The organism is Streptomyces sp. NPDC101490 (genome assembly GCF_044767145.1).
In the GTDB taxonomy this organism is placed as follows: Bacteria; Actinomycetota; Actinomycetes; order Streptomycetales; family Streptomycetaceae; genus Streptomyces.
The window spans coordinates 97978-153682 of record NZ_JBIWNI010000007.1; the positions used below are offsets into that span (position 1 = coordinate 97978).

50 protein-coding genes and 1 pseudogene (2 of these 51 running past the window's edge) are annotated in these 55705 nt (G+C 74.4%); 18 read left to right on the plus strand and 33 right to left on the minus strand.

What is annotated here, in order from left to right; all coding sequences use genetic code 11:
- Nucleotides 1-176: 176 nt before the first annotated feature.
- From ACIRQY_RS16715 to ACIRQY_RS16730, 4 genes are all read right to left on the minus strand, one after another.
- Nucleotides 177-1139, minus strand: a complete 963-nt coding sequence (locus ACIRQY_RS16715) for an electron transfer flavoprotein subunit alpha/FixB family protein (RefSeq protein ID WP_351783892.1) — start codon at nt 1137-1139, stop codon at nt 177-179.
- A gap of 88 nt (nt 1140-1227) precedes the next feature.
- Nucleotides 1228-2013: an electron transfer flavoprotein subunit beta/FixA family protein gene (locus ACIRQY_RS16720; RefSeq protein WP_351783890.1), complete on the minus strand. Its 786-nt coding sequence runs from the start codon at nt 2011-2013 to the stop codon at nt 1228-1230.
- A gap of 200 nt (nt 2014-2213) precedes the next feature.
- Nucleotides 2214-2738 carry a flavin reductase family protein gene (locus ACIRQY_RS16725; protein WP_403926105.1) on the minus strand — a complete coding sequence of 175 codons (525 nt, stop codon included), beginning with the start codon at nt 2736-2738 and terminating at the stop codon, nt 2214-2216.
- Between the two features lie 197 nt (nt 2739-2935).
- Nucleotides 2936-3247, minus strand: a complete 312-nt coding sequence (locus tag ACIRQY_RS16730) for a TlpA family protein disulfide reductase (protein ID WP_403926107.1) — start codon at nt 3245-3247, stop codon at nt 2936-2938.
- 405 nt (nt 3248-3652) lie between these two features.
- Between ACIRQY_RS16730 and ACIRQY_RS16735 the strand changes: the two genes are divergently transcribed.
- On the plus strand, nt 3653-4375 hold the full coding sequence (locus ACIRQY_RS16735; protein WP_351783884.1) for a lysophospholipid acyltransferase family protein: 723 nt from the start codon (nt 3653-3655) through the stop codon (nt 4373-4375).
- Between the two features lie 21 nt (nt 4376-4396).
- Here the strand turns inward: ACIRQY_RS16735 and ACIRQY_RS16740 are convergent, their stop codons facing one another.
- The 9 genes from ACIRQY_RS16740 to ACIRQY_RS16780 form a co-directional block, all read right to left on the minus strand.
- The gene (locus ACIRQY_RS16740; RefSeq protein ID WP_403926111.1) at nt 4397-5089 is read right to left on the minus strand and encodes a B3/4 domain-containing protein; all 693 of its coding nucleotides are present in this window, start codon (nt 5087-5089) and stop codon (nt 4397-4399) included.
- Nucleotides 5086-5226 (minus strand): hypothetical protein, encoded by a 141-nt coding sequence (locus ACIRQY_RS16745; RefSeq protein WP_403926114.1) that lies wholly within the window; start codon nt 5224-5226, stop codon nt 5086-5088. The genes ACIRQY_RS16740 and ACIRQY_RS16745 overlap by 4 nt, the downstream gene beginning before the upstream one ends.
- 87 nt (nt 5227-5313) lie before the next feature.
- The gene (locus ACIRQY_RS16750; protein WP_403926116.1) at nt 5314-5832 is read right to left on the minus strand and encodes an adenylate kinase; all 519 of its coding nucleotides are present in this window, start codon (nt 5830-5832) and stop codon (nt 5314-5316) included.
- A 132-nt stretch (nt 5833-5964) separates the two neighbouring features.
- A complete protein-coding gene (locus tag ACIRQY_RS16755; RefSeq protein WP_403926119.1) occupies nt 5965-6615 on the minus strand; it encodes a restriction endonuclease in 651 nt (216 codons plus the stop codon).
- A 122-nt stretch (nt 6616-6737) separates the two neighbouring features.
- Nucleotides 6738-6950: a hypothetical protein gene (locus ACIRQY_RS16760; RefSeq protein ID WP_351783876.1), complete on the minus strand. Its 213-nt coding sequence runs from the start codon at nt 6948-6950 to the stop codon at nt 6738-6740.
- A gap of 293 nt (nt 6951-7243) precedes the next feature.
- Nucleotides 7244-8323, minus strand: coding sequence for a threonine aldolase family protein (locus ACIRQY_RS16765; RefSeq protein ID WP_403926122.1), 1080 nt, complete (start codon nt 8321-8323; stop codon nt 7244-7246).
- A complete protein-coding gene (locus tag ACIRQY_RS16770) occupies nt 8320-9081 on the minus strand; it encodes an SDR family oxidoreductase (protein ID WP_351783872.1) in 762 nt (253 codons plus the stop codon). Before ACIRQY_RS16770 ends, ACIRQY_RS16765 begins: the two co-directional genes overlap by 4 nt.
- A gap of 32 nt (nt 9082-9113) precedes the next feature.
- The gene (locus ACIRQY_RS16775) at nt 9114-10520 is read right to left on the minus strand and encodes a DUF6421 family protein (protein ID WP_351783870.1); all 1407 of its coding nucleotides are present in this window, start codon (nt 10518-10520) and stop codon (nt 9114-9116) included.
- Nucleotides 10521-10676: 156 nt separating this feature from the next.
- Nucleotides 10677-11228, minus strand: a complete 552-nt coding sequence (locus tag ACIRQY_RS16780; protein WP_403926127.1) for a GNAT family N-acetyltransferase — start codon at nt 11226-11228, stop codon at nt 10677-10679.
- 170 nt (nt 11229-11398) lie between these two features.
- On the opposite strand from ACIRQY_RS16780, the gene ACIRQY_RS16785 reads away from it, so the two are divergent.
- The 4 genes and pseudogenes from ACIRQY_RS16785 to ACIRQY_RS16800 form a co-directional block, all read left to right on the plus strand.
- Nucleotides 11399-12028, plus strand: a complete 630-nt coding sequence (locus tag ACIRQY_RS16785) for a DUF5134 domain-containing protein (RefSeq protein ID WP_403926130.1) — start codon at nt 11399-11401, stop codon at nt 12026-12028.
- Nucleotides 12029-12262: 234 nt separating this feature from the next.
- A complete protein-coding gene (locus ACIRQY_RS16790; RefSeq protein WP_403926132.1) occupies nt 12263-13198 on the plus strand; it encodes a M56 family metallopeptidase in 936 nt (311 codons plus the stop codon).
- A gap of 111 nt (nt 13199-13309) precedes the next feature.
- The gene (locus ACIRQY_RS16795) at nt 13310-13990 is read left to right on the plus strand and encodes a phosphatase PAP2 family protein (RefSeq protein WP_351783862.1); all 681 of its coding nucleotides are present in this window, start codon (nt 13310-13312) and stop codon (nt 13988-13990) included.
- Nucleotides 13991-14132: 142 nt separating this feature from the next.
- Nucleotides 14133-14771: pseudogene (locus tag ACIRQY_RS16800) on the plus strand (TetR/AcrR family transcriptional regulator); the annotation flags it as partial.
- Nucleotides 14772-15027: 256 nt separating this feature from the next.
- Here ACIRQY_RS16800 and ACIRQY_RS16805 read toward each other — a convergent pair.
- Nucleotides 15028-16563, minus strand: coding sequence for a hypothetical protein (locus ACIRQY_RS16805; RefSeq protein WP_351783858.1), 1536 nt, complete (start codon nt 16561-16563; stop codon nt 15028-15030).
- A 173-nt stretch (nt 16564-16736) separates the two neighbouring features.
- Here ACIRQY_RS16805 and ACIRQY_RS16810 point away from each other — a divergent pair, with 173 nt between their 5' ends.
- Entirely contained in the window at nt 16737-17387 is a 651-nt protein-coding gene (locus tag ACIRQY_RS16810; RefSeq protein ID WP_403926486.1) for a DUF305 domain-containing protein, read from the plus strand.
- 104 nt (nt 17388-17491) lie between these two features.
- Here the strand turns inward: ACIRQY_RS16810 and ACIRQY_RS16815 are convergent, their stop codons facing one another.
- From ACIRQY_RS16815 to ACIRQY_RS16825, 3 genes are all read right to left on the minus strand, one after another.
- Nucleotides 17492-18802, minus strand: coding sequence for an FAD-dependent oxidoreductase (locus ACIRQY_RS16815; protein ID WP_403926136.1), 1311 nt, complete (start codon nt 18800-18802; stop codon nt 17492-17494).
- Nucleotides 18803-18921: 119 nt separating this feature from the next.
- Nucleotides 18922-20403 (minus strand): PE-PGRS family protein, encoded by a 1482-nt coding sequence (locus ACIRQY_RS16820; RefSeq protein ID WP_403926139.1) that lies wholly within the window; start codon nt 20401-20403, stop codon nt 18922-18924.
- A 225-nt stretch (nt 20404-20628) separates the two neighbouring features.
- Entirely contained in the window at nt 20629-20976 is a 348-nt protein-coding gene (locus ACIRQY_RS16825; protein ID WP_351783852.1) for a helix-turn-helix domain-containing protein, read from the minus strand.
- Between the two features lie 122 nt (nt 20977-21098).
- Between ACIRQY_RS16825 and ACIRQY_RS16830 the strand changes: the two genes are divergently transcribed.
- Both ACIRQY_RS16830 and ACIRQY_RS16835 read left to right on the plus strand, forming a co-directional pair.
- The gene (locus tag ACIRQY_RS16830) at nt 21099-22184 is read left to right on the plus strand and encodes an NADH:flavin oxidoreductase/NADH oxidase (protein WP_403926142.1); all 1086 of its coding nucleotides are present in this window, start codon (nt 21099-21101) and stop codon (nt 22182-22184) included.
- A 123-nt stretch (nt 22185-22307) separates the two neighbouring features.
- Nucleotides 22308-23390, plus strand: coding sequence for a WD40/YVTN/BNR-like repeat-containing protein (locus tag ACIRQY_RS16835; protein WP_403926145.1), 1083 nt, complete (start codon nt 22308-22310; stop codon nt 23388-23390).
- Nucleotides 23391-23508: 118 nt separating this feature from the next.
- On the opposite strand, the gene ACIRQY_RS16840 is transcribed toward ACIRQY_RS16835, so the two are convergent.
- Nucleotides 23509-24186: a uracil-DNA glycosylase gene (locus ACIRQY_RS16840; protein WP_351783846.1), complete on the minus strand. Its 678-nt coding sequence runs from the start codon at nt 24184-24186 to the stop codon at nt 23509-23511.
- A 173-nt stretch (nt 24187-24359) separates the two neighbouring features.
- Here ACIRQY_RS16840 and ACIRQY_RS16845 point away from each other — a divergent pair, with 173 nt between their 5' ends.
- Entirely contained in the window at nt 24360-25313 is a 954-nt protein-coding gene (locus tag ACIRQY_RS16845) for a BadF/BadG/BcrA/BcrD ATPase family protein (protein WP_403926489.1), read from the plus strand.
- 202 nt (nt 25314-25515) lie between these two features.
- Entirely contained in the window at nt 25516-26436 is a 921-nt protein-coding gene (locus ACIRQY_RS16850) for a hypothetical protein (RefSeq protein ID WP_351783844.1), read from the plus strand.
- Nucleotides 26437-26560: 124 nt separating this feature from the next.
- Here the strand turns inward: ACIRQY_RS16850 and ACIRQY_RS16855 are convergent, their stop codons facing one another.
- From ACIRQY_RS16855 to ACIRQY_RS16870, 4 genes are all read right to left on the minus strand, one after another.
- Nucleotides 26561-27616 (minus strand): lactonase family protein, encoded by a 1056-nt coding sequence (locus tag ACIRQY_RS16855; RefSeq protein WP_403926149.1) that lies wholly within the window; start codon nt 27614-27616, stop codon nt 26561-26563.
- A gap of 178 nt (nt 27617-27794) precedes the next feature.
- Entirely contained in the window at nt 27795-29297 is a 1503-nt protein-coding gene (locus ACIRQY_RS16860; RefSeq protein WP_403926492.1) for an FUSC family protein, read from the minus strand.
- A 339-nt stretch (nt 29298-29636) separates the two neighbouring features.
- Nucleotides 29637-30782 carry an RNA polymerase sigma factor gene (locus ACIRQY_RS16865; RefSeq protein WP_403926152.1) on the minus strand — a complete coding sequence of 382 codons (1146 nt, stop codon included), beginning with the start codon at nt 30780-30782 and terminating at the stop codon, nt 29637-29639.
- 363 nt (nt 30783-31145) lie between these two features.
- The gene (locus ACIRQY_RS16870; protein ID WP_351783836.1) at nt 31146-31553 is read right to left on the minus strand and encodes a YciI family protein; all 408 of its coding nucleotides are present in this window, start codon (nt 31551-31553) and stop codon (nt 31146-31148) included.
- 155 nt (nt 31554-31708) lie between these two features.
- On the opposite strand from ACIRQY_RS16870, the gene ACIRQY_RS16875 reads away from it, so the two are divergent.
- The 3 genes from ACIRQY_RS16875 to ACIRQY_RS16885 all read left to right on the plus strand — a co-directional run bounded on the left by ACIRQY_RS16875 (nt 31709) and on the right by ACIRQY_RS16885 (nt 33498).
- Nucleotides 31709-32206, plus strand: a complete 498-nt coding sequence (locus tag ACIRQY_RS16875) for an Lrp/AsnC family transcriptional regulator (RefSeq protein ID WP_351783834.1) — start codon at nt 31709-31711, stop codon at nt 32204-32206.
- A 157-nt stretch (nt 32207-32363) separates the two neighbouring features.
- On the plus strand, nt 32364-32759 hold the full coding sequence (locus tag ACIRQY_RS16880; RefSeq protein ID WP_351783832.1) for a helix-turn-helix transcriptional regulator: 396 nt from the start codon (nt 32364-32366) through the stop codon (nt 32757-32759).
- 121 nt (nt 32760-32880) lie between these two features.
- A complete protein-coding gene (locus tag ACIRQY_RS16885) occupies nt 32881-33498 on the plus strand; it encodes a DinB family protein (RefSeq protein ID WP_403926156.1) in 618 nt (205 codons plus the stop codon).
- Between the two features lie 85 nt (nt 33499-33583).
- Here the strand turns inward: ACIRQY_RS16885 and ACIRQY_RS16890 are convergent, their stop codons facing one another.
- The 4 genes from ACIRQY_RS16890 to ACIRQY_RS16905 form a co-directional block, all read right to left on the minus strand.
- Nucleotides 33584-34987, minus strand: coding sequence for a ricin-type beta-trefoil lectin domain protein (locus ACIRQY_RS16890; RefSeq protein ID WP_403926159.1), 1404 nt, complete (start codon nt 34985-34987; stop codon nt 33584-33586).
- Nucleotides 34988-35242: 255 nt separating this feature from the next.
- Nucleotides 35243-36082 (minus strand): ABC transporter permease, encoded by an 840-nt coding sequence (locus tag ACIRQY_RS16895; RefSeq protein ID WP_384859415.1) that lies wholly within the window; start codon nt 36080-36082, stop codon nt 35243-35245.
- A complete protein-coding gene (locus ACIRQY_RS16900) occupies nt 36042-36872 on the minus strand; it encodes an ATP-binding cassette domain-containing protein (protein ID WP_351783824.1) in 831 nt (276 codons plus the stop codon). Before ACIRQY_RS16900 ends, ACIRQY_RS16895 begins: the two co-directional genes overlap by 41 nt.
- Nucleotides 36869-37357, minus strand: a complete 489-nt coding sequence (locus ACIRQY_RS16905) for a MarR family transcriptional regulator (protein WP_351783822.1) — start codon at nt 37355-37357, stop codon at nt 36869-36871. Before ACIRQY_RS16905 ends, ACIRQY_RS16900 begins: the two co-directional genes overlap by 4 nt.
- Before the next feature lie 157 nt (nt 37358-37514).
- Between ACIRQY_RS16905 and ACIRQY_RS16910 the strand changes: the two genes are divergently transcribed.
- The gene (locus ACIRQY_RS16910; RefSeq protein WP_403926163.1) at nt 37515-37976 is read left to right on the plus strand and encodes a hypothetical protein; all 462 of its coding nucleotides are present in this window, start codon (nt 37515-37517) and stop codon (nt 37974-37976) included.
- Nucleotides 37977-38042: 66 nt separating this feature from the next.
- On the opposite strand, the gene ACIRQY_RS16915 is transcribed toward ACIRQY_RS16910, so the two are convergent.
- Together ACIRQY_RS16915 and ACIRQY_RS16920 are read right to left on the minus strand one after the other, a co-directional pair.
- Nucleotides 38043-40076: an amino acid permease gene (locus ACIRQY_RS16915; RefSeq protein WP_403926495.1), complete on the minus strand. Its 2034-nt coding sequence runs from the start codon at nt 40074-40076 to the stop codon at nt 38043-38045.
- A gap of 587 nt (nt 40077-40663) precedes the next feature.
- Complete coding sequence (locus ACIRQY_RS16920) at nt 40664-42733, minus strand: SpoIIE family protein phosphatase (protein WP_403926166.1); 2070 nt, start codon at nt 42731-42733, stop codon at nt 40664-40666.
- 281 nt (nt 42734-43014) lie between these two features.
- Between ACIRQY_RS16920 and ACIRQY_RS16925 the strand changes: the two genes are divergently transcribed.
- Together ACIRQY_RS16925 and ACIRQY_RS16930 are read left to right on the plus strand one after the other, a co-directional pair.
- Nucleotides 43015-44739, plus strand: coding sequence for a hypothetical protein (locus ACIRQY_RS16925; protein WP_403926168.1), 1725 nt, complete (start codon nt 43015-43017; stop codon nt 44737-44739).
- On the plus strand, nt 44736-46487 hold the full coding sequence (locus ACIRQY_RS16930) for a serine/threonine-protein kinase (RefSeq protein WP_403926170.1): 1752 nt from the start codon (nt 44736-44738) through the stop codon (nt 46485-46487). Before ACIRQY_RS16925 ends, ACIRQY_RS16930 begins: the two co-directional genes overlap by 4 nt.
- On the opposite strand, the gene ACIRQY_RS16935 is transcribed toward ACIRQY_RS16930, so the two are convergent.
- From ACIRQY_RS16935 to ACIRQY_RS16945, 3 genes are all read right to left on the minus strand, one after another.
- Entirely contained in the window at nt 46469-50272 is a 3804-nt protein-coding gene (locus ACIRQY_RS16935) for an AAA family ATPase (protein ID WP_403926173.1), read from the minus strand. The genes ACIRQY_RS16930 and ACIRQY_RS16935 overlap by 19 nt on opposite strands.
- A 96-nt stretch (nt 50273-50368) precedes the next feature.
- On the minus strand, nt 50369-51202 hold the full coding sequence (locus ACIRQY_RS16940) for a phosphoenolpyruvate hydrolase family protein (protein WP_403926176.1): 834 nt from the start codon (nt 51200-51202) through the stop codon (nt 50369-50371).
- A gap of 111 nt (nt 51203-51313) precedes the next feature.
- Nucleotides 51314-52564, minus strand: coding sequence for a Tm-1-like ATP-binding domain-containing protein (locus ACIRQY_RS16945; RefSeq protein WP_351783808.1), 1251 nt, complete (start codon nt 52562-52564; stop codon nt 51314-51316).
- A 135-nt stretch (nt 52565-52699) separates the two neighbouring features.
- Between ACIRQY_RS16945 and ACIRQY_RS16950 the strand changes: the two genes are divergently transcribed.
- Nucleotides 52700-54295 (plus strand): PLP-dependent aminotransferase family protein, encoded by a 1596-nt coding sequence (locus ACIRQY_RS16950; RefSeq protein WP_403926179.1) that lies wholly within the window; start codon nt 52700-52702, stop codon nt 54293-54295.
- A gap of 122 nt (nt 54296-54417) precedes the next feature.
- Here the strand turns inward: ACIRQY_RS16950 and ACIRQY_RS16955 are convergent, their stop codons facing one another.
- Nucleotides 54418-54852 carry a DUF2000 family protein gene (locus ACIRQY_RS16955; protein WP_403926182.1) on the minus strand — a complete coding sequence of 145 codons (435 nt, stop codon included), beginning with the start codon at nt 54850-54852 and terminating at the stop codon, nt 54418-54420.
- A 49-nt stretch (nt 54853-54901) separates the two neighbouring features.
- On the opposite strand from ACIRQY_RS16955, the gene ACIRQY_RS16960 reads away from it, so the two are divergent.
- Nucleotides 54902-55705, plus strand: partial view of an AraC family transcriptional regulator gene (locus ACIRQY_RS16960; protein WP_403926185.1) — the 5' portion only. The gene runs 72 nt beyond the window's last position; the window shows 804 of its 876 coding nt (coding positions 1-804); it begins with the start codon at nt 54902-54904; the stop codon falls past the right edge of the window.
- On the minus strand, nt 55704-55705 hold a 2-nt sliver of the coding sequence (locus ACIRQY_RS16965; RefSeq protein WP_403926188.1) for a low temperature requirement protein A. The gene runs 1165 nt beyond the window's last position; only 2 of the gene's 1167 nt are visible here; its start codon lies off the right edge, out of view; the stop codon is cut by the window's right edge — 2 of its three bases fall inside, at nt 55704-55705. The genes ACIRQY_RS16960 and ACIRQY_RS16965 overlap by 74 nt on opposite strands.

Genomic DNA, 55705 nt, shown 5'->3' on the forward strand with positions numbered 1-55705 from the left:
CCCCAGCGCCGTGGGCGCCGCCCAAAAAAACACTCTTGTGGGGGGGGGCCGGGGGGGGGGGGCGGGGGGGGGGGGCGGGGGGGGCCCGCCGGGGGGGGGGGGGGGGGGGCCCCCCCCCCCCCCCCCCCCCCCCGGACCGTACGGAACAGCAGGTCGGACCTGCGGAACCGGGAAGATCAGCCCTTGCGGGCCTTGATCTCCTCGGTCAGCTGCGGGACGACGTCGAACAGGTCGCCGACGACGCCGTAGTCGACCAGCTCGAAGATGGGCGCCTCGGCGTCCTTGTTGATCGCGACGATCGTCTTCGAGGTCTGCATGCCCGCGCGGTGCTGGATCGCGCCGGAGATGCCGGAGGCGATGTACAGCTGCGGCGAGACGGACTTGCCGGTCTGGCCGACCTGGCTGGAGTGCGGGTACCAGCCGGCGTCGACGGCGGCGCGGGAGGCGCCGACGGCGGCACCGAGCGAGTCGGCGAGCGCCTCGATGATCCCGAAGTTCTCGGCGCCGTTGACACCGCGGCCGCCGGAGACCACGATCGCGGCCTCGGTCAGCTCCGGGCGGCCGGTGGACTCGCGCGGGGTGCGGGCGGTCACCTTGGTGCCGGTGGCGAGGGCGCCGAAGGAGACCGCGAGGGCCTCGACGGCACCGGCGGCCGGGGCGGCCTCGACGGGGGCCGAGTTCGGCTTGACCGTGATGACCGGAGTGCCCTTGGAGACGCGGGACCTGGTGGTGAAGGAGGCGGCGAACGCGGACTGCGTCGCGACCGGGCCCTCGTCACCGGCCTCCAGGTCGATGGCGTCGGTGATGATGCCGGAGCCGATGCGGACCGCGAGGCGGGCCGCGATCTCCTTGCCCTCGGCGGAGGACGGGACGAGCACGGCGGCCGGGGAGACGGCCTCGTACGCGGCCTGGAGGGCGTCGACCTTCGGGACGACAAGGTAGTCGGTGAACTCGGGCGCGTCGGCGGTCAGGACCTTCACGGCACCGTGCTCGGCGAGGACGGCGGCGGTGTCGGCGGCGCCGTTGCCGAGGGCGACGGCGACCGGCTCGCCGATGCGGCGGGCGAGGGTCAGCAGCTCCAGGGTGGGCTTGCGGACGGCTCCGTCGACGTGGTCGACGTAGACGAGAATCTCAGCCATGGGACTTCAATCTCCTGCGAACGGAAAAGGGGCGGTCTGAAGGGCTCGCACGGGCCGGGAGGGTGCGCCGGGCCCGGCTGACCGAGTCCTAGATGAACTTCTGCTCCGCGAGGAAGCCGGCGAGCTGCTTGCCGCCCTCGCCCTCGTTCTTGACGATCGTTCCGGCGGTGCGCGCCGGACGCTCGGCGGCGGAGTCGACCGCGGTCCAGGAGCCTTCGAGACCCACTTCGTCGGCCTCGATGCCGAGGTCGGACAGGTCCAGGGACTCGACCGGCTTCTTCTTGGCGGCCATGATGCCCTTGAAGGAGGGGTAGCGCGCCTCGCCGGACTGGTCGGTCACGGACACGACCGCCGGGAGGGAGGCCTCCAGCTGCTCGGAGGCGGTGTCGCCGTCACGGCGGCCGGTGACCTTGCCGTCCTCGACCTTCACCTCGGAGAGCAGGGTGACCTGCGGGACGCCCAGGCGCTCGGCGAGGACGGCCGGGAGGATGCCCATGGCGCCGTCGGTGGAGGCCATGCCCGCGATGACCACGTCGTAGCCGGTCTTCTCGATCGCCTTGGCGAGGACCAGCGAGGTGGCCATGACGTCGCTGCCGTGCAGGTCGTCGTCCTCGACGTGGACCGCCTTGTCGGCGCCCATCGAGAGCGCCTTGCGCAGCGCGTCCTTGGCATCCTCGGGGCCGACCGTGAGCACGGTGACCTCGGCGTCGTCGGCCTCTTCGGCGATCTGCAGCGCCTGCTCGACGGCGTACTCGTCGAGCTCCGACAGCAGGCCGTCGACGTCCTCGCGGTCGACGGTCAGGTCATCGGCGAAGTGCCGGTCGCCGGTGGCGTCGGGCACGTACTTCACACAGACAACGATCCTCAAGCTCACGCCGGCTCTCCTACTGCAATCGTCACTAACTCGGCTGCCTTGTTGCTCGCAGCATAGGCGCCCGGAGGGCGGGGTCCCGGTCGGGGCGCCGGACGCCCCGACCGAATATTACTCGCCAGTACACCCAGTTCGTGACCCATGAGCAAGCGCTCAGGGATGTGATCTGCCCGACGCGCGGAGAGCGGCGCGCGCGGGAACTCTCAGTCGCGCAGCGCGTTGAAGCGCCCGTGGTGGTAGAGCAGCGGACGGCCCGCGCCGTCGGGATCGCCCGCGACCGCCTGCGCGATCACGATCCGGTGGTCGCCCGCGGGCACCCGTGCCACGATCCGGCACACCAGCCAGGCGAGCACACCGTCGAGCACGGGCACGCCCTCGGGGCCGACGCTCCAGCGGGTGTCCTCGCCGAAGCGGTCCGCCCCGCTGCGCGCGAAGGTGGCGGCCAGCTCCTGTTGGTGCTCGCCGAGTATGTGCACGCCTATGTGCTCGGCCTCGGCCAGCACGGGCCAGCTGGAGGAGGAGGTGCCCACCCCGAAGGAGATCAGCGGGGGCTCGGCGGCGACGGAGTTGAGCGAGGTCGCGGTGAAACCGACCGGGCGCTCGCCGTGCGCGGTGACGACCGCGACGCCCGCCGCGTGCCTGCGGAAGACGGAGCGGAGCAGATCGGGCGAGGCCGACCGGGGTGCGCCGATCGTGGGAACGGTACGGAGCTCGGGCGAAACCGTCATGGAATTGTCCTTCTGCGGGGGCGGCATGGGAGGTGTCCTGGGGTCGTCAGACACCCGGACAGCGCGCACTCGCGTTGCGGGCCAGGTCCACATGGGTCCGGCCGTAGAGAAGGAGTTCTGGGGGCACCTGGCCAGGGTGACGATCGTTGCCGCGCGCAGTCAAGTGCGTACCGCGATGTGGGAGGAGTGTCACGGCGTCAGAGCGCCCGCCCCAGCGCGGCGATGACGTCCGCCGTGCGCGGCTGTCCGGCGGCGCGCCGGACGACGCGGCCCGTCGCGTCGAGGACGAGGACGGTCGGGGTACGGGTGACACCGAGCGCGCGGACCAGCTCCAGCCGCTCCTCGGCGTCGATCTCCACGTGCCCGACGCCGGGGACCATGGCGGCCACCTCGGCGAGGGTCCCCCGGGTGGCGCGGCACGGCTGGCAGAAGGCCGTGGAGAACTGGACGAGAGTCGCCCGCTCCCCCAAGGGGGCGCCCAGCGCCTCCGGGCCCAGGACCTCGGTCATCCCTCCGCCTTCCCTGTCATGTTTCGCGTTTCGTGTTCTGCGTTTCGTGTTCCGTTCCCCCGCGCGTGCGGCCCGCACGGCGACGGCCGAGGCGCACCGGCTCCTCTTCTCCGTGTCCGCTCCCTCCGCGCGCGTACGGGCGTGTGCGCACGGAAAGGGTCCGAGGCCGGTGCGGGGTGGCCCTCTCGCGCGGGTGCGGACCCGCGCTCTCCGGTGCAGCGTCGCACGGGACCATTCGATTCCCGCCACGACCACCGCGAGTGACGAGAATCTCCCTGTACGAAGCCGCCTGGACTGGTCACGGCGGCCCACATGGGGCACGATCTGCCCAAAGCCGAAAACCTACGGCCGCGTAACTTCGCCGGGAGACCCTCCCCAGGCAGACGAAGAAGAGGTTCCTCTCCGATGGCAGAACTCGTCTATCGACCGGTCGTCGGTGCCGCGCTCACCCTGTTCAAAGCACTCGACCTGAAGATCGACATCCAGGGTTCCGAGCACATCCCGCGGACCGGCGGAGCGGTGCTGGTGAGCAACCACATCAGCTACCTCGACTTCATCTTCACGGGCCTCGCGGCCCTCCCGCAGAAGCGCCTGGTGCGCTTCATGGCGAAGGACTCCGTCTTCCGGCACAAGGTCTCCGGACCGCTGATGCGCGGCATGAAGCACATCCCGGTGGACCGGTCGCAGGGCGAGCACGCCTACCGGCACGCCCTGGAGTCGCTGCGCGCCGGCGAGATCGTCGGCGTCTTCCCGGAGGCGACGATCTCCGAGTCGTTCACCCTCAAGAGCTTCAAGACGGGAGCGGCGCGCCTCGCGCAGGAGGCGGGCGTTCCGCTCGTCCCGATGGCCCTGTGGGGTACCCAGCGCGTCTGGACGAAGGGCCGCCCGAGGAACTTCCGGCGCAGCCACATCCCGGTGACGATCCGGGTCGGCGAGGCGCTGGAGGCGCCCGCCGACCAGTACGCGGGCGCCATCACGCGGCGGCTGCGCGAGCGCGTCCAGGAGCTCCTGGAGGCGGCCCAGCGCGCCTACCCGGTCCGCCCGAAGGACGCGGACGACACCTGGTGGGTGCCCGCGCACCTCGGGGGTACGGCTCCGACGCCCGCGCAGGTCAAGGAAGCGGGCTGAGCCGACCGGAGCGGCCCCCGGTCACTCAGGGTCACCGACGGTGATCCGGGCGCCGGGGCTGAGCTTCTCCAGGGACTCGGCCAGTTCCCTGCCCGCCGCGAGCAGCTCGTCCCGGGTCATGGGGGCGAGCGACTCCAGCAGGAAGAAGGCGTCGGTGGTGTCGTCGTCGATGCGGGTGCGGGGGCCCTGGCGCCAGTTCCAGCGGCGGCAGGTCACGCCTTCCTCGTCGCGCCAGACGACCTCGCCGGGCTCGGGGTGCTCGATCGTCTCCACGCCGCCCGCCATGGTGACGAAGGGCTCGTCGCCGGTGGCCCGCACCAGGCTCATGGCGCCCCGGACACGGCCCAGGTCCTCGCCGCCCACCGGGATCAGATGGGCCACGCTGACCGCGTTGTAGGCGTCGACCAGCCGGTTGATGCGGGGCAGTCCGCCGTCCGCGAGCGCGCGGCGGGCGAGCGCCTCCGCGGAGTTGCGGGTGCGGGAGGGCTTCGTGCCGAACGCGGTGTACGCGGCGCGCCAGGCGGCGACGTGCGGGTCCTGGTCGGGGCTCCGGCCGTCGAGGCGCTCGGCGAGCCGTCGCGCGGCCTCGTCGAGGAGCGCCGAACTGGCCTCGTCGCTGGGCCCGTTGACCAGTCCGCGGGCTTCGACGAGAAGGTGGGTGAAGGTGGGCGCGAGGGTGCGCACCTCGTCGGAGACTGTGAGCGTGAGGGTCATGATCCGCCGTTCGCCGGTGTCCGGGTGCGGGGCTCGGTGGGGAGCCTCCGCCAGAAGGAGGGCCGGTCGGGTGCGGCGCGCAGTACGTCGGGGACGACCGGATGCAGTTCAGTGTAGAGCACTGGATGGTACATCATGATGGACTCACCTCTGACCCGTACGAGCCTCTCCGCCGGGGCACCCGTCTCCGTGACGCGCCGCCCGCCGACGGCCCGTCGCCACGGTCAGAGCGATGCGAGCCAGCTCGCGGTGTCCCCGGGACGGCCGAAGCGGAGGGTGTCGAGGGGCGCGAAGCGGGGATCACGGACGAGGCGCCCGATCTCCCGGTGGCGGGCTCCGTGCTGGGACCAGGACCACCGGGCCGGGTGCTCCCGGCTCAGCCAGTCCTTCCAGGTCTCCCTGTTGCCGCCGAAGAGGACCTCTCGGGTGAGGCTGCGCCGGAGGGACCGGCGCAGCACCCTCGGCATCACGACGCGTCGGGGGTAGTCGAGCCAGACCACGGTGTCGGCCCGTTCCCACAGCGGGTCACGGACCCCGGGGCTTCCGAGGGAGTCGACGATCCAGCGGGGTCCGGCGGCCAGACCCGACACGGCCTCGGCCAGCCGGGGGTTGACGGCCCAGCCGGGGCCGTCGTAGTACAGGGCGTCCATCTCGTGATGGGGCAGGCCCAGACGGGCGCCCAGGGTCCGGGCGAGCGTGGACTTGCCCGCGCCGGTGACGCCCACCACCAGGATCCGTTCCACGGGGTGCACCCTATCCCGGCGGCCCGTACGGACCTCCGCCCGGACCTCGCGGCCGCCCCTCGCCGGATCCCCTCACCACGCCTCCTCAGCACGCCTCCTCACCGGGTTTCCCCACCGGGCCCGTCGCCGGACTCAGGAGCCGGACGAGGGGCGGCGCGGGGGCGGGACCGTGCCCAGCAGTTCCCACAGCGGCGTGGAACCGGCGGCCCACCGGGCGAGGAGGTGACGGTCCACCAGGTGCAGCCGCTGGGAGCGGGCGAACTCGACGGCCCTGCCCGTGAAACGGCCGTTGGTGACCAGGACGACGACATCGCCGTGGTGGACGGGCCGTCCGGTCCCGTTGAGGACGTGCAGATCCGGTGTCCCGACCGCCGCACCGGCCAGTCCCGCCCTGCGGTGCTTGCACTGGATCACCCACAGACGGCCGAACGGGTCGGTCGCCTTCACATCGGCGCCGTTGTCACCGGCCCCACCGACCCGGACCGCCCCGGGACAGCCGTCGCGGCGCATCAGGTCCCGTACGGCCTCCTCGAACTGCTGGTGGTGCAGGGCGTCGATCCGCGGCAGCTCGTAGCGCAGTCCCCGCTCCCGCACCCGGTCCCGGCGGGCCGCCTCGCGGCGTCGGTGCGCCCACGCCCCACCGGCGGCGGCCAGGGCGAGGAGGAGCACTCCCGGCACCCAGGGATGCGCGGCCAGCCATCGCAGCGCTCCGGCGACCAGGCCCCACAGCAGGGCCAGGGCCAGGAGGAACAGTCCGGCGCGTTCCCCGGCGGACGCCCGCACGCGCCGCCGCGGCACCGGACGGCGCCCGGACGCGGGCCGTCGGCGGGCAGGACGGCGGGGACGGTGCGGCGCGGAGCGGTGCCCGGCGGGAGACCTGCGGGGGCCCGGCCGGGCCCGGCCGCTCATGAACCCGCCGCCTGCGAGACGCCGCGGGCCAGCTGGCCCACCCCGTGGAAGACGCCCCGGCCCAGCGGGGTGGGCGCGATCAGGATGCCCAGGACGAGCACGAGGAGCACGGTATTGCGCTCCTCGACCCGGCTCCTGGCCTGTGTCCTGCGGCGCAGCCGCAGCACCACGACGACCGCGAGGAGCACGGCCACGTTGATCGTCATCATGCGAGACCCGCTTCCACTCGCCCCGCCGCTCCGGGGCGGCCCCGGACCAGTGCAGCCGACCGGATCCGCCGGCCGCAGCGGGTCGGCACACGATGGCGCAAATCCCGCCGACACTGTCCGGTTGCCGCCCGGACACCCGTTCCCCCAGGCCAGAGCGGATCCGGGCGGTCAGACGCGGGGCGACGGCGAGGGCGAGGAAGGGGCCGGGGCCGGGTCGCCGGACGACGACGAGGGGCGGACCGCCACTGTGCCGTGGCGGTCCGCCCCTCGTCGTTCTGTCCGCGTGCCCGGGGTCAGCGGGTGATCTCTTCCTTCAGTGCCTGGAGGAAGGCGTCCACGTCGTCCTCCGTGGTGTCGAAGGCGCACATCCAGCGCACGTCGCCGGCGGTCTCGTCCCAGAAGTAGAAGCGGAACCGCTCCTGGAGCCGTCGGCTCACCTCGTGCGGCAGCCGGGCGAAGACCGCGTTGGCCTGCACCGGGTAGAGGATCTCCACCCCCTCGACCTCGCGCACCCCGGCGGCGAGCCGCCGCGCCATCGCGTTGGAGTGACGGGCGTTGCGCAGCCACAGGTCCTTCGCGAGGAGGGCCTCCAGCTGGACGGAGACGAAGCGCATCTTGGACGCGAGCTGCATGGACAGCTTGCGCAGGTGCTTCATGTGGCTGACCGCGTCGGGGTTGAGGACGACGACGGCCTCGCCGAAGAGCATCCCGTTCTTCGTGCCGCCGTACGACAGGACGTCGACGCCCACCGCGTTGGTGAAGGCGCGCATCGGGACGTCGAGGGAGGCGGCGGCGTTGGCTATCCGGGCCCCGTCGAGGTGCACCTTCATGCCCTTGCCGTGGGCGTGCTCGACGATCGCGCGGATCTCGTCCACCGTGTAGACGGTGCCCAGCTCGGTGTTCTGGGTGATCGAGACGACCTGCGGCATCGCCCGGTGCTCGTCGTCCCAGCCCCAGGCCTGCCGGTCGATCAGCTCGGGGGTGAGCTTGCCGTCCGGGGTGGGGACGGTGAGCAGCTTGAGGCCGCCCATCCGCTCCGGCGCGCCGCCCTCGTCCACGTTGATGTGGGCGGACTCGGCGCAGATGACCGCGCCCCAGCGGTCGGTGAGCGCCTGGAGGGCGGTCACGTTGGCCCCGGTGCCGTTGAAGACCGGGAAGGCCTCGGCGGTGGGGCCGAAGTGGCTGTGCATGATCCGCTGGAGGTGCTCGGTGTACTGGTCCTCGCCGTAGGCGACCTGGTGGCCGTCGTTGGCGAGGGCGAGGGCGGCGAGGACCTCGGGGTGGGCGCCGGCATAGTTGTCGCTGGCGAAGCCCCGGACCGACGGGTCATGGCGACGACGTGCGTCGGTCCTGGGGCCGAGGGCCGCGGTCACGGCTTGGGGGTCAACCACAGACGCTGTCCGTTCACTTCCTGGGCGGGCCTGTCCCACAGGCCGACGATCTCGTCGGCGAGGTCACCGACGTCGGTGAAGCCCGCGAACTTCGCGTTGGGGCGTTCGGCGCGCATGGCCTCGTGCACCAATGCCTTGATCACCAGGATCGCAGCCGCCGCCTGCGGGCCGTCGTCGCCCCCGAGCTTGCGGAAGGAGTCGGCCATGGCGAGGGTCCAGGCCTCGGCCGCCGCCTTGCCCGCGTTGTACGCGGCGTTGTTTGCCAGCGGCTTGTGCGCGCCGACCTGGCTGATCAGGGCGTAGCGGCCGCGGCCGCCGCTGCGCAGCAGGCCGTCGTGGAAGGCGAGGGAGGTGTGCTGGACGGTGCGGATGAGGAGCTTCTCCAGGAAGTCCCAGTCGGCGAGGTCCGTCTCGGTGAAGGAGGGGCTGCCGCGCCAGCCGCCGACGAGGTGGACCAGGCCGTCGACGCGGCCGAACTCCTTCTCGGTCTTGGCGGCCCAGTCGCGGGTGGCGGCCAGGTCGAGGAGGTCGACGGTGTCGCCGACGACCTTGGCTCCGCCGTGGGCGTAGCCCGCGGCGTCGACGGCCTCCGCGAGGCGGGCCGGGTCGGCGTCGGACGCGACCACGGTGGCGCCCGCCTCGGCGAGGCGCAGCAGGGTGGCGCGGCCCGCCGGGCCGGCCGCTCCGGCGACCGCGATGACGGCTCCGTCGAGCGGTCCGCCGTTTCCTTCGGTGTTCATGGTCGACGTCTCCTCCGTGTCGGTGCGCGCGCTCACGCGGCGGCCCGCTGGTGCCTCGGGACGTCGGCGGCGGTGATCCCCTTGGTCTCGGCGATCACGCCCTTCAGCTTCTTGGCGAGGGCCTCGAAGAACATGCTGAGCGGAAACTCGTCGGGAAGCACGTCGTCGACGAGCTTGCGCGGCGGGAGGGAGAGGTCCAGGGCGTCGGGGCCCTTGGCCCAGGTGGAGCCCGGGTGCGGGGAGAGGTAGGTGGAGACCAGCTCGTACGCCTTGAACCAGTGGACGAGCTTCGGGCGGTCGATGCCGTCGCGGTAGAGCGTCTCGATCTCGGCGCAGAGGCGGTTGGTGACCTCGGGGGCCCGCTGCCAGTCGATCTTGAGGGTGTTGTCCGTCCAGCGCACCACGTCGTTCTTGTGGAGGTACGCGAAGAGGAGCTGGCCGCCCAGACCGTCGTAGTTGCGGTTGCGGTCGCCGGAGAGCGGGAAGCGGAACATGCGGTCGAAGAGGACGGCGTACTGCACGTCACGGCCGTGCGCGTTGCCCTCGGCCTCCAGCTTCACGGCCTCCTTGAAGGCGGTGAGGTCGCAGCGGAGCTCTTCGAGGCCGTACATCCAGAACGGCTGGCGCTGCTTGATCATGAAGGGGTCGAAGGGCAGGTCGCCGTGGCTGTGGGTGCGGTCGTGGACCATGTCCCAGAGGACGAACGCCTGCTCGCAGCGGGTCTGGTCGTCGATCATCGCGGCGATGTCGGCGGGCAGCTCGATGCCGAGGATGTCGACGGCGGCTTCGGTGACCTTGCGGAAGCGGGCGGCCTCGCGGTCGCAGAAGATGCCGCCCCAGGTGAAGCGCTCGGGGGCCTCGCGGACGGCGATGGTCTCCGGGAAGAGGACGGCCGAGTTGGTGTCGTACCCGGAGGTGAAGTCCTCGAAGGTGATGCCGCAGAAGAGCGGGTTGTCGTAGCGGGTGCGCTCCAGCTCGGAGAGCCACTCGGGCCAGACCATGCGGAGCACGACGGCTTCGAGGTTGCGGTCCGGGTTGCCGTTCTGCGTGTACATCGGGAAGAGCACGAGGTGCTGGAGCCCGTCGGCGCGGTCGGCGGCCGGGTGGAAGGCGAGCAGCGAGTCCAGGAAGTCCGGGACGGCGAAGCCGCTCCCGCTCCATTTACGCAGGTCGGCGACGAGGGCCAGGTGGTAAGCGCCGTCGTGCGGGACGAGCGGGGAGAGCCGCTCGACCGCGGTGGTGACGCGGTCGAGGGTCAGCTCGGCGAGCGCGCGGGCGGGTGCGCCCTCGCGCTCGAAGTCGATGGAGCCGTCCGCGCTCTGCCAGGTGCGGATCTCCTCCACGGCATTCTTGAGCTCGGGCCAGGCGGGGTGGTCGACCACCCTGGCTGCGGTGGCTATCCCTCCACCGGTCACGTCCTGCACAAGAATTTCCGTCATGCCACTTCCTCCACAGGAGAACCTCGCGTTAAGACACCGTAACCATCGACGGTTCTTCACCACAAGGGGGCCAAGAGAAATTATCCTGCGCGACCCCCCTGTCAACAGAAGTTTTTCCTGTCTCGAAGGGTTGAAGCCACCCTTCCGCCGGGTGGATCAGACCAGTGGCTTCACCAGGAGCTCGAACTCCAGATCGTCGCGCTGGGGCACGCCGAAGCGCTCGTCGCCGTACGGGAACGGGGTCATCCGCCCGGTGCGGCGGTAGCCGCGGCGCTCGTACCAGGCGACCAGTTCCTCCCGCACGGAGATCACCGTCATGTGCATCTCCCGTACGTCCCACAGCTCGCGGACCCGGCGCTCGGCCTCCGCGATGATCAGCTTGCCCAGACCCGCGCCCTGCAGTTCCGGGCGGACGGCGAACATGCCGAAGTACGCGGCCTCGCCCCGGTGCTCCAGCTGGCAGCAGGCGACGATCTCACCGTCGCGCTCGACGACCAGGAGCCTGCTGCCGGGCGCGGTGATCACGGCGGCCACCCCCGCCGGGTCGGTGCGCTGCCCCTGGAGGAGGTCCGCCTCCGTGGTCCAGCCGCCCCGGCTGGCGTCGCCCCGGTAGGCCGACTCGACGAGCGGGACGAGGGCGGGGACGTCGTCCACGACCGCCTCCCGGTAGGTGATCGGGCCGGTCTCCTGCGACGTGGCGGTGTCCATGTGTGCGGGGCTCCCCTCGGGCGCTGACGATCGCGGTGCGCGACCGGCCCGAGCCTAACGCGCCCCCTCCTCCCCCCTTCCGTACGCCTGTGCGCGTCCGTGCGCCCGCGTGTGTGCGGACGGCGGCGGGCATCCCTCCGGGGAGCGGACCGAGCCGAGGGGAGGGTCCCGTGCACGGAGCGGCCCTGTCCGGGTGGCTGATGGTCGCGCTGTGCACGGCCACCGGGGTGTACTGCCTGCTGCGGACGCGGGTGTGCGTCGGCGCGGCCCGGCGGGCGGCGGGCGGCGAGGCCGTGATGGGCTTCGGCATGGCCTCCATGGCGCTGCCCGCGGCGGTGCTCACCCCGCCGGAGTGGGGCTGGGCGGTGTACGCGGCGGTGTTCGGCGCGGCGGCCCTGCACGGGCTGTCCGGACTGTTCGGGGGGCGGCACGGCGGCCACCACGCGCACCATCTGGTGGGCTCGCTCGCCATGGTCTACATGGCGCTGGCGATGGCCTCGGCGGGCCCCGGGGCGCACGCGGGGCACCCGGCGGCCACCGCGGGCGGCGTGCCCCTGCTCACCGGCACCCTGCTCCTCTATTACGGGATGTACGTGCTCCACACGGGTACCCGGCTCGTCCCGGTGGCGGCACCGGTCGGCGTCGGCACCGGAGGCGGAGGCGGGTGCGCGGGGGCCGGAACCCTGAACACCGGAGACACCGGAGACACCGGAGGAGGCTGGGTCACCAGGCCGGAGCTGGCGCTGGTGTGCAGGCTCTCGATGGCGCTCGTGACGGTCGCGATGCTGCTGACCCTCTGATCCGGCCGGACCGGCGCGAATCTCTTGAAGTACACCGAAGTACATGAAGCCCACCGAAGCCCACTGAAGCCACCGAAGTCCACTGGTGGCCGACCGGCGGCGGCCGACCGACAGCCCCCAGAGCGCCCCCGAGTGCCCTCCGGCGACGCTCCGACGACAACGAAACCGTGGTGTACGTCACTTGGCGCCCGAGGCCGTACCCCCGACCCGTATCCCGCTCATAGGGTGACGCCCATGTGGGTCTCCCTCGTGCTGTTCCTGCTCGGCCTCCTCACCGCGCTCACCGCCCCCCGGCTCCTCGCGCGGGCCCACTGGGCCGAGCGAGAACCCGTGGTGGCCCTCTGGGTCTGGCAGTGCGTGGTCGCCGCCGTGCTGCTGAGCTTCGCGCTCTCCATGACGTTCAGCGCCTCGGCCACCTGGCAGGCCGTCCGGGGGCAGGTCTTCGCACCCGCCCCGCGCGCGGTGGTCGACGCCTACGAACTCGGCACGACCGGCCCCTGGTCCGCCGTCCTCGCGGTGGCCCTGGCGGCGGGCGGGCTCTGGTCGGGGGCGATGCTCGGCCGCGAGATCGGCCTCGCCCGCGCCCGGCGTCGTCGGCGCCGCTGCGAGCTGCTGGTCCGGGCGCCACTGCTCCCGAGCGAACGGCCCGGGGCCGAGCGGCTCGTCGTCCTGGAGGGCGAGCGGGCCGACGCCTGGTGGCTGCCGGGGACGGCGCCCCGGCTCGTCGTCACCACGGCGGCGCTGCGACGGCTCAAGGGCCGCCAGCTCGACGCCCTCCTGGCCCACGAGCAGGGACACGCGCGGGCCCGGCACGACTGGCTGCTGCACTGTTCGGGGGCGCTGGCCGCCGGGTTCCCCGGCGTCCCCGTCTTCGCCGCCTTCCGCGAGGAGATGCACCGGCTGGTGGAACTCGCCGCCGACGACGTGGCCTCGCGCCGCTTCGGGCGCCTCACGATCGCCCTCGCCCTGGTCGAACTCAACGAGGACCGGGGGGTGTTCGGGCCCGTGCCGTCCTCCGACGCGAGCCTCCCGCGGCGGGTGGACCGACTGCTCACGGCCGCGCCCCGGCTCACCGCGGGACACCGCCTGCGACTGACGGCCGCCGCCGCCCTGGTCCCGGTGGTCCCGGTGCTCGTGGCCTTCGTCCCGGCCCTCCGCACCCTGGGGTAGCGGCCGATGACGGCGCCCGGCCGGGCCGGGACACGCTCCACGGACCGCTCGGCGGCGCGCGGGGACCCCCCGGACGATCAGCCGGAACGGATCGTCGGGCAGGATCGGCCCATGCGTACCTCCGCCGTGGTCTCCGGAGTCCTGGCCGTCCTGCTGCTCGTGCTCGTCGCCGCGGGCTGGTCCCCGTTGCTCTCCTTCGACCGCTCGGTCGCCGACAGCCTCCACCAGCACGCCGTCACCCACCCGGGGTTCACCCATCTCAACCGGATCCTCAGCGACTGGGTGTGGGACACCTGGACGATGCGCGCCCTGGCCGCCGCGACCGCGCTGTTCCTCTGGTGGCGGCGGGAGCGGCGCACGGCCCTGTGGGTGGTGGGCACGAGCCTGCTGGCCATGGGGCTCCAGCAGGCGCTGAAGGCGCTGGTGGGGCGGGAGCGGCCGCAGTGGGTCGACCCGGTGGACTCGGCGCACTTCGCCGCCTTCCCGTCCGGGCACGTCATGACGGCGACGGTGACCTGCGGGCTGCTGCTCTGGGTGCTCGCGCTGTACTGGCGGGACGGGTGGCGCGGCTGGGGCACCGCCGCGGGCGTCGCCGTGGTCTCGGTCCTCGGGGTGGGGTGGACCCGGGTCTACCTGGGTGTGCACTGGCCGACGGACGTGCTGGGCGGCTGGCTGTTCGGCTGGTGCTGTGTGGCCGTGGCGATCCTGGCGTACCGCCGGTTCGAACGGCGCGAAGGACACCCGGGCGCCGAGGGCGGGAGGAGCACCGTGGAAGCGGAAGGGGAGAAGTGAAGGAGAGAAGTGCAGCCGCCTGTTCTGGACGATCCCCCGTGTCGCCCAGAACAGACGGCGGCTCCGGCGGCCTGCCACACGGACATGCCGACGGAATGCGCCGAGTATATTGGCCGACAGCCAGTCAACGCAGGAGTCCAGCATGTCCCCGCGTAGCCCATCGGTCAATGAAGAGCTGCGCCGCAGGTCGCGGGAGCGCATTCTCCAGGCCACGGTGGAGCTGGTGGACGGCCGTGGATACGAGGCCACGACGCTCGGCGACATCGCGGAGCGGGCCGGTATCGCGCGGGGGCTGATCTCGTACTACTTCCCCGGCAAGCGCCAGTTGCTCCAGGCGGCCGTGCACCGGCTGATGCACCTCACGCTGGAGGCGGCGCTGGAGCGCGAGCCGCGCACGGAGGACGGCGAGGAGCGGATGGCCCGCGCGATCGACGCGGTCCTGGGCCTCGCGGCGGAGCGCCCGACGCTGATGCGGACCCATATGGCGGGCATCCTGCAGGCCGAGGGGTTCGTGCGGTGCGAGGAGCAGCAGCGGCTGGCGTTCCTGCTGCGGGACACCGTGACGCGGTACGGCTCGCAGGACGTGGAGACGGACTATCCGATGCTGCGCGCCCTGCTGATGGGCGCGGTGGTGGCGGTACTGCTCCCGGGCGCGGGGATGCCTCTCGCGCGGCTGCGGGCGGAGCTGTTCCACCGTTACGGGCTGGGCTGGGAGACGGGTGTGGCGCCCCGGGGGGGGGGGGCCCCCCGCCCCCCCCCCGGGCGGGGGGCCCCCCCCCCCCCCCCGCCCGCGGCGCCCCCCCCGCCCACCGGGGTGAACGGGGCGGCGGGGGCCGGGGGCGGGGGGGGGGGGGGGGGGGGCCCCCCCGGGGGGGGGGGGGGGGGGGGGGGGGGGGGGGGGGGGGGGGGGCCCCCCCGGCCCCCCCACCCCCGTTCGGTCCGTCAGCCGGCCCTCACGGGCCGGAGCGGCCGTCCCGGCCTACGGGTTGGACGGGGGCTGCGGGTTCGACGGGTTCGACCGGGGAGCCGGGGTCGGCTCAGTCGTCGAAGTCGAAGTAGTCCGGCTGCGTCTGGACGTTGAGCTCGTCCATCCGGATGCGCTTCGCGGGGTCGGTACGGCGGTCGGAGAGCTTCAGCACGTCGAAGCCCTTGGCGATGTCGTTGGAGTAGATGTAGCCGTTGTAGTAGTACGCGGACCACGAGCCGCCCGTCGCCATGGTGGTGGCGGAGACGGGGCCGCGCTCGAAGAAGCCGATCTCCTTCGGCCGGGACGAGTCGGTGAAGTCCCAGACGGAGACGCCGCCCTGGTACCAGGACTGGACCATGAGGTCCTTGCCCTTGACCGGGATCAGGGAGCCGTTGTGGGCGACGCAGTTCTCGGTGTCGGCCTGGTGGCGCGGGATCTTGAAGTAGCTGCGGAAGACGAGCTTGCTCTTCTTGCCCTTGCCGACGATGTCGTAGATGCCGTTGGCGCCCCGGTTCGGTCCGACCTGGGCGTTGCAGGTGGCCGCGCCGCCGCCGCCGAGCTCGTCGGTGAAGACGACCTTGTTCGCCTTCAGGTTGAAGGTGGCGGAGTGCCAGAACGCGAAGTTGACGTTGTCCTGGACCTGGTCGATGACCTTCGGACGTTCGGGGTCCTTGATGTCGAAGAGGATGCCGTCACCCATGCAGGCACCGGCGGCGAGGTCCTCCTCCGGCAGCACGGTGATGTCGTGGCAGCCGGTGGTCTTGGAGACGCCCGGGTTGGTCGGGCCGCCCGGGTTGCCGCCGCCGTCCGGGCCCGTGCCCGGGAAGAGGACGGGGAAGCTGACGATCGCGGCCTTCTGGGGCGCCTTGCGGGGCACCTTGATCACGGAGATGCCGTCGTGCGGGGGCTGGCAGTCCGGGAAGGCGGCGTTGGGCGAGTAGGAGGAGACGTAGACGTAGACGTCCTTCTTCTTCGGCACCAGCGTGTGGGTGTGCGAACCGCACGCCGTCTCGACGGCGGAGACGTACTTCGGGTTGCGGACGTCGCTGATGTCGAAGATCTTCATGCCCTCCCAGGACTCCTTCACCGACGCGGGCTGCGTGGTGCTGGAGCAGGAGTTGTCGCTCCGGGAGGAGTCCGTCGAGAGGAACAGCAGGTTCCCGGAGACGGAGATGTCGTTCTGGGAGCCGGGGCACAGGACCTGGGCGACGGTCTTCGGGGCCTTCGGGTTGCTGATGTCGAAGATCCGGAAGCCGTCGTAGTTGCCCGCGAAGGCGTACTTGCCCTGGAACGCGAGGTCCGTGTTGAGGCTCTGCAGCGCGTCCTTGGGGACGTTCGCGAGGTGCTCGATGTTGGAGCTGTGGACTATCTCGTCCACACCGGGTATCTCACCGCTCTGGATGGCGGCGCGGGCCTCCGCCCTCTGCTGCGAGGAGACCGTTCCCTCGACGAGGGCGTCTCCGGGGTCCGGGATGGCGGCCGCGGGCCCGGCCGTGAGCAGTGTGGCCAGCAGTCCGACCGCGGCGGATGCCACGCCCAGTCGTCTGATCCGTGCACGCGGGTCACGCGTGATGGATGAGGTGCGCGGGGTTCGCAACGAAGTCACTCCGTCCTCCCTGATGCCCGTTCACGGTTGAACGGGTGTTTGACCCCGGCAGTATCTTCCCTACCATGCACATCTCAACAGATGGCAACACAGACGTAATGAAGGTTTTTGATCGGTACTCCCGAGAAAGTGCTAGGAACGGCACTGTCCGGTAAGAAGACCTGGAGGTCGTGTTGTTGATCCGTCGTCAGCGTGCCGTCGTCGCCGTGGCCCTGTCCGCCGTGGCCGTACTCGCCCTGACCGCCTGTGAGTCGGACCCCGGGAAGGGGGCGCCGCAGGCGGCTTCGTCGGACGGGAACACGGTGGTGGCGCCGGGGAAGCCCGGTGAACCGGCCCGGCGGATATCCCCGGAGGAGGCGGCGAGCCTGCTCCCGGACGAGAGCCCCAACAGCGCCGACTTCCGCTACACCCAGATGATGATCGTGCACCACCAGCAGGCCCTGACCATGACCGCGCTGGCCCCGGAACGGGCGGCCTCGATCAAGGTGAAGAAGGTGGCCGAGCGGATCGGGGCGGCGCAGAAGCCGGAGATCGGCGCGATGGAAGCCTGGCTGAAGAACAACGGCGGCCCGCGCGAACAGGCGGGCCACGACCACGGCTCGATGCCGGGGATGGCCACCGAGGCGCAGCTGAAGGAGCTGAAGGACGCCCGGGGCGAGGCCTTCGACGAACTGTTCCTGAAGCTGATGATCACCCACCACGAGGGAGCGGTGACGATGGCGGCCGAGGTGCTGGGCCAGGGCAACAACGTCCTCGTCGAGGAGATGGCCAACGACGTGATCGCCCAGCAGAGTTCGGAGATCAACCGGATGCGGTCGATGTAGCCGGTGCCGTGGCGGCGTCGGCGCCTTGGTGTCGTCGGTGCCTTGGTGTCGTCGGCGTCGGCGTCGGCGACACGGCCGCGCGTACGGCGGGGGGGGGCCGTCTGTCAGCCGCCGAGCAGCGTCCTGGCGGTGCGGTAGAGCACCCGGGGGCCGGTGAGGGCCCTGGGACGTTCCAGCATGTGGAGCACCCTCATATAGGTCTCGTTGACCTCGGGATCCGTCACGGACGCCTCGGTGATCCCGTCCGCGACCCGCTTGAGGACCGTGTAGCCGCGCGGGTAGGGCCCCGTGACGTGCGGCTGGGCGAGGTCGGCGGTCGTGGACAGTTCCCAGGCCGCGTCGACGAACACTCCGGCCGTGCGGAAGTAGCGCAGGGCGGGTTCGCCGCCGCGCGCGCCCGACCGCAGGTGCGCGTGGAGCGAGGCGGCCTGGAGCGTGGCCAGGGTCAGCCCCTGCCCGTAGACGGGGTTCACGGTCGCCAGCGCGTCGCCGATGACGACCAGACCGGCCGGGAAGCGGGTCAGGTCGCCGTACCGTCGGCGCCTGCTCTCCGCGAAGGTGAACGGCTCGACGTCACCGAGCGGTTCGCACACCTCGGCGACCTCGCGGAACGGCGCGACGCACCGCTTCAGCCGGGCGAGGAACTCCGCCGGGTCCTTGCCGGGCTTGTGGTCGGCGTACCCGGCGAGCAGGACGGACCAGGTGTCCCCCTCGACCGCCGCCAGCGCGCCGGGCTCGATCACGGTGGGCAGGTATCCGCTCCTCGGGCCCGGCATGGAGTGGGCGATCACCGTGCCCGGAAGTTCTCCGCCACGGGCGAACCGGGCGGTGGCGTAGCCGAGGTCCACCCGCATCCGGTCCACCGGGGCGGCCTGCCAGCCCGCGCCGGTCAGCCACGCCCCGAGGCGGCTGGAGCGTCCCATGGCGTCGACGACGAGGTCGGCCGTCAGCTCCGTCTCCGGCTCGCCGTGCGCCGCGATCCGCGCGCCGAGGACACGGCGGGGGCCGAAGAGGAGCCCCCGGGCCGTGGCGCGTTCCACCCTGACGTTCCCCAGGGCGGTGACCCGGCGCCGGACGTGCCGCTCGATGAACGGGCGGGTCGCGCCGAGCATCCGGATGCCGGGGACGGGCACCTTGAGCCGTCCGTCCACGTAGAACCGGATCGCGTCGCCCTGTCCGAGGTGCGCCCCGCCGTCGGTCAGCTCCCGGGTGATGCCGGGGAACAGCTTCTCCAGCTGGGCGTGCCCCATGCCGAGGAAGGCGTGCAGCTGGCCCCGGTGGGGCGCGCCGGGGCCCGTGGCGTCCTCGTCGAGCGGATCGGGTTCGACGAGGACGACCTCGTCGGCGTACTCGCTCAGGACCCGGGCGGCGAGCAGTCCGGCGAAGCTTCCCCCCAGCACCACGGCACTTCGCACGTCGCTCCCCCGTCCGGCCGGTCACGCGGCCCCGTTCGACCGGACCGCGCCTCCGCGTCGGTCCGCGCCCCAGGACGGTACCGCGCGCGGGCTGCCCGGCACCGCGGATCGACGCGGATTCACCCCCGGACCACGGCGGTGAGGACATCGGTGATCCGCCGCATCACCGGGAACGGGAGCGCGGGGTTGCGGATCGCGTGCCCGGCGGTCTCCGGGTCGAGCAGCAACCGCAGGAGGACGTCCCCCGGGAGGCCGGGGTGCCGGGCGGCGAAGGCGCGGACGCTGGAGTCGGGATCCTCGACGAGCCGGGCGGCGGCCGTCGGGGAGAGCCTCGGGTCCCGCGCCGCGTCCCGCCGGACCTCCTCGGACGGGTCGCGGCTGAACTCCTCGACGAGCGCCCCGCTGGCCTCGGGGTCGCTGAGGGCGAGCCGCCGCAGCCGGGGGGCCGGGTCGGTGGTGAAGCGGAGCAGTCCGGCGCGGGGGAAGCGGGGGTGGCTGCGGGGCCGGTCGGGATGGCTGAGGCTGCCGGTCCACCAGTGCCAGACCTCCAGGAGCATCTCGGCGGGCGCGTCCTCGCAGGACTCGGCGAGGAACAGCCGCACGGCCCGGTGCTCGTCGCGGGCGAGCCGGGCGGCGGCGTCCGGGGGGAGGCGCCGGGCGCGGGCGACGCTGCCGCGGACGTACGGGTGGGAGGAGGCGGCGAGGCGGCGCATGGCCCCGGGGTCGTCGTGCAGGGCGACGACCCAGGGCAGGGCGTGGGGCCACCTGCCCGTGGTGTCGAGGTCGACGCGGACGGCCGCGCGCCGTTCCTCGGTCAAGTCGGGGCGCAGGGCGATCCGGTGCCGGACGTACGGGTCGGGGTCCTCGGCGAGCAGGGCGGTCCCGGCCGGGGGCAGATCGGGGTGGTCGGCGATCCGGCCGCGTACCTCCGGGTCCTCGTGGGCGGCGAGCCGCAGCGCGAGCGAGGGGTGGAGACGGCAGCGGTCGAGGTCGGGGAAGCCGGGGCCGCCGAGGAGTCCGAGGGTGCGCTCGTCGAGGGGTTCGTCGCGGTGGCGGCGGACCAGCGCGGCGGTGCGGACCTTCCCGGCGGGGTCGGTGAGCAGGGTCTCGCGGGCGTCGGGGCCGAGGTGGTCCCAGGCGGGGGCGCAGGCCGCGGCCCGTACGGCGGGGTCGGGGTCGGCGGCGAGGGCGCGCAGGAGCCCGGCGCCGAGTCCGGGCAGCGGGGCGGTCTCGGCGCGGACGAGCGCCGAGGGGTCGGCGGCGAGCCGGGCCAGGGTCTCCGGGGCGAGGACGTCCCCGGAGCGGACGGCGTCCTCGACGAAGAACGACCGTACGGCGGCGGAGGGTTCGGCGCGCAGATGGCGGTCCCACTGGGCGGGGGTGAGGGGGTGCCGGGCGTCGGAGAGGGCGCCGCGCACGCGCCGCTCGGGGTGGCCCGCGGCGGCGTCGACGACGGCCGGCGGCAGATCGGTGCGCAGGAGGAAGCTCGGATGGAGGGGCAGGAGGCGGATCAACAGGTCTTCCGGGACGGCCCGGTTGAGGCCGAGCCACTCCCAGCCGCGCACCGGCGTCCCGAACTCCTCGTACACGCCCTGCTCCACGCGTCCCCGACCTTCCGCCGTACCGTGCCGCCCGACCGCCCGCCGTACCGCCGTACCGCCGTACCGCCGTACCGCCGTAGGCCATTGTGCCGCTCACACGAGCGTCGGGCCGGGCGGGGGCGGGCCGCTCGCGTCGGGCACGGGAGAGTCGGTGGATCCGGCCGTCAGGCATGAACGGGCGGGCTCCCCGGCCGTCAGGCAAGGACGGGGCGGTGTCTCCGGCCGTCAGGCCGTGCCGTTCTCGCGGGTGGCCTGGGCCTCGGCCGCCGTCAGTACGGCGTCGAGGAGGCCGGGGAACAGGGCGTCGAGGTCTTCCCCGCGCAGGGCGTTGAGCTTGGCGGTGCCCCGGTACGTCTGCCGGATGACCCCGCCCTCGCGCAGGACCCGGAAGTGGTGCGTGGTCGTGGACTTGGTCACCGGGAGGTCGAAGTACGAGCAGCTCAGTTCGGCGTCCTCGCGGGCCATCTCGCGCACGATCCGCAGCCGCACCGGGTCCGAGAGGGCGTGCAGCACGGCTTCCAGGCGGATCTCGTCCCGCTCGGGGTGGTCGAGGGCGCGGGCGGCGGTCGTCATGGCGGCGGCTCCACTTCATCCGGGTACCCCCATGGTACGAGAACTCTCGTAGTTTGACAGATCCCGTACTACGATGAGTACCGTACTAACGTCCTCGCAAGGCATCCGAAACGGAGTCCGTCATGAGCGTCGCCCTGTTCGAGCCCTACACCCTGCGCTCCCTCACCGTGCCCAACCGGGTCTGGATGGCGCCCATGTGCCAGTACCTCGCCGCGACGACAGGACCCGGCACGGGGGTCGCCACGGACTGGCACTTCGCCCACTACGCCGCCCGCGCCACCGGCGGCACCGGGCTCGTGCTCGTCGAGGCGACCGCCGTCTCCCCCGAGGGCAGGATCACCCCGGCGGACCTCGGCCTGTGGAACGACGCCCAGACCGAGGGCCTGCGACGGATCGCCTCCTTCCTCAAGGAACAGGGCACGGTCGCCGGGATCCAGATCGGACACGCGGGCCGCAAGGCGTCCACGGAACGCCCCTGGGAGGGCCGCGGACCGGTCCCCGAGGGCGGCGGCGGCTGGCAGCCCGTCGCCCCCAGCCCCGTCCCGTACGCCGAGAGCCACCCCGTGCCGGCCGAGCTGACCACCGCGCGCGTCCGGGAGATCACCGGACAGTTCGCGGACGCGGCCCGCCGCGCCCTCGACGCGGGCTTCCAGGTCGTCGAGGTGCACGGCGCCCACGGCTACCTCATCGGCGAGTTCCTCTCCCCGCACAGCAACCACCGCACCGACGAGTACGGCGGCTCCTTCGAGAACCGCACCCGGTTCGCCCTGGAGGTCGTCGACGCCGTCCGGGCGGTCTGGCCCGAGGAACTCCCGCTGTTCTTCAGGATCTCGGCCACCGACTGGCTGGACGAGCACGGCTGGACGGCCGACGACACCGTACGGTTCGCCGCGCTGCTCCGCGCCCACGGCGTGGACCTCCTGGACGTCTCCAGCGGTGGCAACGGCGGCCCCGCCCGCATCCCCACCGGCCCCGGCTACCAGGTGCCCTTCGCCGCCCGCGTCAAGGCGGAGACCGGGCTGCCGGTGGCCGCCGTCGGCCTCATCACCGAGAGCGGACAGGCCGAGAAGATCCTCGCGAACGGCGAGGCCGACGTGGTCCTCCTCGGCCGCGAACTGCTCCGCGACGCCTCCTGGGCCCGCCGCGCCGCCCGCGAACTCGGCGCGCAGGCCCCCGCCGCCCCGCCCTCGTACGCCTGGGCGATCTGAGGAGGCCGGAGCCTCCCGTCACCGACGGCGAGAAGCGTGACCCGGGGTGTCCGGGGGCCGTTGTCGGTGCCCGGGTGCAGACTGGCCGGTATCCGCGACAACGGCGTCCTGGAGGTGGCAGCCATGCCCGACGTACTCCTCACCGTGGGCACCCGCAAGGGGCTCTTCATCGGCCGCAGACACGACGGCCGCTGGGAGTTCGACGATCCGGCCTTCCCCGCGCAGGCCGTGTACTCCGTCGCCGTCGACACCCGGGGCCCCGTCCCGCGCCTCCTCGTCGGCGGGGACAGCGCCCACTGGGGCCCGTCCGTCTTCCACTCCGACGACCTCGGCCGGACGTGGACCGAACCGGCCCGGCCCGCCGTCAGGTTCCCCGAGGACACCGGCGCCTCCCTGGAGCGGGTCTGGCAGCTCCACCCGGCACCCGCGCACTCCCCGCGCGTGGTGTACGCCGGGACGGAACCGGCCGCCCTCTTCCGGTCGGCGGACGGCGGCGAGTCCTTCGACCTGGTCCGCCCCCTCTGGGAGCACCCGACCAGGTCCCGCTGGGTGCCCGGCGGGGGCGGCGAGGCCGTGCACACCGTGGTCACCGATCCCCGCGACCCGGCGGCGCTGACGGTCGCCGTGTCCACCGCCGGAGTGTTCCGCTCACGGGACGGCGGGGTCGACTGGGACCCCTCGAACGACGGGGTGTCCGCCGTGTTCCTGCCGGACCCGCACCCCGAGTTCGGCCAGTGCGTCCACAAGATCGCCCAGGACGCCGCCGATCCGGACCGGCTCTACCTGCAGAACCACTGGGGCGTCTTCCGCAGCGACGACGGCGGTGCCCACTGGTCCGACATCGGCTCCGGGCTCCCCTCCGACTTCGGCTTCGCGGTCGCCGCCCACCCGCACCGGCGGGACACCGCGTACGTCTTCCCCATCACCGCCGACTCCGACCGGGTCCCGGCCGGCCGCCGGTGCCGGGTCTACCGGACCACCGACGCCGGGACGAGCTGGCAGCCGCTCACCGAAGGGCTGCCCGGGGGCGACCACTACGGCACGGTGCTGCGGGACGCGCTGTGCACGGACGACGCGGACCCGGCGGGCGTGTACTTCGGCAACCGCAACGGCGAGGTGTACGCCAGCGCCGACGACGGCGACACCTGGCGGCTGCTCGCCGAGCACCTGCCGGACGTCCTGTGCGTCCGGGCGGCGGTCGTCTGAGCACGGCACCCGCCCGCACACGTGGCCCCTCAGGACACGGGACCTCTCCGCACGTCGGCCCGGGGACCTCCGGGGCGGGCGCGCCCCGGAGCGACAGGGCCCCGGGGCGGCCGGAGCCTCAGGGCAGGCGCCAGTCCACCGGCTGCGCGCCCAGCCCCAGCAGCAGTTCGTTGGCGCGGCTGAACGGGCGGGAGCCGAAGAAGCCCCGGTCCGCCGACATCGGCGAGGGGTGCGCCGACTCGATCGCGGGCAGGTCCCCGAGGAGCGGGCGGGCGTTCCGCGCGTCCCGGCCCCACAGGATCGACACCATCGGCTTGCCCCGGGCGGCGAGCGCGCGGATCGCCTGCTCGGTCACCTCTTCCCAGCCCTTGCCCCGGTGGGCGGCGGGCTTGCGCGGGGCCGTGGTCAGTGCCCTGTTGAGCAGCAGGACGCCCTGCCGGGTCCACGGGGTCAGATCGCCGTTGGACGGCCGGGGCAGTCCCAGATCCGTGTGCAGCTCCCGGAAGATGTTCTCCAGGCTGCCCGGCAGGGAGCGGACCTCGGGGGCGACCGCGAAGCTCAGCCCTATGGCCATCCCCGGTGTCGGATAGGGGTCCTGACCCACGATCAGGACCCGGACGTCGTCGAAGGGCTGCTGGAAGGCCCGGAGCACGTTCTGCCCCGACGGCAGGTACGTCCGGCCCGCCGCGATCTCCCCCCTGAGGAAATCGCCCATCTCCGCCACTCGCCCCGCGACGGGGCTCAAGGCCTCCGCCCAGCCGGGCTCCACCAGTTCGTTCAAGGGTCGCGCTGCCACGGTCCGTCACTCTACCGGCCTACAGTGACACCGTGAACGAGCCCGCCGCCCCGCCGCGGCCCGCCGAAGCCCCCGGGACCACCACGCCGTTCCCGCCCTCCGTTCCCGCCGCGCCGGGCCCGCGTTCCGGGCCCGCCGGAGTCCCCGCGCGGCCCGGCGGTCTGGTCGTCGGGATCGACTCCGGCGGCTCCGGACTCCGCGTCGCGCTGGCCGAGGCGGCGAGCGGCGCGGTCCTCGGCACCCGGGCCACCCGGGAACCGGTGCGGACCGGCCCCGGCGGGATCTCCGCCCGGCACTTCCTGGACCAGGTCCTGCCCGCCGTCGCCGCCCTCACCGAGCCCCACGGCTCCCGCCCGCTCGTCGCGGTGGCCGTCGGCGCCGCCGGAATGGCCACCCTCGGCGACGAACTGCGGGCCGCGCTGCCCGGCGCGCTCGCGGCCGCCTGGGGCGTCCGGCGGCTCGCCCTCGCGGCCGACGCGGTCACCGCGTACGCCGGGGCGCTCGGCCAGCGGCCCGGCGCGGTCGTCGCGGGCGGCACCGGCATGATCGCCCTCGGCACGGACCTGGCAGGCTGGCGACGGGCGGACGGCTGGGGACACCTCCTCGGCGACTGCGGCAGCGGCGCGTGGATCGGCCGGGCCGGTCTCGACGCGGCGATGCGCGCGTACGACGGGCGGCGGGGCGGCTCGGCCGCGCTCCTGGCCCGCGCCGAGCAGCTGTTCGGTCCGGTCGCGGGGCTGCCGGGCGCGCTCTACCCCCGGACGGACCGGCCCGCCGTGCTCGCCTCCTTCGCCCCCGAGGTGGGCCGGTGCGCCGCCGAGGACCCGGTGGCGGCGGACGTGCTCGCACGGGCCGCCGGGCACATCGCCGAGGCGGCGGCGGCCGTCTGCCCCGCCGGACCCGGGGCCCTGGTCGCCCTGACGGGCGGACTGTTCAGGATGGGCGACCCGCTGCTCGTACCCCTGCGAACGGCTCTGCGGGAGCTCCTCCCGCACGCCCGGACCACGGACCCGGCCGGTGACCCGCTCGCCGGGGCGGTGACGCTCGCCGCCGCGCTCGCCACCGGGACGCTGCGGCTGCCGGAGGACGGGACGCTGCTGTGCCTCCACGGCGACGGCACGGACTGACGGACCGGCCGGGAGACCGCCGACCGCACCGCGGCACACCGTCCCGGCGATGCCGATCCGACCAGGGCCCGGGGCATTTTCCCAGGTCGGAGGTGGTGCAGCGAACTCACGTCAAGGACAGGTGGGGACATAGGGGGGCAGAAGGCGCGAGGTCGTACCTCAGCCGACGGCGCACCGGGCGAAACCAGTAACATGCGGCGCCATGAGCTCCCCCAATGGGCCTGCTTCGGGCCTGCCTGTACGAATGCCTCGACCCCGTCAGTCCGGGCGGCACCGTCGCCCCGAGCCCGCGGCGGCGCCCGAGGGCGCTCCCGCACTGGTTCTCGCCGTACCCGGCGCTCCGTCCGCCGCCATACGCTCACTGGCCGAGGAGGTCGTGAGCATCGCCCGTTCCGAGCTGCCCGGCCTGGAGGCCCTGATCGGCTTCCTGGAGGGCGACGACACGGAGTACGCCTCGCTCCAGGGCGCCCTCGCGGCGGCCGAGTCGCTGCGCGTCCAGCGGTACGAGCTGGCCGTGGCCGCGGGCCGTGAGGCCACCGCCCCGACGGGCCCGGCCGCCGTGGTCGTCCCGCTGCTCGCGGGCCCGGACAGCGCGCAGACCCGGCTGGTGCGCCAGGCCGTCATGGACGCGGGCAACACCGCCGAGCTGACCGACGTCCTCGGCCCGCACCCGCTGCTCGCCGAGGCGCTGCACGTGCGCCTCTCCGAGGCGGGGCTCGCCCGCGCCGACCGTGCCCGGCTCTTCACGGTCGCCACGGCCGCCGACGGCATCATCCTCGCCACCGTGGGCGGCGAGGAGGCCGTGCAGGCCGCCGGGATCACCGGGATGCTGCTCGCCGCGCGGCTCGCCGTCCCGGTGATGGCCGCCGCGCTCGACCAGGAGGGTTCGATCGCCTCGGTCGCCGACCAGCTGCGGGCCTCCGGTTCGGCGCAGCTGGCGCTGGCCCCGTACCTGATCGGCCCGGAGCTGGCCGACGGTCTGCTGGACGAGGCCTCGAAGGAGGCCGGTTGCGCCTCCGCCGAGGCGCTGGGCGCCTACCCGGCGATCGGCAAGCTGGTGCTCTCGCAGTACTCGGCCACGCTGGGCATCCCGCCGCAGCCGCAGGGGGCCGCCGCCCACTGAGGCGCGGTACGCGAAGGGGCCCGCACCGGATGATGCCCGGTGCGGGCCCCTTCGCGTACGCCCGCCGGGCCTGGCCGCTCCTCCGGGTGCGCCGCGGAGGCTCCCGGCCCCCGCTCGTGCGCCGTCAGCCGAGGACGACGCAGGAGGCCGCCGGGGCCTCGACCGAACCCGCTCGCTCGGGGACGCCGGTCTCGGGGTCGAGGGTGAACCAGGTGACGTCGCCGGAGCGCTCGTTCGCCGCGTACAGCCGCCGTCCGGCCGGGTCGAGCGTCAGGTCGCGGGGCCAGGTGCCGCCGCAGGGCACGGAGGCGACCAGCCGGGCACGGGCGCCGTCCTCGTCGAGGGCGAGCACGGCGAGGGTGTCGTCGCCGCGCACGGCCGCCCAGAGGAAGCGCCCGCCGGGATCGGCGACGACCTCGGACGGGTAGCTGGGCCCGGTGGCGCCCTCGGGTACGACCGGGACCTCCGCGAGCGGTTCGAGGAGGCCCGCCGGGGCGTCCCAGCGGCAGACGGTGAGGGTCGGCTCCAGCTCGTTCAGGACGTACGCGTACCCGCCGCCCGGGTGGAAGACCAGATGGCGCGGTCCGGTGCCGGGGCGCAGGGCGGTCTCGCCGTGCGGGGTGAGCGCCCCGGTCGTGGCGTCGAGGGCGCAGACCCGTACGGAGTCGGTGCCGAGGTCCACGCTGACGATCCACCGGCCGCTGGGGTCGGGGAGCACCTGGTGGGCGTGCGGGGCGGCCTGGCGGGCGGTGACGGGGCCGCTGCCCTCGTGCCGGAGGACCGCGGTGGCGGGGCGGGCGGTGCCGTCCTCGGCCAGCGGCAGCACCGTGACGCTGCCGGAGGTGTAGTTGGCGGTGACGAGGTGTCCGGCGGCGAGCGCCAGGTGGGTGGGGGCGGCGCCGTCGACGGGCACGGGGCCGCCGAGCGGGCGGGGGGCGGGGCCCGTGACGTCGAACGCGGCCACGGCCCCCTCCCCGGTCTCGGACACGGCGTACAGCACGGGGCCCGCGAGGGCGAGGAACGAGGGGTCGGCGACGGCGTCGCTGCCGCCGGTGACGGTCAGGGCGCCGGTCGCGGCGTCGACGTCGGCGGCGAGGACGCCGAGACCGCCCGCCGAGGTGAAGGAGCCGATGTACGCCCGTACGGCGTTCCGGTCGCGATCCGTCCCTGTGCCGCTCATGGCGTGTCCCCTGATCCCCGGGGCCGGTCGTGGTCGGCCGGCCCGCCATGGCCGACGGCCCGGCCGACGGCTGTCGGGCCGGGGCGGCGGGGCCGTGATCGGCCTTCGTGCGGCAGACGGTAGCAGGCGGTCTAGACCAGCTGGGGGAGGTGGGGTGGGCGGGCCCGGCACCCGGCGGTCAGGAGCGTACGAGCAGCGAGCCGGGCGGGGTCCGCAGCGGCTCGTCGAGGGCGGCGAGGAGCTTCTCCAGGCCGCTGACGTGCCCGAGCGCGGCCTGTCCGTGGGCGGCGTTCGCCCCGTGGGCGGCGGGGGCCGTCCATCCGGCCCCGGGGCCGTCGCCCGGGGTGGTGAGCCGCTCGACGGCGGCCTCGACGCGCCAGCAGGCCGCCGCGAGCCGGGCGTCGTGGCTCGCGGCGGGGTCGGCCGCGACCGCCGTGAGGCCGCGCACCTCGGCCGCGCACTCGTCGAGGAGGGCGAGGACCCGCCGGGCGCGGGCCTTCCGGCCGGGGAACGGACTCAGCGGGTGCACCAGCGGCGCCAGCGAGAGCCGCACCCGGCCCAGGAGGAGCTCCAGTTCGGCGGCGTGCGGCGCCGGGTCGGCGTCCGGGTCGCCGGAGAGGCGGCGCAGCGAGGCGGAGGTGGCGGCGCGGACGCCGTTGAGGGCGCGCTGGATCCACGCGTCGTTGACCGCGTGGGTGGTGACGGGAAGGATCAGCAGCACGGCGAGCGCGGCGGCCACCGCGCCGACGGCGGTCTCCTCCACGCGCAGCACCAGGAGGGCCGGGTCGAGGACGCCGAGGAGCCCGTAGAGCAGGCCGGCCATCACGGTGACGGCCAGCATCATCCAGCTGTACGAGACCGCGGCCGTGTAGAAGATCCCGAAGACGCAGAGCGCGACCAGGACGGCCGTCGGCGCCGGTGCCCCGTGGAGCGGGATGGCGACGACCATGCCGACGGCGACGCCGATGACCGTGCCCAGGACCCGGCGGAAGCCGCGTACCAGCGTCTCGCCCCGCGACACGGTGTTCACGAAGATCCACCAGGTGGTGCCGACGGCCCAGTACCAGCGGTCCTCGGACAGCACCTGGCCGATGCCCAGGGCCACCGCGCACGCGGCCGTCGCCTGGATCGCCTGCCGGGTGGTCACCCGGGCGAAACCGGTGCCGGGCAGCGGGGCGGGCGCGGCGGCGGGCGGGATGCGGCGTTCCAGCGGCCAGAGGACGAAGCGGACCGTGCCCGCGGCGGCCAGCGCGATGCCCACGGCGGCGTACAGCTCGGGGAGCTGCGAGGGGACGGCGTGCAGGAACTGGGTGGCGAAGAAGTTCATGAAGGCGAAAATGCCGAGCGCGTGCCCCCGGGGGCCCCAGCGCCGGGCGTAGACCCCGCAGAGGACCACCGCGAGGAAGGTGGCGTCCCGCAACGGTGTGAGGTCGTGCAGCACGGTGGCGAGGGCGAGGACGGGGAAGCCCGCGACCGGGAGGAGCAGGGTCGTGAGGCGCTGCGCGGGGACGGTGGCGTCCATGACGGTGAACAGCGCGAGCAGCGCGGCCAGCCCGCCGGTGATCGAGGCGGTGAGCGAGAGTCCGGCGAGTTCCGCCAGGGCGACGGCGAGCGCGATGCCCACGACGGCCCGCAGCGCGGTCCTGAATCTGACGAGCCCGGGATCGGGCGCCACGAAAATCTTCCTCACGGCGGTCCGCCGCCCCCTTGTCTCGCACTCGCCCGTCCTGGCGTCCCGGGGTGGTGGGCGCTCGCGGACACGACGAAGGCGCCGCGCTCCGGACCGGCCTCGTCGCCGGACCGGCGCCGCGCGGCGCCGAAAGTACCTGGATGCGCCAAGGAGAACATCCGGGTGGCGGTTGGCTCAACTCGACGCCGGTCCACTGGGCCATTGGCCCGGTGTATACGCCTGAAGCTGGTCCATGGGGCGGCCAACGGACCACTCGGCCGACCGGTGATGCTTCCCTTCCCTAGGGCGGGTACGTGCCGGTTTCCCGTGCCCTTCGTCGGCGGGCGGCCGTCAGCGGGGCAGGAGGGCATTGAGCCGGGCCGCCCGGCGGGTCAGATGGTCGCGTTCGGCGAGGTTGGACGCCTTGCGGGCGGCTTCGGCGTAGAGCCGGGCGGCGGTCGTCAGATCCCCGGCGCGCTCGTGGAGGTACGCCGCCGCGGCGGCGTGCCGGGGCAGCCCCTCGTCCAGTTCCGCGAGCGCCGCGAGCCCGGCGCGCGGACCGTCGGCCTCCCCGACGGCCACCGCGCGGTTGAGCCGGACGACCGGGCTGTCGGTCAGCAGGGCGAGTTCGTCGTACCACTCGACGATCTGGGTCCAGTCGGTCTCCTCGGCGGTGGGCGCGTCGGCGTGCAGCGCCGCGATCGCCGCCTGCGCCTGGAACTGACCCAGCCGGTCGCGCGCGAGGGCCGTCTGGAGGATCTCCACGCCCTCCGTGATCGCCTCCGTGTCCCATCGGCTCCGGTCCTGCTCCGCGAGGGGTACGAGGCTGCCGTCGGGTGCGGTCCGCCCGGCACGCCGGGCGTGGTGCAGCAGCATCAGGGCGAGCAGCCCGGCCACCTCGGGGTGGTCGACCGAGGCGGCGAGGCGCCGGGTGAGCCGGACGGCCTCGGCCGCGAGGTCGACCTCGCCGGAGTAGCCCTCGTTGAACACCAGGTAGAGGACGCGCAGCACGGTGGAGAGGTCCCCGGGCCGGTCGAGGCGCACTCCGGAGACGGTCCGTTTGGCCCGGCTGATGCGCTGCGCCATGGTCGCCTCGGGGACCAGGTAGGCGCGGGCGATCTGCCGGGTGGTGAGCCCGCCGACGGCGCGCAGGGTGAGCGCGACCGCCGACGACGGCGTCAGGGAGGGGTGGGCGCAGAGGAAGTACAGCCGGAGCGTGTCGTCGGACCCCGGTACGGGGCCTGGTTCCGGTTCCTCCTCGACGAGGTCCTCCCTGCGGCGGCGGGCGGCGTCCGCCCGCGCCGCGTCGAGGAAGCGGCGCCAGGCCACCGTCACCAGCCAGCCCTTCGGTTCGCGCGGGGCCCCGGCGGGCCAGACGCGCAGGGCCTCGACCAGGGCGTCCTGGACGGCGTCCTCGGCCGCCGCGAAGTCGGCTCCGCGGCGGACGAGGACGGCGATGACGCCCGGGGTGAGGTCCCGCAGAAGGTTCTCGTCCACGGGCGGCGGGCCTCCGGGCGGGCGGTGGCCTCCGGCCGGTCCGTTCCCTTCGGCCGGGCGGTGGCGGCCGTGCTCGGCGGGGTCCGGGTCCGGGGCGCCCTGCGGCGCGGAGGCCAGGTGGGGCGCCGGGGGCTGGTGGGATGCCGGAGCCTGGTGGGAGACGGGGTCCGGGTGGGACACGGGGTCCGGATAGGACGCCGGATCCGGGTGGGATGCCAGGTCCGGACAGGACTCCGGATCCGGGTGGGACGTCGACTCCTCAGGCGGGGTCATGTGGGCTCCGTTCCCGGGGTTCGGACGGTCGTTCAGGAGTTCGGGCGGCCGTCCCCGGCCGCCCGGTCACTCGGTCACTCGGTCACTCGGTCACTCGGTGACGGTGGGCGGCTCGCTGAGGAAGGGGCGCAGTTCGAGCCATTCGTGGATGGGGCGCCCGCCCGCTCCGGGGGCCGCGGACAGTTCCCCGGCCAGTTCGACGGCCCGCTCGTAGCTGTCGACGTCGATCACCATCCAGCCCGCGATCAGGTCCTTGGTCTCGGCGAAGGGACCGTCGGTGACCGGCGGGCGTCCCTCGCCGTCGTACCGGACGAAGGTGCCCTCGGGTGCCAGCGCCTGTCCGTCGACGAACTCGCCGGTCCCTTCGAGACGGTCCGCGAAGTCCCGCATGTACTGCACGTGGGCCGTGATCTCCTCCGGCGTCCACCGCTCCATGGGCACGTCGTTGACCGCGGCCGGGGCGCCTCGGTAGTGCTTCAGCAGCAGGTACTTGGCCATGGTGTCGCTCCTCGGTGCTGTGCGGTCCGTTGTGAGCCGCTCTCACTCCGGGGACGGAGCGGGAAGCGGGTTCTCGACATCGCCGGGAAAAATTGTTCCGCTCTCGATCCGTACCAGAATGGGGCCGTCCGGAACGTGAAGGAGGACGACACGACATGACGGTGGACGCACTCGACACCCGCATCCTGCGGCTGCTGATCGAGCAGCCCCGGACCAGCGTGCGCGAGTACGCGCGGATCCTGGGCGTGGCGCGGGGCACCGTGCAGGCCAGGATCGACCGGCTGGAACGGGACGGGGTGATCACCGCGACCGGCCCGGTGCTCTCCCCCGCCGCCCTGGGCCATCCGGTCCTCGCCTTCGTGCACGTGGAGGTGACCCAGGGGCATCTGGACGAGGTCGGTGACGCGCTCGCGGGCGTGCCGGAGATCGTCGAGGCCTTCTCCATCACCGGCGGCGGTGACCTGCTGACCCGGGTGGTGGCCAGGGACGCGGGACATCTGGAGGACGTCATCCAGCGGCTCATCCAGCTGCCGGGCGTGGTCCGCACCCGCACCGAGATCGCCCTGCGCGAACGGGTGGCCCACCGGCTGCTGCCGCTGGTGGAAGCGGTGGGGCGGGGACGGGGGGCCGAGGGCGGGGGCAGTGGCGGGTGAGGCGGGCCCGACGGTCGCCGGGCGGGCAGGCGGGGGCGCTCGACGGCCGGGAGCGCGGAGGCGAGGGCCGGAGCCTCGGTGCCGGGTGCCTGGGGCGCGCGCAGGCCCGGGGGAACGCGCGGGCCGGGGGTTTCCGGCCACCCCCTAGGCTGACGCCATGCAGTCCTACACCATCGGGCAGGCGTCGCGTCTGCTGGGCGTGAGCCCCGACACCGTACGCCGCTGGGCCGACGCCGGGCGGGTTCCCACCCGGCGCGACGACAACGGCCGGCGCCTCATCGAGGGCCGTGACCTGGCCGCCTTCGCCGTCGAGGTCGGCCAGGGCGCCCAGGGCGAGGAGGACGTGTCGTACACCTCGGCGCGGAACGCGTTCCCCGGGATCGTGACCGCCGTGAAGCTGGGCGACATCGCGGCCCAGGTCGAGATCCAGGCGGGGCCGCACCGGCTGGTGTCGCTCCTCACCCGCGAGGCGGTCGAGGAACTGGGCCTGGAGGTCGGGATGCAGGCCACCGCGCGGGTGAAGTCGACGAGCGTGCACATCGACCGGACGTGAATCGACCGGCCGTGCGGGGCCGGGAGCGGACGGCCGCCCTCCGCCCGTAATTCGCGGGCGGGCGCGGCGGGGCCCGTGGCACAGTGCGACGGCCCTGTCCCCGTGCGATCCGGAGCGTCCGATGGCGGTACCCGCCCGACTCCTGCCCCTCCTCCAGCAGTTCGACTTCACGCGGAAGCGGCTGGTCGACCGGATGGCGGGCCCGGTGGTGGACAGCGGCAACGGCACGGACGTGCCGGTGGGGCCGATGACCGACGCGGAGTACCGGTGGGAGCCGGTGCCGGGCTGCTGGTCCGTACGACGGCACGCCGACGGCCCCGGTCCGGGCGCCGCCCTGCTCGTCGGCGCGGGCGACTGGGGCCGGGACACCGCTCCCCCGCCGCATCCCGTGCCGCCGCCGTTCACGACGATCGCCTGGCGGCTGAGCCACCTCGGCGAGATGCTCGCGCTGCGCGCCGACCACACGAACGGGGGCCATGCGCTGACCCGTGAGGCCTACGAGGCGGACGGTACGGCGGTGGGCGGCGTGGCGGCCTTCGAGACGGCGGCGGACGCCTGGCGCTCGGCACTGCTGTCCGCCGACGACACGGCACTCGACACGATCGGCCTCAGCACCTACCCGTACGGCAGCGACCCGGAGGACCCGTTCCTGGAGACCGTCTGGTGGGTGAACCAGGAACTCCTCCACCACGGCGCGGAGATCGCCCTGCTGCGCGACCTGTACCGGCTGCGGAACTGAGCGCGACCACCCGCCCGAAGCCCGAGCCGCCCTCCTGCCCGGCCCGCGGCGGCGGGGGCGCTCACGCCGGTGCGGCCCGCGTCGTTCAGGCGCCGCCCCAGCGCCAGTACAGCTCCGGGCGGCGTTCCGTGCCGCAGGGGGTGAGGGTCGGGCGGGGGTTCTGGTGGTCGGGGGAGTCCCAGGCGGGGGGAAGTTCGTGGTCGTCCTGGAACAGGCAGCGGTCGCCCTCGCCGACGATCCGCCAGGCCTCCCGTCGCCAGGTGTCGCTCTGCCACGGTTCACGCTTCCAGCGCTGCCCGTCGGCACCGCCGTCCGCGCAGTGCCCGAGGCCGACGGCGGGGGCGCGCGCGGTCAGGCAGAGGGTGCCGTCGAGCCGGGGGCGGACCGTGCCGTCGTCCCTCATGTCCCACCGCTGCGCGGCGGACCCGTCGCAGGCGCGCAGGCCGACCGGTTCGGGGGCTCCCGGCCCGGTGGCCGCGTGGAGGCACCGGGACGGGTCCCGCCCGGTGAAGTACGTCGTCCGGCCGATGTCACCGAGGAGTTCGCCCGTGCGCGGCGCCCGCTGGATCCGCTGGTACTCGCGGTGGATCCACAGCCTCCAGTCCCTCTGGAGCGGCCCCGGGTAGGCGGAGACGTTCGCGCAGGTGCCGGAGGCCCGGCATCTGCGGTGGGCGAGGTACCAGCGCGCCACCTCGTCCTTCTCGGCGGCGTCCGCGGCGGTGAGGTTCGGCCGGAGGGGTGACATCGTGTAGCCGAGGTAGGCGGTGACGGGGACTCCGAGCCCGTAACCCACCCGGCGGAAGTACCTGGCCCCGATGCCGTGGTCGGCGTGGTCGACGCGACCGCCGAGCCCGTACGCGAAGGACGCGTTGTCGTGGTCCATGACGAGCAGCCGCTCCGCCCCGCTCAGCCGGACCAGGGCCGACAGCACGGCGAGCAGACGCGTCTGCGTCCAGCGCTCGGTGCTCTGGAACGGTTCGACGCTCTGCCGCCGTCCGCTGAACAGGTTGAGCAGGCTGTCGGGCTCCTGGCCGTACGGGAGCCCGTCGTGCAGGTCGAGGAAGGTCAGCCGTACGTCGGCGGTCCTGGCGTCGTCCGCGAGCCGGTAGGACCGGACGCGCACCCCGTCCGCGTCCACGTCCGCCCGCTCCCAGTGACCGGCCGCGCCCGCCATGTCCGCGTAGGCCGCCCGTACCCCGTACTCCCTGCGGTCCACGTACTCCATCGCCCCGACGCGTTCGCGCTCGCCCGCGTCGCCCGCGGTCAGATAGACCGTGTCCACCCCGCACCCGGCGCGGAGGGTGTGCAGGATCTCCGGGTTGAAGAAGAACAGGTCGTCGTCGGGGTGCGCGACGCCGACCACCGTGCGACGGCACTGCGGCTGGCCCGTCGGGCGGGAGGCGGAGGCCGCCGCGCCCGGGTCGGCGGCACTCTCCGGTGCGGCGGAGCACGCGGAGGCGAGCAGGGCCCACAGGCCCAGCAGGGCCACCACGGCAGGGGGGCGGGGCCGACCGCCGGTACGACGACGTCCTCGACCGCGCGCCCACGCCCTCTTCCGTCCGCTTCCGCCCATGCCGTCCGTCCGTCGTCGTGGCCCGTACGCCGTCGTGGCCCGTACGCCGTCCGACGTCCGTCATCCGTCTCCGCAGCCTTGCGACAGGATCTTCCTGGCCGAGGGGGCCAGGCAGGCCGACACACCGGGACCGGCTCCGAAACCCCGGGCCGGCCCTGTCCCGCGGTGGGGTCAGCGGGCGAGACGGCCCATCAGCGCGGAGGCGCAGACGATCCCGGCGAGCGCCGCGAAGCACAGCACGCCGAAGTCGAGCAGCAGGTGCGAGGGGGTGCCGATGAGCAGGCCGCGCAGGGCGTCGACCTCGTAACTCAGCGGGTTGGCACGGCTGACGACCTGGAGCCAGCCCGGCATGAGCGCGACCGGGTAGAGGGCGTTGGAGGCGAAGAACAGCGGCATGGTGATCGCCTGGCCGATGCCCATCAGCCGGTCCCGGGTGAGCACGATGCCCGCGATGCTGATCGACAGGCAGGCGAAGAACGCCGATCCCAGCACCACCACCACGGCCACTCCCGCGAGGCGCAGCGGGTTCCAGGTGAGTGCCACCCCCAGGGCGGCGGCGATCAGGATCACGACGACGGCCTGGATCAGCGCCTTCACCCCGGCCGCGAACGCCTTGCCGGTGACGAGGGCGGCCCGGGGCGTCGGGGTGACGAGCAGTTTGCTGAGGACGCCCGCGTCCCGTTCCCAGATGATCTGGATGCCGTAGAAGATGGCGATGAACATGGCGGACTGGGCGATGATCCCCGGGGCGAGGAAGTCGAGGTAGGGCACGTTCCCGGTGGGGATCGCGTGGATCCTGGTGAAGGTCTCGCCGAAGATCAGCAGCCAGAGCGCGGGCTGGATCGCCCTGGTGTACAGCTCGGTCCGGTCGTGGCGGAGCTTCTGGAGTTCCACCGCGCACATCGCGGCCACCCGGGAGGGCAGCACGGCCCAGCCGGTGCGCACCCGGGCGGGCGGGGGGAGGTCCTTCTCAGCCGAGGCGGGACGCCGTACGGCGGGTGCTGCGCACATCGCGGAATTCGCCTCCCGCGTGGTCGTCGTCGAGGCCGCTGCCCGCGTAGTGGCGGAACACGTCCTCCAGGGTGGCCGGGTGGGCCGCCGCCGGACTCAGCCGGTCCAGTTCGTTCCTGAGTCCGGCCGGGGTGCCGAGCGCCCGGATCCTCCCGTGGTGCATGAGGGCGAGCCGGTCGCAGTAGCGGTCGGCCTCCTCCATGGCGTGGGTGGTGACCAGGACGGTCATGCCGGTGGCCGTACGCACCTCGTCGAGCCGTTCCCAGACGGTGGTGCGGGCGATCGGGTCCAGCCCGATGGTGGGTTCGTCGAGGATCAGCAGCCGGGGCGAGCTGACCAGGGCCTGGGCGAGTTCCAGCCTGCGGACCATGCCTCCGGAGTATGTGCCCGCCAGCCGGTCGGCGGCCTGCCCGAGGCCGACGGAGTCGAGGGCCCGGACGACGCTGCGGGCCCGTTCGCGGCGCGGTACGTCGTACACGCGGGCAAAAAGGGTGACGTTCTCGCGTCCGGTGAGGGCGGCGTCGGCGGAGAGCTGCTGCGGGAGGTAGCCGAGCAGTCTGCGGACGGGCATCTTCTCCCTGGCCGCGTCGTGGCCGAAGACGCTGATCATTCCGGGGGCGACGGGGAGCAGGGTGGTGATCGCCCTGATGGTGGTGGTCTTTCCGGCGCCGTTGGGGCCGAGCAGTCCGAAGACCTCGCCCTCGGCGACCGAGAAGTCCACTCCGTCCACCGCGCGGGTGCTCCCGAAGCGGTAGACGAGTCCGGTGCACGCGACGGCGCTGCCGGTCATGTCCGTTCACTTCCCTCCACAAGGGTTCCCGGGGGTGTGCGCGTCTCCTCGTGGAGGCGCTCGGCGAGCCTGCGCAGCGCGGGTACGGCGGCGGCCAGCGCGGCCCGGTCCTCGGCGGGGAGCAGGTCCCACTGCTCCCGGTAGAGGGCGGTGCGCCGGTCGTCCCAGTGCCGCAGCCGTTCGGCCGCCCGGGGCGTGACGCGCAGCAGGGCGGCGCGGGCGTCGCGCGGGTCGGGTTCGCGGAGCATCAGGCCCCGTTCGGTCAGTTGTCCGACCAGGGTGGACACGGAGTTTCCGGCCAGGCGCAGTTCCCGGGCCGCTTCCGAGACGCGGATACCGGGCTTCGTCCGTACCAGCCGCAGCAGTTCGGCCTGGGCGACGGGCATCGGCGGGCCCGGCAGCGCCGCCCTCAGCCGGCGCCTGACGAGCCGGTTGACGTCGGCCGACAGGTCGCTCCACTCCTTCGCGAGCCCCATATCGGACATATTTCGATAATAACTCTTACTCAGAGATAACGACCAAGCGGGGAGGGCGGTCAGATCCTTTCTTACGGGGGTATTTTGGACAGCGGTAGGGAAGTTCCGGGCCCGCGCGGTCGGGCCTTTCCGGGGCACGGCCCCCGGAGGAAGAAGGTGCGGCTCCATGGACGCGGAACGTGCCACGCGTATGACGGAGGCTCTCCGTGCGCGCCGGTTGATGGCCCATGTCGTCGAGGCGGGGGTGTACGAATTCGGTGTCCGGGTGGTGCTCGACGAGGGGGTCGAGGCGCTCTGGGACGTCGACGGAGCCGCCGGGCTCGACGCGGAGATCGTCGGCGACGGGGTCCTGATCGGTTTCGTCCCCCATGTCCCCGGCTCCGAGGACTTCACCGAGGAGCAGCTCGTCGACACCATCGCGAGAACGGTCTACTCGCCGGAAGGGCTCCACCCGCCGGAGGACGGCCCGGCCGCCGGGCCCACCGGGCGGAGCCCGGAACCGGCCGGAGCCGACGAGCACCGTGCGGACCCGGACCCCGGCCGGGACCCCGGCCCCGAAGCCGTACCGCCTCCCCTCGCCCGGTACCAGCGGCGTGCGCACTGGATCCGGCGGAACCACCCGGGGTGACCGCCCGCCCGCGTACGGGTCGCGGACGGACTGCCGTACGGGCTCCTGGACGGAGTGGTTCACGGACTACAGGTGGAACGGCACCGTGGTGATCACGATCTTCGGCAGGGGGCGGAGGGCGCGGCGCAGCCGGGTGGCCGTACGGCTGTGCAGGAGCTGGTGGCGCCTGCGCCTGGTGACGATCTCGGGGAGGATCACCGTCACGGTGAGGTCGGGGTGCTGCCGGTGCAGCGCCTCGATGTAGTGGACGAGGGGGGCGACGACGGCCCGGTAGGGCGAGACGACGACCTCCAGGGGCAGATGGTCGCCCCACAGGGTCCAGTAGTCGCGGAAGCGCCTGCCCTCCTCCTCGGTGAGGCCGATGTGCACGGCGAGCACGGGCTGTTGGAGCGAGGCCGCGTAGGCGAGGGTGCGCATGCCCGCGAGGTCGAGGGCGGCGAGCGCGACGACCGAGAGGTGCCGGATCTCCTCCGGGAGCTCCTCGTCCTCATCGGCGGGTTCCGGGACTTCGGCGCCCCGGCGCGGCGCCTCCGTGCCCGCTCGGGACGCCTTCGCACCCGCTTGCGGCGCCTCCGTGCCCGCTCGGGGCGCCTCACCGCTCCGTTCGAGTGTCTTCCCCTCCCGTTCGGGCGCCTTCCCCTCTTCTTCCCGTGGCCGGTCGCCCCCTTCCGGTGCTCCGTCTTCCCGCTCCGGCGTCGGGCCGTGCTCGGTGGCGGGCGTCATGGGTGGCGCCGGCAGCGGTCCGCACGGGCCCGCCGTGGGGAGTTCCACCAGGTGCGGGTGCAGTCGCAGGGCTGCGCGGGCGGAGTCGTAGTGACGCCGGATCCAGGTGGTGACCAGGAGGAACAGGACGACGGCGACGACGGCGACCCACGCGCCGGAGGTGAACTTGCTGATGCCCGCGGTGATGAAGACGACCGCCGAGAGCAGCCCGCCGGTGGCGTTGAAGAACAGGCTCTTGCGCCAGTGCCGGTCCCGCAGCCGCCACCAGTGGACGACCATCCCCGTCTGCGAGAGCGTGAAGGCGAGGAAGACCCCGACGGCGTACAGCGGGATCAGCGCCCCGGTCAGCCCGCCGAACGCCACGAACACGAGCGCGGCGGCCAGGGACAGCAGGATGATCCCGTTGCTGTAGGCCAGCCGGTCGCCCAGACGCATGAAAACCCGGGGCGCGTAGCCGTCACGGGCGAGCAGGGACAGGACCCGGGGGAAGTCGTTGTACGCGGTGTTCGCGGCGAGCAGCAGGACGGCGGCGGTCGCCGCCTGGACGACGACGTACATCCATCCCGTGCCGAAGCTCAGCCGGGCGAGCTGGGAGAGCATGGTCTCCTGCGCCCTGGGCACCACACCGGTCAGATGGATGAGGACGACGATCCCCGCGAACATGACGACGAGGAGCGTCACCATCCAGGTCAGGGTCGTCCGGGCGTTGCGCCACTCGACGGGCTTGAACGCCGGGACCGCGTTGGAGATCGCCTCGATGCCGGTCATGGCCGTGGCGCCCGAGGAGAAGGCGCGCATGACGAGCAGCAGTCCCACGGTCTCGGTGACCCCCGGCGCCGGGGTCGGGACCGGCACGAAGTCCCGGCCCGCGGCATCGGCCAGACCGTAGGCGATCAGCGCGAACATGGCGGCGACGAAGACGTAGGTGGGGGCGGCGAACAGCGCCCCGGCCTGCCGGATCCCCCGGAGGTTCCCCGCGAGGAGCAGCACGATCACCCCGACGCCCAGAGGTACCGTCGCGGGCGTCAGCGAGGGGACCGCGGAGGTGATCGCCGCGATCCCGGAGGCGATCGAGACGGCCACCGTGAGGATGTAGTCGGTCATCAGGCCCGCCGCCGCGACCAGGCCGGGCATCCTCCCCAGATTGTCGCTCGCGACGATGTACGAACCGCCGCCGTGCGGATACGCCCGGATCGTCTGACGGTACGACAGTCCGACCGCGAACATGAGGAAGACGATCGCCCCGGCGACCGGGAAGGCGTACGCGAGGCCCGCCGTACCGGCCAGGACGAGGACCCCGAGCATCGCCTCCGGGCCGTACGCGACCGAAGAGAGCGCGTCGGCGGACAGCACGGGCAGCGCCAGCAGTTTGCGCATCCGTTCCGTGACGACGGCGGAGCTCTTCAGGGGCGCGCCCAGCAGCACGCGGCGCGCCCGCGCCGCCGCCCGCCCCAGCCGTCCCGTCGCGGGTTCCTCCGCGTCCACCCGCTCCCCCGCCGCGTCCGCCCCGAGTTCGGGGACCCGGACCAGCCTCCCGAACCGGGCGGGTCCGACCTGCGCCAGGGGCGGGAACCGGCCCAGGTCGGGGTCGACCGGCAGGGCCCGGCGCCACACCTCGGGCGCGGCCGACACCCGCCCCCACTCGCGCCCCACGCTCCGCAGCGCCCGCAGTTGCTCCGCCGCCAGCACGGTCGACTCGGCGGCCGGCCCCGGAGGCCCCGCCGAGGCCTCCGCACCACTCCTTCGCGCATCCGTCACACCACGCAGTGTGACCGAGGGCGGGGTGGCCGGGCGGTTCCGACATGGCGTGCGCGGGGAGGGGAGAGAGCGGCGGCGGCCCTCGGGCGAGCGCGGTCGTCCCACGGGAAAGGGGCAAGCCCCTGCGGGGAGGGCGGGAGCCTGCCGGGGCGGCGGCCGGTACGGGGGACGGCCGGGGCGGCGGACGGGGAGGACACAAGAGGCCCCTACGGGATGGAGCGTGCCGTCCGGGCCAGCAGTATGGCCACGTCGTCCTGGGCCGGTGCGGCCAGCAACCGGCTCAGGATGTCGTCGCACAGCGCGTCCAGGGGACGGTCCGGGTGCCGGAGCGCCCGGCCGAGCTGCCGCATCCCCTCGTCGAGGTCACGGTCGCGGGCCTCGATCAGACCGTCGGTGTAGAGCACGAGCAGCCCTCCGGCCGGAAGCCCCACCGTCTCCGCGCCGAAGTCGTGCGCTCCGGTGCCCAACGGGGTGCCCGGCGGTCCGTCGAGGAAGGTGACGGTGCCGTCCGGGGTGGCCACGGCGGGCGGCGGATGACCCGCGCGGGCGATGGTCCAGCCGCCGTCCGCCGGATCGTGGACCGCGTACACACAGGTCGCCATCGTGTCCTCGCCGAGGTCGGCGACGACGGCGTCGAGCGAGCTGAGCATCCGGACGGGCGGGATGTCATGCCGGGCCAAGGTCCGCACGGCCGTGCGCAGTTGGCCCATGACGGCCGCCGCGTGGATACCGTGCCCCATGACGTCCCCGATGACCAGACCGGTCCTGCCGCCGGGCAGCGCGATGGCGTCGAACCAGTCTCCGCCGACGTCATGGGCGCTCGCGGGCAGATAGCGGCCGGTGAGTTCCAGCCCGTCGACATCGGGCAGCGCGCTGTTGGTGAGGCTGCGCTGGAGGGTGAGGGCGGCCTCGCGCTGGTTGGTGTAGAGCCGGGCGTTGTCGATGTTGAGGGCGGCGCGGGCGACCACCTCGTCGATGAGGACCCGGTCCTCGGCGTCGAACGCCTCCCGGGTCCGCAGCCGGGTCACGGTGACCGCCCCCAGCACCTTGCCCCGGGCCACCAGGGGCACGAGCCGCGCGGAACCCGTACGGGCGGCGAAGTAGGCGCGGAGCGCCTCCCCGCCCGGACCGTCGAAGAGCGCCGGGAGGTCGGACGGGTAGAGGCTGGTGGGCAGCCCCCGGGCGACGACCTGCTCGTACACGGAGTCCAGCGGGAGCTGGAAGGTCTGCCCCGGCGTGAGGACGGACGTGGGGGCCGTCGGGTCGGGGAACCGGGCCGCGAGCCTGCGCAGCACCCCGCGCGTGGAGGCGGCCGAGTCGTCCGGTGCGAGGAAGGACTCCAGCATCTGTACGTCCGCCGAGTCGGCGAGCTGCGGCACGAGGAAGCGGACCACCTCCTCGGCCGTGAGCTTCAGGTCCAGGGTCGTACCGATCCTGGCGCCCGCCTCGGCCAGCAGCGCGAACCGGTGCCGGGCGCGTTCGACCTCGCTGTGCGCCTCCTGGCTCTCGGTGATGTCGACGAGGGAGGCGATGATCCCCAGGGACCGCCGCTCGGCGCGGTCCACGAGCGGGGCGTAGGAGCAGGACCAGATGTGGTCGTGGCCGGGGTCGGCGGGGGTGCGGCCGACCCGGCGGGCGTCGACGACCGCGTGCCCGCTCTCCAGGACCTGGCGCATCAGCGCTTCGAGCGAGTCGGCGTTGACCCCGGGCGCGACCTCGGTGAGGCGGTGGCCCACGTGCCCGGCGGCCGTCACCCCGTTCATCCGCGCCAGGGCGTCGTTGACGCGCAGGAACCGCAGGTCGGGGCCGAGCAGTGCGAGACCGATCGGCGACTGGGTGAACAGGCTCTCCATCGCCGCCAGGTTCTCCCGCATCCGCAGGACCTCGGAGGTCTCCACGGCGATGAGCATCGCCCCCGGCCGTCCGTCCGGGTCGGTGGCCGGGACGATCCACATCTCCATGGCGACGACGTGCCCGTCGCGGTGCCGGACCGGGAGCGTGCCGACCATCGTCTCGCCCGCCTGGACGCGGTCGGTGAGCCGGTCGGCGAGTTCACGGTTGGCGTCGGGGACGAGCAGCGGGGTGGCGAGCCGCCCCAGGACGTGCTCGGGCCGGTGCCCCAGCAGGTCCTGCGCGGCGAGCGACCACTCGACGATCCGGCCGTCCGCGTCCTCCCGCCAGAGGGCGATCGGCAGCAGTTCCCGGAGCACACCGGCGTCCCCCATGGCCGCCCGGGGCGGCTGCGGGACCCCGCTCGACGACTGGTGAGTCTCCAACGCATCCGACCTACGCATCGGTCCCGCCCCTGAGGGCGCCTACCGGATCACCGTAGCCGAGGACCCGGCGACGGGCCCTGCCCAGTGCCGCCGATCGGCTTGCGCGGGGGTACGGAGCCGGGCAAGTGCGGCGGAGCGGACGGGAGCGGGGCGGGGCGGCCGGGCGGGGAGCGGCCGGTTCCGAGGGTTCCGTATTTCTACGGATGTGCGGGCGGCCCCGGACTGCGAAAGTCGGTCCGACCTCTGCGTTCGTCCCTTCCCCACCCGCCGGAGCACCGCACATGAGCAGCCGCTCACCCGACGCCTTCCCGCGTTCTGAGCATCCGTACGGCCCGGGGCGCGGCGGCCCCGGTGAACCGGAGGATCCGCACGAACTCCTCCACCATGCCCGGCGCCTCACCGCCGACGCCCACCCCGGGGCCGCCGACGCCTGGGAGCGGGCCGCGACCGCCCTGCGCCGCACGGACGGCGTCCTCGCTCCCGGGGACCACGCCGACGCCCTGGACGCGGCCGCGCTGGACCGTCTGGGCCCGGTGCGGTCGATCGCGGGACCGCTCTTCACCCGCGCCGCCGACCTGCACGAACAGGCCGGTCAGCGCGGCAAGGCACTCATCTCCCGGGCCCGCGCGCTGCTCGCGGGACCCGAGCCGGGCGGCACGGCGCGGGCCGCGCTCGACGAACTCCACGAGCGGGCCGCCGTCCTGCACACGACCGGCCACGCCTCCGTCGCCGAGGCCGTCACGGTCCGCCTCTCCCGCGATCTGGCCGTCGCCGAGCTGCTGGACACCACCCCCGACCCGGACGTCGAGGCGGCGGTCCTCCGCGCGGAACTCATCCGGCTCATCGCCTTCGCCGTTCCGCACGCGGCGGAACCCGCCGTTTCGCGGGTCCTCGCCGACACGCGTGCCCTGCTGGGCCGGATCACGGCGCCGGACGATCCGCCCGCAGCCCTCCCCCTGCTGAGGGCCGCCGTGGCGGGCCACCGGTTCGGGGGACGGCCGTGGTGCGCCGCCGTGCACGAACCGCTGCTCGCCGCCGTACTGCGGGCCACCGGCGCCCACCGGGAGGCGGCGGCGCTGCTCCGTGCGGCACTCGCCGCCGATGAGCCCACGGCGCCGCTCAGGACGGACGACCGCATACGCCTCCTCCTCTCCCTCGCGCGGACGCTCGCGTCGCAGCGGGAGGGGGAGGGGGAGCGGGAGCAGAGACGGGCGGAGGGCGGGGAGCCCACCGGGGACGAACCGGGTGCGCTCCGGCCGGGCGGACCCGGTGCGAGCCCGGAGCCGGGAGCGGGCACGGCGGCGGAAGAAGTCACGACCCCGGACGGTCCCACCGCCCCGTCGGCCGACCCGGCGGACGAGCGGCTGGCTCTGCTCGTGGAGGCCGTCCGGCTCGCCGACACGGCCGGTTCCGACCCCCGGCTGGGGGCCTGCGCACACCTCGGGCTCGGGATCGCGTACGTGGAGCGCGGGCGCGCCCGCGAGGCCGTCGCGTTCCTGGAACGGGCGGCGGCCGGACCGGCCGGGGACGACGACCCGGCGGAGCGCGTACGTGCCGGGGCGCTGCTCGCGTACTGCGCCCTGCTGCTCGATGAGCCCCACCGAGCGGCGGTGGAGTACGCCCGGGCCGCCGAAACGGCCCTGGCCTGGGACGATTTACGGCACGCCACCGCTCTGCACCGACGGGCCGGGCAGGCCTTCGAGGCGGCCGGGGCGCCGGAGGAGGCGGCTCGGTCGTACCGGCGGGCGGACGAGCTGTACCGGACGCACGGGGAGCACGACACGGCCGACTCGCACGGTAGTACGGTCGGGGGCGGCACCGGGTCTGCCCCCGGGACCGGGGGTGCGGACGCGGAGGCCGGCGGGGGCGGTCTCCCGCCGGGACCGCTCGGTCTTCCCGGGACCGACGCGCCCGTGGGGCGCTACCGGATGAACGTGTACGGCGAAGTGGGCGGGGTGGGGCCGAGGGCCGCCGCCGCCCCGGGGACCCGACAGGGGTGCGTGTGAGCAGAGTGATCGACGGCCGCTTCGAGCTGGTGGAACGGCTGGGCGGTGGCGGGATGGGAACGGTCTGGCGCGCCCGCGACCTGGCCCTCCACCGTGATGTGGCGCTCAAGGAGGTGCGCCCGCCGGACCCCGCGATGGCCGAGCACGACGTCGAGGGCGCCCGGACCCTGCGCGCCCGCGTCCTGCGGGAGGCCCGCGCCCTGGCCCGGATCGACCACCCCAACGTGGTGACGATCCACCACATCGTGGACGCCGGTGAGGGAACGTACCCGTGGCTCGTGATGGAACTGGTCACCGGCGGGTCCCTCCAGGACCGGCTCGACCGGGGGCCCCTGGCGCCCGCCGAGGCCGCCGCGCTCGGCCGTGAGCTGCTCTCCGCCCTGCGGGCCGCCCACGAGCGGGACATCGAGCACCGTGACGTGAAGCCCGCGAACGTCCTCCTGCGGCCGGACGGGCGGCCCGTCCTCACCGACTTCGGCATCGCGGCGATCCGCGAGTCGACCGTCCTGACCGCCTCCGGCTCCATCATCGGCTCCCCCGACTACATGGCCCCCGAACGCATCCGGGGCAACGCGGGCAGCGGTCCCGCCGCCGACCTGTGGTCGCTCGGGATGCTCCTGTACGTGGCGGTCGAGGGCACCCATCCGCTGCGGCGCGAGAACACCCTGGCGACGCTCGCGGCCGTGCTCTCCGACGACGTGCCGCCGCCGCGCCGGGCCGGTGCGCTGAGCGGGGTCCTGGCCCGTCTCCTCGTACGGGACCCGGCCGCCCGCCCGGACGCGGCGGAACTCGACCGGGCGCTCGCCGAGATGGCGCCGACGAGCGGCGCCGGGGGCCCGGGCCTCCGGGAGGCCGCTCCCCCGGCGCCCGCCGGGACCGCAGGCGGCCCGGGTCCCTCCGGCGGGTCCACCTCCTTCCGGCTGGCGCCTCCCTCGGGTCCGCTGCCTCCGGGTCCGCCGTCTCCGGCGCCCGACCCGTCCGGTCCGTCCTCGGGGGCCGGGCCCTCCGCTGTCGGATCCCCGGCTCCGGCGACCACCCCGGCGGCCGTCTCGTCCTCCCGTGCCGACGGGGGGCGGCGCCGGGGGCGTGCCAGGCCGGTGCTGCGCGCCGCCGTCGTCGTGGCGCTGGCCGTCGGCATCCCCGTCGGGGCGATGGCCTGGCAGTGGCAGCCGTCCGACCCCGGCAGCGGGCCGGGCGGGGCAGCCTCGCAGCCGGGCCCGACGGCCCAGCGGCCCTCGGCGCCGAAGGTGCCCACGGGGAAGGGGACCGGGAAGGCGGGGACGGACAAGGCGGAGAAGCCGAACCTTCTGACGCCCGCCGGGGTCCGCGCCGCCATCGCCGCCGTGAAGGCGGCCTCGGGCGGGACCAAGGTCACCAGATTCGTCGTGTACCCGGAGTACGCGATCGCCGAGGCCCTGGTCAAGGGAAGCACCAAGCGGTACGACCGGTACGTCTACCGGGGCGAGGACGTGGCCGTCCGTCAGGGTTCGGGCACGGCCTTCCCCGGCACCGTCCCGGTGGACCCCGAAACCGTCGACTGGGAAGTCCTGCCCGCGCTCCTGAAGCGCGCCGACAAGGAACTGGGCGTGGCCGAGCCGACGAGCCGGTACGTCATCCTCGTCCCGGCCTCGACCCTCGTCGGCAACTCGCTGGGGCTCAGCGTGTACCTGTCCGACTCGTACGGTTCCGCCTATCTGAGAGCCGACTCCAAGGGCCGGGTGGACACCGTCTATCCCCGCAAGGACTGATCCCTCCCGGCCACGCCGTCCGCCCGGTCCCTGGCGACGAGCGACGCGAGGCCCGCCCGGGTCTCCACACCCGTCTTCCGGTAGACCCGGGCGACATGGCTCTCGACCGTGCGAGGGCTCAAGCAGAGCCGTTCGGCCACGGCCTGGTTGGTCAGCCCCTCCGCGACCAGGGCGGATATCTCGCGCTCGCGCGGGGTGAGCGCGGCGAGCCGGGAGCCCGTGGTGCCGTCCGGGGCGTCCGGGCGGGTCCGGTCGGCCAGGTCCACCAGGAGGCGGGCGCCGCCCTCGGAGGCCAGCCGACGGCCCCGGCGCCAGAGGGCCGCCGCGTGCGGGCCGTCCCCGGCGGCCCGGACCCCGGGCGCGGCGAGCAGCAGGCCGTGCGCCTCCCGGAGCGTCGCCCCGGACCGGGCGCCCTCCCGTGCCGCCTCGGTGAACGCCGTCGCCGCCGCGCTCCGTTCGCCGCGCCGGGCGAGGACCCTGCCCCAGGCCTGTCCTGCGGCGGCGCTCTGCGTCGGCAGGCCCAGTGTGGCCGCCTCCTCAAGGGCCCGGCGGGCGGCGCGCTCGGCCTCCGCGAGGTCTCCGGCGCCGAGGGACGCCTCCACGAGGAGTTCGAGGTACGCGGGGCGCAGCGAGGGCTGGAGCCCCGTGAGGTCCGGGCCTCCGCCCGCGTCCAGCAGGACCTCGCGGGCCCGGTGCGGGTCCCGTGCCGTCGCCACGGAGTAGGCGAGGAGCGCGCGGGCCTGGGTGGCCCACCAGCCCCGCGCGGTGCCCACCGTGGCGGCGGCCTCCTCGGCCGCCGCCAGCGGTTCGGGGTCGCCGAGCGGCCGGGCGTGCAACAGGACGACGGCGCGGATCGCCCGGGTGAAGCCGAGGAGTTCGAGGCCGCCCGGGGCCCGGGCGGCGGTGAGGGACTCCTCGGCGAGGGCGAGGGCCCGGCCCACCCTGCCGGTCAGGAGGTGGACGTAGGCGGAGCAGAGAAGGAGCTGGGAGAGCGCGAGGGGCCGTCCGGCCCGGCGGGCCAGCGCGGCGCCCCGGGCCGTGTGGTGCTCGGCCGCCGCGTACCGTTCGAGGAACGCCTCGGCCCAGGCGAGCCGGATCAGCGACTCGGTGTGGCCGGTCAGTTCGCCGTCGGTGAGGGCGTCGGTGAGGGCGGCCGCCTCCCGGACGTGGGTGCGGGCGGTGGCGGTCGCCCCCTCGTACGCCTCCCCGAGGGCCGCCAGGGTGAGGACCTCGGCCGTATCCGTCTCGTCGTGCCGTCGCCGGACCTCTTCCAGGGTCCGGGTGACGGCCGGACGGGCCTCGGGGTAGCGGGCGGCGGAGAGGGCCCGGCAGCCCCACTCCACGACGAGCCGGTTCCGTGCTCCGGGGCGGGGCCCGGGGGTCCGTTCCAGTTCCCGGCGGAGCAGCGCGTCGGCCTCGGCGTGGTGGCCGAGCTGACGCTCCACGGAGGCGCGGAGCAGGACGGCGGCGGTCCGTAGCTCCGTCGCCTCCCGCCCGTCCGGGCCGTCGCCCGAGCCGGGGGCGTCGACGAGGTGGAGGAGGTCCCGCGCCTCCGTCGTCCGGCCCGCCGAGGCGAGGGACCGCGCCCGGCGGAACGTCAGGTCCCGCCGGGCCGTCCGGTGTTCGGGGGTGTCGGGCAGCAGTGCGAGGACGGTGGCCAGCCAGTCGGCGGCGCGCGCCGGGTCGGCCGGGTCGATCCGCTCGGCGGCCTCGACGAGCTGGGCGGCGGCCTCCGGGTCCCAGGTCGTGGTGGCCCGGACGAGGTGCGGGGCCCGTACGGTCACCGGCGCCCCGGCCCCCGCCAGGGCACGGGCCGCCCGCCGGTGCAGTTCCCTGCGGTGCCAGGGGTCGATCGCGGCCCGGAGGATCTCGGGGAGCGCGGGGTGGCGCAGGACGAGGGCCCGCCCGTCCTCGGCGGCCCGGACGAGGTCCCGGTGGGCCAGAGCCCGCAGGACGCCGTCGAGACCGGGGGCGGCCCAGCGGGGGACGACCCGCCCCGGGACCCGGTCGTCGGTGTCCCCCACCGGCTCCCGACGTGGCTCTCCCGCTGGGACCGGCCACCCGGGAACGAGCCCCGGGGGCCGGACGGCGGACCGGGCGGCCCCGGGGGCTCCCCGAGCCCCCGCGAGGTCCGGGGCCGAGCCGGAGCCCGGGGCAGGGTCCGGACCCGAGGCCCGGGCGGAACCCGGGTGCGCGGCAGGGCCTGGTGTCTCGGCCGGAGCAGGACCCGAGGCGGGAGCCGGAGCAGGAGCAGGACCAGCCGACGAGGCGCGGTTCGCCGCCGGGGCGCAGCCGGGCCGCAGGTCCATCGGCGGGTTCGTGTCCCGGTCACGGTGCTGGTCCCTGTCCCCGTACCGGCCCGCCGTTCCCTCCCCGGGCGCGTGCTCGTGTGTCGGCATGTCCGGTGTCCGGTCCGCCGGAAGGCCCGTGAGCCGGTCCCCGTACAGGTCCGCCGCCCCGTACAGGTGCGTGGGCCGGTCGGCGAGGGGGGCCGTGTTCCGGTCGGCCGGGGTTCCGACGGGCACGTGCCGGTCCGACGGCGGGTGCGGGAGCCCGCCCCCCGGTGCGGCCGTAGGAATCCGCAGGGGTGCCTGCCGGTCCGGTGCCGGGCCTCCCGGCCGGTCCGGGTACCGGTCTCCCGGCCGCTCGACCCGGCGGTCCGCCTGCGCGGGCGTCGGCCGGGAGTCCCCGCAGGGGGTGGCCGACTCGGGCGTCGGGGTGGCGGCGAGGCCGGTCATGGCGGCCAGCAGATCCGTGGTCACGGGGCCGTGGAGGACGGCGAGAGCGTCCACGACGGCCCGTTCGGGCGGGGTGAGCGCGGCCAGTTCGTCGAGGAGCGCCACCGCCGGGCCGGTGCCGGGCGTCTCGTCCGGGCGGAGGCGGAGGTGCGCGAGGGCCCGGTGGTGGAGCGGGTTCCCGAGGCTCGTGGCGTGGAGTTCACGGGCCGCTCCCGGTGACAGGCCCGGGGCGAGGGCCTCGATCCCGTCGTGGGCCGTCAGCGGGCGGAGCGGGAGCCGGGTCAGGGAGCCGCTGTCGGCCCCCCGGGCGAGGAGCGCAGCGAGCCCGGGCCCGGTCTGGCGCTCGCGCCGGACCAGTACGAGCAGGACGGGCGCCCGGAGCGGGTGCCGGAGCAGCTGGTCCACGAGGGCGACGGTGGCGGTGTCGGCGTGGTGCAGGTCGTCGAGGACGAGCAGGAGTCCGGGGGCCGGTACGGCACGGACCGCACGGGCGATCCGGCGCACCAGCGCCGTGTCGGGGAGGGGGCCGGAACCGGCGGCGCCGGGTCGGCCGCGGGGACCGGCGGCACCGGGGTGGCGGGTGGACCCGGCTCCGTGACTCCCGTGGGCCACCGCCGGGCTCTCGTCCGGATGCCCGCCGCAGCCGAGGTCCCGGCCGGTGTGCCCAGCGACCGGACCTTCCGTCAGGCTCTCGACGAGGTCCGCCAGCGCGGACAGTTCCGGGTGGGCGGTCCGGTCGTGGTGGTCGAGTCCGGCCAGGGCGTCGGCCCAGGCCCGCAAGGGTGAGTCCGGGGTCGGACCGGGGCCCGCACGGCCGTGGAGGACGAGCGGGGCCCGTCGTCCGTCCGCGCCGCGCCCCCGGACCCGTGACGCGAACTCCGTGGCGAGCCGGGTCTTGCCGATGCCCGGCTCGCCCGTGACGTCCACGGCCACCGGGCCCGCTCCCCCGGCCCGGCCGCGTAACAGCGCGTCGAGCAGGTCGAGTTCACCGGCCCGGCCGAGGAAGGGCACCCGGCCGGGCCACCCCGGGTCCGCGAAAGTGTCCATGCGCCGTCCCCCTGTCCGGTCGTCCGCGTGGACGGCCGGTCGTGCCGTTCCGTTCACCAGTTCACCCAGTTGTACGGCACGGCACTGACAACGGCCTCAGCCGCTGGCCAGGGCCTTGAAGGCACGGGTCTGCTCCGTGATGGCCCGCTCGGTGGGCAGGCGTTCGATCGAGGAGGCGCCGAAGAAGCCGACGACCCCGGTGGTGTGCTCCAGGACGTACCGGGCGTCCTCCGGTTCGGCGATCGGCCCGCCGTGGCAGAGGACCAGGACCTCGGGGTTCACGCGCTTCGCCGCGTCGTGCATCTCCTGGACGGCGGCTGCCGCCTGGTCGAGCGTCATGGCCGTGCCCGCGCCGATGGCTCCCTTGGTGGTGAGTCCGACGTGGGGCACCAGGACGTCGGCGCCGGCCCGCGCCATGTCGGCCGCCTGCTCGGGGTCGAAGACGTAGGGGGCGGTGAGCAGGTCGCGCTCGTGGGCGGCGCGGACCATGTCCACCTCCAGGCCGTACCCCATGCCGGTCTCCTCCAGGTTGACGCGGAAGGTCCCGTCGAAGAGGCCGACCGTGGGGAAGTTCTGCACGCCCGCGAAGCCCATGGCCTTGAGCTGGTCGAGGAAGAGGTCCATGCGGCGGAACGGGTCCGTGCCGCAGACGCCCGCGAGGACGGGGGTGTCGCGGACCACCGGCAGCACCTCGCGGGCCATGTCCTGGACGATCGCGTTGGCGTCGCCGTACGGCAGGAGGCCCGCGAGCGAGCCCCGCCCGGCCATCCGGTAACGGCCGGAGTTGTAGATGATCAGCAGATCCACCCCGCCCTCCTCGGCACACTTGGCGGAGAGGCCGGTGCCCGCTCCGGCGCCGACGACCGGGCGGCCCGCGGCGACCTGCGCGCGCAGCCGGTCGAGCACGTCCTGGCGGCTGATGGTGGTCACGATCGTCACTCCTCGGTGTCTCGGGTGGGGTGTTGCCGGTGCGTGCCCGGTCGCCGTACCGATTCCGATTCCGGTATCGGTATCGGTATCGGTATCGGTCACGACCGGTCTTCAGAACGTGGTGGCGCGTGCCTTCTCGCTGATCAGCCGGTGGAGGCGGTCGGCCATGGCGACGGCGAAGGAGGGGTCGTTGACGTGGGCGTCGAGTTCGTGGACGCGGACCTCGCCGCCCCGGACGGCGGCGCGGAGCGCGTCCAGACCGGCCCGGTCGGCCTCCGGGTCCTCGAACGGCCCGTCGGCCACGTCCACGGCGGACAGTCCGCGCAGGGGCCAGAAGACCTCGGCCGGGCCCCGGGCGGTGCGCAGTTTGCGGCCCATCCCGGTGCCCAGTTCGGCCATCTCGCCGGGGGTCGTGCGCATCAGGGTCACGGTGGCGTTGTGGATGAGCAGCCGCCGCTCGGCGAACCGCTCGGGCACGGTCGCGGCGGGACCGAAGTTGACCATGTCGAGGGCGCCGGGGGCGACGACCTGGGGAACGCCCATCATTCCGGCGGCGGTGAGCCTGGCCGGGCCCGCGCTGAGCACCCCGCCGACGAGTTCGTCGGCGAGTTCGGTGGTGGTGAGGTCGAGGACGCCGTCGAGCATCCCGTCCCTGGCGAGCTTCTCGACCGCCCGGCCGCCCGCGCCGGTGGCGTGGAAGACGAGGACCTCGTAGCCGAGTTCGGCGAGCCGGGCGCGGGCGACGTCGACGGCCGGGGTCGTCACGCCGAACATGGTGGCGGCGACGACCGGCCGTCCCCGGCCCGCGGGCTCGTCGTGGTTGCGCTCGTGGCGGCGGGCCATCCCGGCGGCCGCGGCGGCGGCGTTGCCGAGGACCTGGCAGGAGACGGAGTTCAGTCCGGAGATGTCGACGACGCTGTACATCAGGGTGAGGTCGCTGCTGTCGACGTACGGGGAGACGTCTCCCCCGGCCATGGTGCTGACGAGCACCTTCGGTACGCCGATGGGCAGGGCCCGCATGGCCTGTGCGGCGATGGCGGAGCCGCCGCTGCCCGCGGCGGCGAGCACGGCGTGGAGGCGGCCCTTGCGGTAGAGGTCGACGACGACCCGGCTGAGACCCTGGGCCATCGCGGCGACGGCCGCGCCCCGGTCGCCCGCCGCCCTCAGGGCGGCGAGGTCGTGGCCCCCGGCCCGTGCGACGACGTCGGCGGAGACGTCGGGCACCGGCGCGTGGGCGGGCGGCGGCATGACCCCGGTGTCGACGAGGAGGACGTCGCTGCCGTACTCCCTGAGCCGCTCGCGCAGCCAGGCGTACTCCTCGCCCTTGGTGTCCAGTGTGCCGACCAGCACGACGGTCGCCATGACCTCACCCATCTCCCTGTCCGGTCCTCCGGGCCCTCGGCCCGGTCCCGCCCTGTCGATCATCCGCCGGGGGTCCCGGGGCGACAACGACCAGTCGGGCAGGATTGGCCTGCGTCTTCGCGCACCATGGGTGTCATGGCCAGGATTTCTTCGACCCGTTTGTCCCGACTTCTCACCGGTTGGTCGTCGGAGGGGCCGGGGCCGCTGCCCCGGCGGCTCGCGGACGCCCTGCGGGAGCTGGGCGAGCGGGGGGACGTGGCGGGCGGCACCGTCCTGCCCTCGCAGCGCGAGCTGGCGCTGGTGCTCGGGGTGAGCCGGTCCACCGTGACCGCCGCCTATGGGCTCCTGGAGGACGCGGGGCGGCTGGAGAGCGTCCGGGGCAGCGGTTCGCGGCTGCGGGGCTCCGGGGCGCCCGACGGATATGTGACCGAGGGCAGGCTCGTGAGCTTCGACGCCCGTTCGCGCGCCGCCGACGGCACGGGAGCGGCCGATCTGTCGAGCGGGGCGCTGCCGGGGCTCGGCACGGTGGGCGAGGAGGTGACCGCGCTGACCCGTGACGACCTCGGCGGGCTCCTCGGCGAGGACGGCTACCACCCGTACGGTCTTCCGGCGCTGCGGGAGGGCGTCGCCGCCTACTACCGGGCGGCGGGGGTGCCGACCGAGGCGGCGCAGATCCTGGTGACGGCGGGTTCGCAGCAGGCGGTGTGGCTGGTGGCGCAGGCCCTCGTGGAGCCCGGGGACACGGTGGTCGTGGAGGATCCGACCTATCGGGGCGCCCTGGAGGCGCTGCGCGCGCGGGGTGCCCGGCTGGTGCCGGTGGGCGGGGACGGGCCGGGCGGGGAGGGGCCGGGGACGGACGGATCCGGTCCGGCGGCGCTGCGGCGGCTCGTCGGGCACGCGCGGCCCCGGCTCGTGTACCTCCAGCCGACGGTGCACAATCCGACCGGGCGGAGTCTGGACGGGGCCGCGCGCCGGGAGTGGCGCCGGGTCCTGGCCGACCTGGAACTGTTCACGGTGGAGGACATGGCCTGCGCCGAACTCGCGCTGGGGCCGGACGGGGCCGGTGGGGTCCAGGCGGCGGACGGGACGCCGGGGACGGGAGCCGGACTCCAAGGGGCCGGGTCCCAAGGGGCCGGATCCCGGGGAGCCGGGCTCCAGGAAACCGGGTTTCCGGGGGCGGGGACGGCTGCCGGGGGCGAGGACGTTCCGGTGCCGCTCGTGGCGGAGCTGCCGATGGGTTCGACGGTGACCGTGGGCACGCTGTCGAAGTTGTTCTGGGGTGGTCTGCGGGTGGGCTGGGTCCGTGCGTCGCCGCAGGTGGTGTCGCGGCTCGCGCAGATCAAGACCTCGGTGGACCTGTCGTGTTCGGTGCTGGACCAGCTCGTCGCCGTACGGCTTCTGGACCGGCTCCCGGAGGCACGCGCGCACCGCCGGGCCGCGCTGCGGGAGCAGCGGGACGCGGCGGAGGCGCTGCTGCGGACGTGGGCGCCGCACTGGGAGTGGACCCGGCCGGCGGGCGGGCCCGCGCTCTGGGTGCGGGTCCCGGGGACCGACACCGAGGCGCTCGCCCAGCTGGCCCGCAGACATGGCGTGTCGGTGGTGCCCGGCGCCGCCTTCTCCCCGGTGGACGGCTTCCGGGACCGGATCCGGCTGCCGTACGCACGGGGGACGGACGCCCTGGCGGCGGCCCTGCCGGTGCTTCTGGAGTGCGCGGAGCGGGCGCGCGGGTGAGGGCCGGGCCCCGCGTGCCCGGTCGTCACCGACGACGCGCGCGGAGCGGGCACGGGGGCCGTCCCCCGGCCCCGGCCCCGTCCCGGCCCGGGCCCGCGACGCCGGGGTCACGCGGGAGGCCGTCAGGGGTGCATACGGGCGCCCTTGAGGACCTTGTCGACGGCGTTGCGGGGCCCGTACACGGCGAAGCCCGCGAGGTCGAGGTCCGCCGTGGCCACCGCGCGGACGGCGGCCCGGTTGTCGCGGTCGTTGCCGGTGGTGAAGAGGTCCGTCGTGAACAGGGCGGTCGGGAGCGCGCGGGAGAGCGCGCGGCCGTGCGCCGTGACGAGGGTCCTCCCGGTGCCTTCGAAGACCAGGACGGGCTGGCGGAACATCGGGAAGTACGGGGTGCCGTCGGCGTCCGCGTACGGTTCGCCGATCACCTCGGGCAGCAGGGTGCCGAGCCCGCTGACCAGGAAGGCGGTCACGTTCAGCCGCTGCCAGGTCTCCAGGTCCTCCCGGAGCAGGACGGCGATCTTGGTGTCGAAGCGCACGGGCGCGTGGTCGGTGGTGGTCATCCCCCGAGGCTGCCGGGTACGGCCCCGGGGCGTCTTGTACATTCCTTGCATGGTGGCGGGGCAGCGGGTCACGGCGTGGCGTCCGCGCGTCCCCGGGGTGGTGGAGGTGTTCCACGCCCGGTTCACCGAGCACGCGTACCCGATGCACGTCCACGACGTGTGGACGCTGCTGATCGTCGACGACGGCGCGGTCCGGTACGACCTGGACCGGCGCGAGCACGGCACGCCGGGCGACACCGTGTCGCTGCTGCCGCCGCAGGTCCCGCACAACGGCTCCCCCGCGACCGCGCACGGCTTCCGCAAGCGGGTCCTGTACCTGGATCTGACCCAGCTCGACGAGAGCCTGATCGGCGCCGCCGTCGACTCCCCCGACCTGGTCGACCCGCTGCTGCGGCACCGTATCGGGCAGCTGCACACCGCGCTGACGGAACCGGGCGACGAGTTCGAGGCGCAGTGCCGTCTCGCCCTGGTCCGCGAACGGCTGGGCGGCCATCTGCGGCCCGGCTCCGCCACGCGCGCGCGTGGGACCGCGCCCGGGGTGGCGCACGCCCTGCGGGAGCTGCTCGACGCGCGGCTGTTCCAGGGGGTGCCCCTGGAGGAGGCGGCGGGGCTGCTGGGCGCCCACCCCACCCATCTCGTACGGGCGTTCAGCCGGGCTTTCGGCATCGCCCCGCACCAGTATCTGACGGCCCGGCGCCTGGACCGGGCCCGGCGGCTGCTGCTCGACGGGATGCCGCCGGGGGAGGTCGCGGCGACCACCGGTTTCTACGACCAGGCGCATCTGACGCGTTCGTTCAAACGGCTCGTGGGCACGACTCCCGGGCGGTTCGCGGGCGGGCCCGGCGGGGCGGTC

Excerpts from the sequence above, each read along its gene's own strand:
- ACIRQY_RS16915 (WP_403926495.1), bottom strand. The coding sequence starts at position 40,076 with ATGCGCAAACTGCTGGCGCTGCCCGTGCTGTCCGCCGACGCGCTCTCT.
- ACIRQY_RS16900 (WP_351783824.1), bottom strand. The coding sequence starts at position 36,872 with ATGACCGGCAGCGCCGTCGCGTGCACCGGACTCGTCTACCGCTTCGGG.
- ACIRQY_RS16950 (WP_403926179.1), top strand. The coding sequence starts at position 52,700 with ATGGCCAGGATTTCTTCGACCCGTTTGTCCCGACTTCTCACCGGTTGG.
- ACIRQY_RS16910 (WP_403926163.1), top strand. The coding sequence starts at position 37,515 with ATGGACGCGGAACGTGCCACGCGTATGACGGAGGCTCTCCGTGCGCGC.
- ACIRQY_RS16825 (WP_351783852.1), bottom strand. The coding sequence starts at position 20,976 with ATGACGACCGCCGCCCGCGCCCTCGACCACCCCGAGCGGGACGAGATC.
- ACIRQY_RS16880 (WP_351783832.1), top strand. The coding sequence starts at position 32,364 with ATGCAGTCCTACACCATCGGGCAGGCGTCGCGTCTGCTGGGCGTGAGC.
- ACIRQY_RS16885 (WP_403926156.1), top strand. The coding sequence starts at position 32,881 with ATGGCGGTACCCGCCCGACTCCTGCCCCTCCTCCAGCAGTTCGACTTC.
- ACIRQY_RS16780 (WP_403926127.1), bottom strand. The coding sequence starts at position 11,228 with ATGGACACCGCCACGTCGCAGGAGACCGGCCCGATCACCTACCGGGAG.
- ACIRQY_RS16730 (WP_403926107.1), bottom strand. The coding sequence starts at position 3,247 with ATGACCGAGGTCCTGGGCCCGGAGGCGCTGGGCGCCCCCTTGGGGGAG.
- ACIRQY_RS16895 (WP_384859415.1), bottom strand. The coding sequence starts at position 36,082 with ATGTGCGCAGCACCCGCCGTACGGCGTCCCGCCTCGGCTGAGAAGGAC.
- ACIRQY_RS16725 (WP_403926105.1), bottom strand. The coding sequence starts at position 2,738 with ATGACGGTTTCGCCCGAGCTCCGTACCGTTCCCACGATCGGCGCACCC.
- ACIRQY_RS16850 (WP_351783844.1), top strand. The coding sequence starts at position 25,516 with ATGAGCTCCCCCAATGGGCCTGCTTCGGGCCTGCCTGTACGAATGCCT.
- ACIRQY_RS16925 (WP_403926168.1), top strand. The coding sequence starts at position 43,015 with ATGAGCAGCCGCTCACCCGACGCCTTCCCGCGTTCTGAGCATCCGTAC.
- ACIRQY_RS16870 (WP_351783836.1), bottom strand. The coding sequence starts at position 31,553 with ATGGCCAAGTACCTGCTGCTGAAGCACTACCGAGGCGCCCCGGCCGCG.
- ACIRQY_RS16770 (WP_351783872.1), bottom strand. The coding sequence starts at position 9,081 with ATGAACACCGAAGGAAACGGCGGACCGCTCGACGGAGCCGTCATCGCG.
- ACIRQY_RS16945 (WP_351783808.1), bottom strand. The coding sequence starts at position 52,564 with ATGGCGACCGTCGTGCTGGTCGGCACACTGGACACCAAGGGCGAGGAG.
- ACIRQY_RS16790 (WP_403926132.1), top strand. The coding sequence starts at position 12,263 with ATGTGGGTCTCCCTCGTGCTGTTCCTGCTCGGCCTCCTCACCGCGCTC.
- ACIRQY_RS16740 (WP_403926111.1), bottom strand. The coding sequence starts at position 5,089 with ATGACCCTCACGCTCACAGTCTCCGACGAGGTGCGCACCCTCGCGCCC.
- ACIRQY_RS16935 (WP_403926173.1), bottom strand. The coding sequence starts at position 50,272 with ATGGACACTTTCGCGGACCCGGGGTGGCCCGGCCGGGTGCCCTTCCTC.
- ACIRQY_RS16835 (WP_403926145.1), top strand. The coding sequence starts at position 22,308 with ATGCCCGACGTACTCCTCACCGTGGGCACCCGCAAGGGGCTCTTCATC.
- ACIRQY_RS16955 (WP_403926182.1), bottom strand. The coding sequence starts at position 54,852 with ATGACCACCACCGACCACGCGCCCGTGCGCTTCGACACCAAGATCGCC.
- ACIRQY_RS16745 (WP_403926114.1), bottom strand. The coding sequence starts at position 5,226 with ATGATGTACCATCCAGTGCTCTACACTGAACTGCATCCGGTCGTCCCC.
- ACIRQY_RS16735 (WP_351783884.1), top strand. The coding sequence starts at position 3,653 with ATGGCAGAACTCGTCTATCGACCGGTCGTCGGTGCCGCGCTCACCCTG.
- ACIRQY_RS16875 (WP_351783834.1), top strand. The coding sequence starts at position 31,709 with ATGACGGTGGACGCACTCGACACCCGCATCCTGCGGCTGCTGATCGAG.
- ACIRQY_RS16715 (WP_351783892.1), bottom strand. The coding sequence starts at position 1,139 with ATGGCTGAGATTCTCGTCTACGTCGACCACGTCGACGGAGCCGTCCGC.
- ACIRQY_RS16795 (WP_351783862.1), top strand. The coding sequence starts at position 13,310 with ATGCGTACCTCCGCCGTGGTCTCCGGAGTCCTGGCCGTCCTGCTGCTC.
- ACIRQY_RS16830 (WP_403926142.1), top strand. The coding sequence starts at position 21,099 with ATGAGCGTCGCCCTGTTCGAGCCCTACACCCTGCGCTCCCTCACCGTG.
- ACIRQY_RS16905 (WP_351783822.1), bottom strand. The coding sequence starts at position 37,357 with ATGTCCGATATGGGGCTCGCGAAGGAGTGGAGCGACCTGTCGGCCGAC.
- ACIRQY_RS16855 (WP_403926149.1), bottom strand. The coding sequence starts at position 27,616 with ATGAGCGGCACAGGGACGGATCGCGACCGGAACGCCGTACGGGCGTAC.
- ACIRQY_RS16775 (WP_351783870.1), bottom strand. The coding sequence starts at position 10,520 with ATGACGGAAATTCTTGTGCAGGACGTGACCGGTGGAGGGATAGCCACC.
- ACIRQY_RS16760 (WP_351783876.1), bottom strand. The coding sequence starts at position 6,950 with ATGATGACGATCAACGTGGCCGTGCTCCTCGCGGTCGTCGTGGTGCTG.